The following is a 56,728-nucleotide window of genomic DNA, read 5'->3' on the forward strand; positions in this document are numbered from 1 at the left end:
AGACCGACCCGGCGACCGGCCTCACCCATCACGGCTTCCTCAACCTGGTGCTGGCCGCGGACGCCGCGCGATCCGGATCGGCCGCGGAGACCGCCGCGATGCTGGCCGACGAGGACCGGGACCGGCTGCGCTCGACGGCCCGCACGCTGCACGACCCGGTGCCTGCCCGGTCGGTGCTGACCTGTTTCGGGTCGTGCGACACCGAGACCCCGATGCTCGAGGCGGTGCGGCTCGGCCTCGCGCCCACCCGATCAGACTGCGGGCCAGGTACTTTCGGACTGGGAGGGGCACCGGCATGAGCAACGGTGTTGTTTCGAGCGACCTGCAAGCAGTCGCAAGCGATGTTGTTTCGAGCGACCTGCAAGCAGTCGCAAGCGATGTTGTTTCGAGCGACCTGCAAGCAGTCGCAAGCGGTCTCCACCCCCTCCCCTACGGCGTGTTCTCCACCGGCGCCCTGCACCGACACATCGGCGTCGCGATCGGGGACCAGGTGCTCGACCTCACCTCCGTCGTCGACGAGGCCGCGCTGCGCTCGACCACCCTCAACGCCTTCCTCGCCCTCGGTCGCGCGCGCTGGGCGGAGGTGCGCGCCGAGATCACCGAACTCCTGTCGGACCCGGCGCACCGACAGCGGGTCGGGCCGTACCTGCACGCGCTGTCCGAGGTGCAGATGCACCTGCCGTTCGACGTCGCGGACTACGTGGACTTCTACGCGTCCGAGCAGCACGCCACCAACCTGGGCCGGATGTTCCGTCCCGGCCAGCCGCCGCTGCCGCCGAACTGGAAACACCTGCCGATCGGCTATCACGGCCGCGCCGGCACCGTCGTGCCGTCGGGCACCGCCGTCGTACGACCCACCGGACAACGCAAGGCCCCGGACGAGCAGGCGCCAACCGACGGTCCGACCCGCAGGCTCGACATCGAGGTCGAGCTCGGTTATGTGGTCGGCGTCCCGAGCGAACTCGGAACCTGCGTCCGCACAGCGGATTTCGCCGATCACGTCTTCGGCGTCGTCCTGCTCAACGATTGGTCCGCCCGCGACCTGCAGTCCTGGGAGTACGTGCCGCTCGGCCCCTTCCTCGGCAAGTCGTTCGCCACCTCCATCTCGCCGTGGGTGGTGCCCCTCGCCGCACTGGAGGCGGCTCGGCTGCCCGGCGCCGCTCAGGACCCGGAGCCGCTCGAGTACCTGCGGGACACCGAGAACTGGGGCCTGGACATCGAATTCGAGGTCGAATTGAACGGACAGGTGATCTCCCGGCCGCCCTACCGCGGGATGTACTGGTCGCCCGCGCAGATGTTGGCGCACCTGACCGCCAACGGCGCCCGCCTGCGCACCGGTGACCTGTTCGCCTCGGGGACCGTCTCCGGTCCGGCACGCGATCAGGTCGGTTCGCTGATCGAGCTGACCGACGCGGGTCGGGAACCGATCACCCTGGCCGACGGCAGCACCCGCGCCTTCCTCGAGGACGGCGACGCGGTGACCATCACGGCCACCGCGCCCTCCCCTGCAGGCGGTCGTTTCTCGCTCGGCGCCGTGACGGGCACCATCGCGCCCGCGGCCCCGAGGTGACGGTCGCCTCGCGTGTCGACACCTGACACCCGACCCCCGCAGCCGTTACGGTCGAGGCCATGGCCACCACAGCGGACCACCTGCGGACCACTCTCGACGGGCAGTGGCGGGAGGTGCGCGAGAAGGTCCGGGTCGACCTGACCCGCGAGGAGTTCGCCCCGCATTTCACCCCGGACCTCAAGGCCGCCCGGGCCAAGACGCTCGAGCAGATGCGGATTCTCGCCGAGTCCGGCTACGCGGCCAACGGCTTCGCCGCAGCCCACGGTGGCACCGGCGACGTGGGCGCCGCGGTGACCAGCATCGAGATGCTCGCTATGTCGGATCTGTCGCTCATGGTCAAGGCAGGCGTCCAATGGGGGCTGTTCGGCGGCGCCATCGAGAATCTCGGCACCGCACGCCATCACGCGGCCTACGTCAGGCCGCTGATCGATCTCGACCTGCTCGGCTGCTTCGCAATGACCGAGACCGGCCACGGCAGCGACGTCCAGGCGCTGGAGACCACTGCGACCTACGACCCGGCCACCCAGGAGTTCGTGATCGACTCCCCGACGCCGTCCTCCCGCAAGGACTACATCGGCGGCGCGGCCCAACACGCGCGGATGGCGGCGGTGTTCGCCCAGTTGATCACCGCGGCACCCGGCGAGGAGCCCGAGTCGAAGGGCGTGCACTGCTTCGTCGTCCCGATCCGCGGCGAGGACGGTGCCGACCTGCCGGGGGTCACCACCTCCGACTGCGGTCACAAGGGCGGCCTGCCCGGGGTCGACAACGGCCGGATCGTCTTCGACCGGGTGCGGGTGCCGCGGGAGAACCTGCTCAACAGGTACGCCGACGTCGCGGCGGACGGGACGTACTCCTCCCCGATCGAGAACCCGAACCGGCGCTTCTTCACCATGGTGGGCACGCTGATCCGCGGCCGGGTCACCGTCGGCGGCGCGGCGGGCGCCGCCGCCCGGGTGGCACTGAGCATCGCGACCCGATACGCGTTGCAGCGCAGGCAGTTCGACAAGCCACCGAGTCAATCCCCCCTCGCTTCGCTCGCCCCGGTGAACGACGAGGTCCTCATCATGGACTACCTCGTGCACCAGCGCCGGCTGCTGCCGCTGATCGCGAAGTCCTACGCCCTGCACTTCGCGCAGAACCAGCTGGTGACCAGGCTGCACGAGATCCAGACCGCGGACGAGGTGGACCCGCAGGAACAGCGCGAGCTGGAGGCCAGGGCGGCCGGACTCAAGGCCGCCAACACCTGGCACGCCACCCGCGCGATCCAGGAGTGCCGCGAGGCCTGCGGCGGCGCCGGGTACCTCACCGAGAACCGCCTCGTCGCGCTCAAGGCCGACACCGACGTGTTCACCACCTTCGAGGGCGACAACCACGTGCTCACCCAGCTCGTCGCGAAGGAACTACTCACCGCGTACGCCGAGGAGGTCCGCGGCATGAGTCCCGTCGAGTGGATGCGCTTCGCCGCCACCACCGTCTCCGATGTGGTCAAGAAGCGCACCGCCGCCCAGCAGATCATCCAGACCATCCTCGACACCCGGCAGGACAACGAGGAGGACGGCAGCCTGTTCAACCGGGGCACGCAGCTGACGATGTTCTCCGGCCGCGAGGAGTACCTGCTGTCCACGGCGGCACGGCGGCTGCAGGGCGCGCAGAAGCGCGAGGACGATCCCTTCGATGCCTTCAACTCCGTGCAGGACCACGTGATGCGGGCGGCCGAGGCGCACATCGACCGGGTGGTGCTCGAGGCGTTCGTCGCGGGCATCGACTCGTGCGAGGAAGGGGCGGCCGCCGACCTGCTCGGCGATCTGTGCGACCTGTACGCGCTCACGGTGATCGAGGAGGACAAGGCCTGGTTCATGGAGCACCGGCACCTGTCCGTCGAGCGCGCGAAGGCGGTGACCCGCGGGGTCAACGAGCGCTGCCGCACGCTGCGCCCGCACGCCCTGACCCTGATCGAGGGGTTCGCGGTGCCGGAATCCACGCTCGGCGCGGCGATGCTGGGCGGCTGATCGGGGGCCCGGCGACGGCATCTCGTCAGGGACACAACGTCGTCACCTCGCCGCCGATCGAGGCGGCCACGCAGCCGGGCTGCACGGCCCCGAGGTCGGCATCCTCGAAGGCGCGCTCGCCGAAGTTCGCCGTCACCTCGAGCGCTCCGTCGCCGAAGGTGGTGCGCTGCACCGTGCGGTCCTCGGTCAGCCACCGGAAGTCGGTCATCGGCTCGGTTCCCGCGGCCTCCTGGATGGTGGCGAAGAACCTCTGCATGGTCGCCATCCGCGGCCCCTCCTCGGCGATGGTCTGCGCATTCAGGGTGTAATTCAACGGGGTGTTGTAGAGCATCGCGAGCAGCGCGCGGGTGGTCTGCAGGGATGGCAGCTTGTTGAAGGACAGCTCCCAACGATCCGTGCTGACCACCGAATCGTGCAGCACGGTCTCGTACAGCGGCACACGGTACTTCGGGTCGAACATCCCGGCGCGCAGCTTCTCGGGCAGCTCGACCGGCTTGAAGAAGGTGGCCGGTCCGTTCTTCCCCCAGTACGCACCCCACGTCGCCTTGTCCCGTTCCAACTTCCAGAGGTCGTTCATGACCGGGGTGCTCGAGCCGTGACTGAAGGACACGACGCCGTTGGCCCACGACCCGACCGTCTCCGAGCCCAGCACCAGGTCCTCCCCGATCACGCCCATGCGATCGAGGCGGTTCTGCCGGTCCCCGAACTGGGTCATGGGGTGGTCGGGGCTGTGGTCGTCGAAGACTTCGCCCGTCGCATCGACGTCGAGGAAGTAGCTGTTCGCGCCGTTGTCCACCTTCGCGGTGACCCGGCTCGCCAGCAGATCCGGGCGCGCCGCCAGCGCCTGTGAGCTCAGGTAGCAGCCCCTGCCGCCGAATCCACCTTCCAGCTCGCCGTTCTCGTCGACGACGCAGTCCCCCGGCCACACCCCGTCGGGCCACCGGGAGGACGGATTGTCGACCTCGCCAGACGGGTCCTGCGCATTGCCGAAGGTGTCGTACGGACCGACGAGATAGCCTGCATCCGTTGCGGTCTCGACAGCCTCTCGGGTCATCGGCTGCTCGTCCGAGTCGTAGCCCAGCCACATTCTCGAGAGACCGAGGTCCTCGAGCTCGCGCATCGACTCCGGGGTGCGGCCGTCGCCCCACAAGTAGGCGTGGAAGGCACCGACGAGCTTTTCGGTGTCCGGGTTCGCGGCGATCTTCTGCTTCAGGGTGCGCAGGCCGCCCTGCTGCCGCAGCAGCGCGCGGTAGTCCTTGGCGGCGGCCACCGGCGATCCGTCGGTGAGCGACAGTGCCACGGTATAGGTTCCGGTGCCCTTGGCCTCACTGAACTCGTGCACGGAGGTGCCGCGCAGTCGGCCGTCGACCGAGCTGAACCCCAGCGTGGTTCCGATGTCGGTCGGCACCAGGTAGCTCGCACCGACGGCGCCCGCGCTGTACCCCCAGAACGGCATGGTCAGGTCCTGCAGCCGCTCGCCCTCCTCCCCGACCAGACCGCTGTCGGGGTCGTTCCAGAAGGCGTCGTCGACCGGGATGCTCAGCCCCTCACCCCGCGGCAGCTGCAGGTCCCGCGCACCGGCGCCCGTGACCGGCCACGCCAGCTCCTGATCGTCGCGGCCGGTCATGTCGACGACGAGCCGACCGTCGCGCGCGGTCGCCGTGACGTCGAGGCCGCGTTCGGGATACGACCAGTGTGCGCGGGTGGCATCGACCGAGATGTCGCCCGGTGCGCCCAGGTCCGTCGCCGCGGCGGCGGACAGCTCGACGGGGCCGCGGACGCTCAGGTCGTTCACGTCGACCCGCGCCTCGCCGCCGTCGATCGGCACGATCACCGTGTTCCCGTCCACGCGGACAGCCGAATCTGACTGCTCTGCAGAACATCCCGCTGCCGCGAGCGCCAGCGCCACGGCCGCAACCGTTGCCGTCGCGACGGCTCGAGTCGTTGTCAGTGCTCTCATGACCAGCGAACGTAGGCGCCGAACGTTAGAGGAAGATCAGAGCGGCAGACGGGTCACGGGGAGGGTGGCAATCGCACGGTGAAGAGCGCGCCGCCGTCGGGTGCGTTCGCCGCGGTGATGACCGCTCCGTGCGCGCGGGCGATCTGCTGCGCCATGGCGAGACCGAGCCCGGACCCCGCGGTGCCCCGCGAGCGCGCCGATCGGTAGAAGCGCTCGAAGACCAGACCCAGGTCCGCCTCGTCGATTCCGGAGCCGTGATCGCGCACCGTGAGGACGCCGTCCGCCAGGGTGATGTCGACCGCGCCACCGGCCCCGCTGAACTTGGCCGCGTTGTCGACCAGGTTCGAGACGAGCTTCGCCAGCCGTGCGCGGGTCCCGTGCACGGTGTGCGCGCCGACCGAGACCCGGAAGTCGATCTCCGGCCAGTGCGCGCGGGCGGCCTCGACGACCTCCGCCACGACGCCGTCGAAGGCAACGTCCTCGGTCGCGATGTCCGGTTCGGATCCCTGTGCGAGATCGACGATGTCGTCGATCAGTGTGCGCATGTCGGCGGTGCTGCGCGCCAGCGCCGCCCGCACCCTGGTCCGCTGCTCCTCGGTCAACCCGTCGCCTCGCGCCAGCAACTCGGCGTTCGCGATGATCCCCGTCAACGGTGTCCGCAGCTCGTGCGAGGCGTCGGAGACGAGCTGACGCTGGGCGCGGAGGGAGTCGTCGAGGGCGCGCAGCATGGTGTTCATCGATTCGCCGAGCCTCGCCAGCTCGTCGGACCCGTCCACGACGATCTCCCGGCTCGGGTCACGTTCCTTCGCGACCAACTGCGCCTCCCGGGAGAGCCGGGTGACCGGGCGCAGCGTGTAGCGCGCCACCGCGTAGCCGAGCGCGGCGCTGATCACGATGCCGGCGCCGCACAGCAGCGCGAGAAATCGGGCGATCCGGTCCAGCGCCCGGAATTGCTGATCGGCGCGGACAGCGACCAACAGGGCACCACCGTCCAGCAGCGGGGTCACGTACATCCGACCAGGAAGGCCCATGAGATCGATGTTCGTCAGGAAGGGATCCGACTCGCCTCTGATGACGGCGTCGACGCCCACCGGTTCCGGCAGCACGACAGGCTTCTCGTCCACGGTGTCGAGCACCTCGAAGCACGCGGGTGAGGCGAGGGTCGCGCATTCGGTCCCGTCACCCAGGTCCTTTCCCGCGTGCAGTTGCAGCTGCAGCGCGGTCGCCTCCCGGATCAGCCCGAGGTCCAGGCTCCGGTACACCTCACGGGAAGAGATCCAGTAGGCCCCAGCCGCACAGGCGAGCACCACCGCGGCAACGGCGACCGACGTGACGATCGCCATGCGCGTCCTGATGGGCAGGCGGCCCCGCGTCACGGCGGCGCCAGCCGATAGCCGAGTCCGCGGACGGTGTGGATGATGCGCGGCTCACCGCCCGACTCCAGCTTCGTGCGGAGGTAGCTGACGTAGACGGCGAGCGAATTGGACTGGGATCCGAAGTCGTGCCCCCAGACCCGATCGGTGATGACGTCCCGCGTCAGCGTCTGACCGGCGTTGGCCATCAGCAGCTCGAGCAGCGCGAACTCGGTCTGCGTGAAGTCGATGCTCCGGCCCGAACGGACGCCGCGACGGGTCTCCGGGTCGATCGTGAGGTCCCCGAATTCCACGGCAGGCTCGGGGGGCGCCGCTCGGCGCAGCAGCGCCCGCACCCGGGCCGCGAGTTCGTCGATGTCGAAGGGCTTCGGCAGGTAGTCGTCCGCGCCCGCGTCGAGCCCGGCGATCCTGTCGCCCACCTCGGAGCGGGCCGTCAGCACCAGGATCGGGATCCGATCACCCCGTTCGCGCAGCAACCGGCACACCGACAGACCGTCGATTCCCGGCATCGTCACGTCGAGCACCATCGCGCCAAAGGCGTCCTGCCCGAGTGCGGCCAGCGCGGCGCTGCCGTCGCCGACCGATCTCACCTCGTGTCCATCGAGTTCGAGCGCGGTCACGACGGCCTCGCGCACCGAGGGATCGTCGTCGACGACAAGGATCATCACCCCATCGTGCCCGACATCGGTCCGCCCCGGCCAGGACCGGAACCCGCCTACGTCAGAGGAAGTGGTGGTCGCGCCTGCTCACCCGCCGGGTGCGCAACCAGTACTGCCACGAGAATCCGGGCCACACAGAGTGATTGGTTCCGTTGGCGTCGACATACCAGCTCGAGCACCCGCCCGTGCTCCAGACCGCGGTGGCCAGCCGCGCGTGCAGGTCGTCGTGGAAGGCCGCCTGCGCGTCCGCTCTGACGTCGAGCGCACTCGCGCGCTCGCGATCGACCAGTTCCATCGCCCGCAGCGCGTACCGCACCTGCGACTCGATCATGAACACCACCGAGTTGTGCCCGAGGCCGGTGTTGGGCCCGGTGAGAAAGAACGCGTTGGGCAGGCCCGAGACCGAGATGCCGAGGTGGGTACGGATCCCGTCCCGCATCCACCGCTCCTGCAGGGTGACCCCGTCGCGGCCGGCGAGGGGAAGTCGGGCCAGCGAGCCGGCGACCCGGAAACCGGTCGCGTACACGATGACGTCCGCCGCACGCCTCGTCCCGTCCGTTGTGACGATGCCGTCCGGCGTGATCTCGGCGATCCCGTCCGCGATCAACTCCGTGCCCGGCCGGGCCAGCGCAGGGAAGTACTTGTCGGAGCGCAGAATTCGCTTGCAGCCGATCCGGTAGGCCGGGGTCAGCTTCGCCCGCAGGGTGGTGTCCTCGACCTGACGTCGCAGGTGCCGCTTCGCCCGCCACTCCATCGGCCGGGTCAGGACGTGGCGCCCGTTGAGACCGACGGCCAGGAGTTCGGCGTTCCAATAGGTCAGGCTCCGGACGAGGCCGCGGAGCAACGGCACCCGCCCGACCGTGCGCGCGACCGGCCCGGCCTCCCTGCGCGGCAAGACCCAGGGCGGCGTGCGCTGATACAGCTGGAGCGAGCCGGCAACGGCCGCGATCTCGGGCACCATCTGGATCGCGCTCGCGCCGGTGCCGATGACCGCGACCCGCTTGCCGGTGAGGTCGACGGTGTGGTCCCATCGCGCCGAATGAAACGCGGCGCCGCCGAAGGACGCGGCGCCCGGCGTCTTCGGCACCTTGGGCAGATGGAGGGCTCCGGTTCCGACCACCAGGAACTGCGCCACGAACTCCCGGCCGGTGGTGGTGAACAGGTGCCACCGCCCGTCGACCTCGTCCCAGTGACCGCGCTCGACCTCGACGCCGAATTCGATCTTGTCCCGGAGGCCGTATTTGACGGTCACCTTGCGCAGGTAGCGGAGGATCTCCGGCTGCGATGCCCGGAGGTCGCCCCATGCCTGCTGTTCGAACGAGTACGAGTACAGGGACGACGGCACGTCGCATTCGCAGCCGGGGTAGGTGTTCTCCCGCCAGGTGCCGCCGACATCCTCGGCCTTCTCCAGTACGACGAAGTCGTCGTGACCGGCGCGGGCCAGGCCTGCCGCCATGCCGAGCCCGGCGAAACCGGCCCCGATCACCACCACCCTGCTATGCCGGACGTCTCCACGACCTGTCCCTGCCTGCTTCACCGATCTCCCTGCCCTCACGCCAACTTGAACAGTGTTCAAGTTGGCGTGGGGTTCACGCAAATCGGCGAGCCCCCGCCGAGGCCGGGGAAGGATCCGGGCGTCAGCGGAATCTGCGCAACCGCAGACTGTTGCCCACCACGAACACCGAGGACAGCGCCATCGCCGCGCCCGCGATCATCGGGTTCAGCAGGCCGAGCGCCGCCAGCGGGATGGCCGCGACGTTGTACGCGAACGCCCAGAACAGGTTCGCCCTGATGGTGCCGAGGGTGGCCCTCGACAGCCGGATCGCCTGCGGCACCGAACGCAGGTCGCCGCGCACCAGGGTCAGGTCGCTCGCCTCGATCGCGGCGTCCGTCCCGGTCCCCATCGCGAGGCCGACGTCCGCGGTGGCGAGCGCCGCCGCGTCGTTCACCCCGTCGCCGACCATGGCGACGACGGCGCCCTCGCGCTGGAGCCGCGCCACGTGCGCGACCTTGTCCTCGGGCAAGACCTCCGCGATCACCCGGTCGATGCCGACGGTCCGCGCCACCGCGTGCCCGACCTCGGCGCGATCACCGGTCAACAGCACGGGGGTCATGCCGAGCGCCACGATCTGCGCGACCGCCTCGGCGCTGGTGGGCTTGACGGCGTCGGTGACCGTGATGGCGCCGCGGATCGCGCCGTCCCAGGCCACCGCGACGGCGGTATGCCCGGCCGCGAACACGGACCGCAACTCCACCGGGATCGGGCCGTCCGGCCGCCCGACGCTGACCCGGACCCCGTCGACCAGTCCGACGACGCCGAGGCCGGGTCGGTTCTCGAACTCCGCCACCGGATACCGGGAGCCGCCCGCGGCCGCGATGGCCCTTGCCACCGGATGCTCCGACGCGCCCTCGACGGCGGCCGCCAGCGCCAGCACGCGATCGGGGCTCTCGCCGCGCGCCACGACCACCTCGTCGAGCGTCATCCGCCCCGTGGTGACGGTGCCTGTCTTGTCCAGTACGACGGTGTCGATCCGCTTGGCCTGCTCGAGCACCTCGGGCCCCCGGATCAGGATGCCGAGCTGGGCACCGCGACCGGTGCCGACCAGGAGCGCCGTCGGCGTGGCCAATCCGAGCGCGCACGGGCAGGCCACGATGAGCACCGCGACCGCGGCGGTGAAGGCCTCCGTCGCGGCGTGCCCGGTGACCAGCCAGCCCGTCAGCGTCGCCGCCGCGATGACCAGCACCACGGGGACGAACACCGCCGACACCCGGTCCGCGAGCCGCGCCACCGCGGCCTTGCCGTTCTGCGCCTCGGTGACGAGCGCGGCGATGTGGGCCAGCTGGGTATCGGCGCCGACCTTTTCGGCCCGCACCACGAGTCGCCCGTTAGTGTTCACGGTGCCGCCGACGACGGCGTCACCGTCGGACACCTCGATCGGCACCGACTCACCGGTGACCATCGACGCGTCCACGGCCGCCGCGCCGTCGAGCACCCGTCCGTCGGTGGCGATCTTCTCCCCCGGCCGCACCACGAATCGCTCACCGACCCGCAACTCGCCCACCGGGATCCGCCGCTCGGCGTCGGCCCGCAGCACCGCCACGTCCTTGGCACCGACCTCGATCAGCGCCCGCAGCGCCGCGCCCGCGCGGCGTTTGGCCCGCGACTCCGCGTACCGGCCCGCGAGCAGGAAGACGGTGACCGCGGCGGAGACCTCGAGATAGATCTGTCCCGACGGGTCGTGCGCACCCAACCGCAGCGTGAACTCGTGGGTCATCCCGATGTGCCCCGCGGTGCCGAACACCAACGCCCACACCGACCATCCGTACGCCGCGAGCGTGCCGAGCGAGACGAGAGTGTCCATCGTCGAGCTGCCGTGCCTGGCATTCGTCAGCGCCGCCCGGTGGAACGGGTAGCCGCCCCAGAACACCACCAGGGTGGTCAACGCCAGCGCGACCCACTGCCAGTAGTCGAACTGCAGCGCCGGGATCATCGACAGCGCGACGACCGGGGCGGCGGCGATGGCCGAGATCGCCAGGCGCCTGCCGAGGTGATCCGGCGCCGGTTCCGCGGGCCCGGCAGCGGCGGGGCCCGCCGCCCTCGACACGGCCGCGGAGTAACCAGCCGCCTCGACCGCGGACACCAGGTCGACGGGCTGCACGCCCGCCGGATAGCGCACGTGGGCCCGCTCGGTGGCGAAATTGACGGTGGCGCGGACGCCCTCGATCTTCGCCAGCTTGCGCTCGATCCGGTTCGCGCAGGAGGCACACGTCATCCCGCCGAGATCGAGGTCGAGCTCCCGGTCGTCGACGTCGACGGCGTCCAGCGCATCAGGGCCGGCGATCATGGCGCCAGCTCGTAGCCCGCCTCTTCGACCGCCTCCGCGACGGCCTTCGGGTCGAGCTCGCCCTCACTGGTCACACGGACCGCCCCGGTGGCCAGGTCGACCTGCACGTCGGTGACACCGGCGATGGCCCCGACCTCCTCGGTGACCGAGGCGACGCAATGCCCGCAGGTCATACCCGTGACCGTGTACGTGGTCTGCATCCGCGCGCTCCCTAGGACCGGACGAGGCGGGCGATCGCGTCCGAGGCCTCTTTGACCTTGGCGTCGGCCTCGGGGCCGCCCTTCTTGGCCGCCTCGACCACGCAGTGCGCGAGGTGCTCGTCCATCAGCTTCAGTGAAACCGACTGCAGCGCCTTGGTCGCCGCCGACACCTGGGTCAGGATGTCGATGCAGTACCGGTCGTCGTCGACCATGCGGGAGATGCCCGCGACCTGTCCCTCGATGCGACGAAGGCGCTTGAGGAGGTCATCCTTCTGCGGGGAGTATCCGTTCATGCCCTTACCATACCCCCCGTGGGTACTGGCCGCCAGGTAGGACCGCTGTTCGCCCGGTCACTGCGGACCGCCACGATCCCGCCTCCTGACCACGTCGATCACCAACAACCCGGCCACGATCACCAGCGCGGTCGCCGCCCCGATCCAGGTGCCGGAGTAGTGCGTGCCGGTGAACGCAGGGGCGCTGTCCATCGCGGGCGCGAAGTCCGAGGTCTGCACTCCCCGGTTCCAGCACCAGACCGCCGTCGCGATCGCGAGCACCGCCAGGCCGAGCTCCACGATCCGCGTCATCCGTTCGCTCATCGCTCACCGTCCTCCGCCTCGTCCGCCTCGTCCGCGACGAGCCGCTCCAATTCGGACCGCAGCCCGTCGCCGTCCCGCGCCCATGCCCGCACCACCGAGCCGTCCCGCAGCCGCAACCCGATCCCCGTACGGCGCCGCGGCACCCCGGACAGCTCGCCGAGCGACGGGGCGCTCTCCCACGGCTCCAGATCCTCCGCGAACGGATCCGCCTCCGGCAGGACCTCGGCGATGTCGGTCACCTCCAGCGCCTCGGCGCCGTTGCGCAGCACCGCCGGGGTGAGCAGGACGCTCGCATGCCTGCGCGCGGCCACCACCTGAAGGGCGACCAGGCCCGCCAGCAGCGCGGCGAACAGCGCCAACCCGAGCCAGTGCACACCCGAACCGATGATCGCCTCCACCACGAGCACGACCAGGCACAGCGCCGGGCCGAGCGCGACCAGCGACCACCGTCCGCCCGGTTCCTCGAACAGCACCCGCTCGGCGACGTCGGCCGATCCGGCGTCGCCGTGCGGCCGATCCTCACTCACCGGCAAACCACTCCGTCGAGGACCTCAGGTAGACGAGCGCGCTCGCCACCAGCGCGAGCACCGAGACAAGCAGCGTTGGCACCTGACCAAGGCCGGTCGCGATCAGCCCGAGCTGCAGCAGGGCGAACACCGCCGAAAGCGCGACGATCGCCCGCCGGAAGCGCGGATCCCCCGCCCTGGTCGGCCCCGCCATCAGCCCGACGCCGAGCCCGGTGAGCAGCGAGACGGCGCCGGAGCCACGCAGCAGCACGATGAACTCGTCCACGCTGTCGGGGTTCGAGCCGCGCGTCACCAGTTCCTCCCGTATCGCGGTGCCGGGCGAGGTCAGCGCGAGCAGCCCGAAGAGCACAAGCAGCGCGGCGCAGACCAGCCACAGCCAGTACGCGATGTCGACGGGGCGAGGACGGGCCTGCGCGTCACCCACGACGGCTACTGCGCCTTCGGCCCGGGCACGAAGTACCGGTTCGACTCGCTCCGGTGCATCAGGATCACCGCGCCGACGGACAACACCGCCTGCAGGATGCCCGCGCCGCCCGCGACCATCCCGGCCACGCCGCCACCGGCGCCGAGCCCGAACAGCGCCGGGATCGCGAAGAAGACCATCGTCACGCCGATCATGGTCACCAGCATGCGGGCCCAGTTCCTGCCGCTGCGCATCTTGAACACGAACAGCAGGTACAGGCCGGTCAGCGCGAGCCCGAGCAGCGCGGTGACGCCGAGCCCGACCAACAGCAGCCCCTCGGCCGCCGAGGTGCTGATCTCGACCGACGGGTCCTGGGCGTGCACATCCTTGATCAGCTGATCGGCGAAGGTCTTCCGATCCGCGGCCACCATCGCGAGGGTGGCGAACAGGTTCACCACACCGAGCGCGGCGACCCCGCACAACAACTGGAAGGCGGTACCCACGTCGACGGGCGGCACGCGTCGCGCGTCCTGCGCGACGGGGCCGGTCGGGGGCGCTGGCGGCCAGGGGGCGGTCATGGCACCACCGTAACCATCACAACCGGGCTGCGAACTCGGCGGCCCAGTAGGTCAGCACGATGTCCGCACCCGCGCGACGGATACTGAGCAGTGACTCGAGCACGGCGGCGTCGCGGTCGATCCAGCCGTTCTGCGCGGCCGCGGTGATCATCGAGTACTCCCCCGAGATCTGGTATGCCGCAACGGGAACCGTTGACATGTCGGCGACCTCCCGCAGCACGTCGAGGTACGACATCGCCGGCTTCACCATCACCATGTCCGCGCCCTCGTCCAGGTCCAGGTCGACCTCGCGCAGCGACTCGCGACGGTTGGCGGCGTCCTGCTGGTAGGTGCGCCGATCCCCGGACAGCGACGACCCGACGGCCTCGCGGAAGGGGCCGTAGAAGGCGGAGGCGTACTTGGCGGAGTAGGCCAGGATGCCCGTGTCCTGACGGCCCGCGTCGTCGAGGCCCTCGCGGATCGCGGCGATCTGTCCGTCCATCATCCCGCTCGGCCCGAGCAGGTGCGCCCCCGACTCGGCCTGCGCGACCGCCATGTCGACGTAGCGGGTCAGCGTCGCATCGTTGTCTACCCGGCCGTCCGCAGCGAGCACCCCGCAATGGCCGTGATCGGTGAACTCGTCGAGGCAGGTGTCCGCCATGATCACGGTGGAGTCGCCGAGCTCGTCGCGGAGCACGCGCAGGGCCCGGTTCAGGATGCCGTCGGGATCGGTCGCACCTGAACCGTTGGCGTCCTTGTCCTCGGTCCTGGGGACGCCGAAGAGCATCAGCCCGCCGACGCCCGCCGCGACCGCCTCGGTGGCGGCACGTGTCAGGGAATCGAGGGTGTGCTGGAACACGCCGGGCATCGAGCTGATCTCGCGCGGCTCGTCGATGCCGTCCGCGACGAACATCGGCAGCACCAGATGCCGTGGCTCCAGCGAGGTCTCGGCGACCAGTCGACGCAGCGCCGGGGTGGCGCGCAGGCGCCGGGGACGTTCGGCGGGAAAGATGGATGCCCTCCTTCGTCGGGCCTGTGAGCGGTTGGCGAGTGCATGGACTCGTCAACCGCTCACGGGCGCGTCAGCGCCTGCGGGACTTCTTACGCGGGGGCGGCAGCGCTCCCTCGGCGCGCAGCCGGGCGGCGTGCTCGGCGAGCGCCTCCACCAGCGGGCCGACCTGAGCGGTCTCGGGCTGCACGTCGACCCGGAGGCCGAACTCGATCGCGGTCTCCGCGGTCTTCGGCCCGATGCACGCAACCAGCGTGCGGGCGTGCGGCTTGCCGGCGATGCCCACCAGGTTGCGCACGGTCGAGGACGAGGTGAAGCAGACCGCGTCGAACCCACCGGTCTTGATCATCTCGCGGGTCTCGGCCGGCGGCGGCGCCGCCCGGACGGTGCGGTAAGCGGTGACGTCGTCGATCTCCCAGCCGCGCTGGCGCAGGCCCTCGGCCAAGGTCTCGGTGGCGATGTCGGCTCGGGGCAGCAGCACCCGGTTGACCGGGTCGAACACGTCGTCGTACGGCGCGAACTCGGCCAGCAGGCCCTCGCTGGACTGCTCACCGGACGGCACCAGCTCGGGGTTGATGCCGAACGAGCGGACCTTGTCCGCGGTGGCCTCACCGACGCAGGCGATCTTCACGCCGGAGAACGCGCGCGCGTCGAGCCCGAACTCCTCGAACTTCTCCCAGACCGCGCGGACCGCGTTGGTGGAGGTGAAGACCACCCACTGGTAGCGACCGTCGACCAGGCCCTTGACCGAACGCTCCATCTGCGCAGGGCTGCGCGGCGGCTCGACCGCGATGGTGGGCACCTCGATGGGGATGGCGCCGTGCGTGACGAGGCGATCACTCATCTCGCTGGCCTGCTCCTTGGTGCGCGGCACCAGGACGGTCCAGCCGTACAGGGCGCGCGACTCCCACCAGGACATCTTGCTGCGCTGGCTGACCACCTTGCCGACGGTCACGATCAGCGAACCGACCAGCTCCGAGCCCGCCTCGTTGAGCGTCGCGAGGGTGGCCTCGACGGTGCGCTGCTGGCAGGTGGTGCCGCGGACGGTGATCGCGGCTGGCGTCTGCGGGGCAAGGCCGTTCTCGACCAGCTCGCTCGCGGTCTCCGCGAGGTGGCCGGCGGTGGCGTGCAGCACCAGCGGGCCCGGCGCCGCGGCCAGCGCGGCCCAGTCGACCTCGCCGCGCACGTCGACCTCGGTGTGACCGGAGCCGAGCGGCATGCCCGCGTAGCTCGGGACCGCGGATCCGGCGGGCAGTCCGGGCAGGATCTCGAACTGCACCTGGGTCCGCGCCACCGCGGTGACCTCGGCGATGACCGAATCGGTTGTGAGCGGGTCGCCGGAGACCAGGCGGACCACGTCGTGCCCGTTCTTGGCCTCGGCCACCAGGGTCTTGGCGACCTCGGCCGGCTCGCCGAGCGCGGGGCGCACCTCGAACGGCGGGTTCTCGGGGTCGATCTCCTCGCCCTTGCCCAGCAGGCCGGTGCCGACCAGCGCGGTCACGCCCTTGTCGACGTCGGGGTCCGTGAACGCCAGGGTGGCGGCGGCGAGGACGTCCCTCGCCCGGACGGTGAGCAGCGCCGGGTCGCCCGGGCCGGAGCCCACGAACAGGATCCGTCCGGGGGTGTTCTTGCGGACTCGGCTCATCGGTTGTTCTCCAGTGCGTTCATGTGTCGAGCAATGTCAGGGACGTGGGAAATGGCGCGCGGTTTCGAGGAGCGCGCCGAAGGCAATGGCTCACTCATCGGTTGGGCCGCCCTCCATCTCGCGTTCGGTCGCCGCGCCCATCAGGGCGCGGGCGCCCAGGTCCAGCAGTTCGCGGGCCACCTCGCGGCCGAGCTCCTCGGCGCGGTCCGGCGGTCCGACCGCCCCGGCCCTGATCGAATCGGAGCCGTCGAGCGCGGCGGCACAGCCCCGCACCGACAGCTCGTCGAACACCCGGCCGTCGTCGTCGATGGACTCCACGATCTCCGCGATCGCGCCGACCGGGGCCGTGCAGCCGGCCTCGAGCTCGGCCAGCAGCGCGCGCTCCGCCGTGACGGCGGCGCGGGCGCCCGCGTCGTCCAGCTCGGTGAGGATGGCGATCAGCGCGGTGTCACCCGCGCGGCATTCGACGGCCAACGCGCCCTGCGCGGGGGCGGGCAGCATCTGCACCGGCTCCAGCGACTCGGTGATCACGTCGAGCCTGCCGATCCGCGAGAGCCCCGCCCGCGCGACCACGACCGCGTCGAGCTCGCCGTCGGCGACCTTGCCGATCCTGGTGTCGAGGTTGCCGCGCAACGGCTGGATGTCCAGGCCGAGCCCGAGGGCGCGCAGCTGGGCGATGCGCCGCGGCGCGGAGGTCCCGATCCGGGAGCCGGCAGGCAGCTCACCGAGCACCATCCCGTCGCGCGCCACCAGCGCGTCGCGCGGATCCTCGCGGCCGGGCACGGCTGCGATGACGACGCGCTCGTCGGGCGCGGTTGGCAGGTCCTTGAACGAGTGCACGGCGATGTCGACGTGTCCGGCGGCGAGCTCCTCGCGCAGCGCGGCGGTGAACACGCCGACGCCGATCTTCTCGACCGGGCCGGAGAACTGGTCGCCCGCGGTCTTGACGATCACCAGCTCGGCGGGGTGGCCTGCGGCGATCAGCGCGTCCCGGACGGTGCCGGCCTGAGTGGTGGCCAGCAGGCTGCCCCTCGTGCCGATGCGCAGGGTGGCCGCGGGGGCCTGCTCCGCGGTGGTGTCCCTGGTGGATGCGGCGGTTGCACTCATGACTGCATCCCCTTCCATACGTCCATCGCCTCGGCCTGGTGGCCTGCTGTGAAGTCGTCCACGAGCTCGACCGTGCGGGTCTCCATCGGCGTCGCGACGGCCTCGGCGGACCCGGGCGTCAGCTCGAACAGCTCACGCAGCGCGGCCGCGTAGGAGTCGCCTCCCGGGGCGCTGGCCAGCTGCTTGACCCGCACGGTCGGCGCGTGCAGCAGCTTGTCGACGACGCGGCGCACGGTGCGCGCGACCTCGTCGCGTTGCGGATCCTCGAGCCCGGGCAGACGGGAGTCGAGCCTCAGCAGCTCGGCCTCCACCACATCGGCGGCGCGCTGGCGAAGGGCGGTCACGGTCGGGGTGACCTCGGCCAGACGCTGTCCGGCCAGGTAGGTGGCCAGCTCACCGGCGACGATCTCGCGGGCGGCGTCGGCATCGGCTGCGGCAGCACCGGCGGCCGGATCGCGCTGCAGGGCCGCCATGTCGAGCAGGCTGACGCCGGGCAACCCGGCCACCGCGGGCTCGACGTCGCGGGGCAGTCCCAGGTCACAGATCACCAGCGGCCGCTGCGCGGAGTCCCGCTTCGCCAGCGCGAGATGCGCATCGGCGAGGGTCACCACGGAACCGACCGCGCCGGTACAGGTGACCATCACGTCCGCCTCGGCGAGCGCCGTGGAGAGGTCGCCCAGCTCGACGGTGTCGGCGGCGACGCCGGCCGCCCGCGCGGTCTCGGCCAGGCGCTCGGCCCGCTCCCTTGTGCGGTTGGCGACGATGATGCGACCGATCCCGGCCCTGGTCAGGTGCGCGACGGACAGCCCGCCCATCGAGCCGGCGCCCAGCACCATCGCGGTGCGCCCGGCGAGCCCATCGCCGAGCAGGGTCGAGGCCTTGTCCAGCGCGACCGAGACGACGGACGCGCCCGCCCGGTCGATGCCGGTCTCGGAGTGCACCCGCTTGCCGACCCGCAGCGCCTGCTGGGCCAGCTCGTGCAGTACCCGGCCCGCGGCCTGCTGGTTGTCGGAGGTGGCGTACGCGGTCCGGATCTGGCCGAGGATCTGCTGCTCACCGACCACCATCGAGTCGAGGCCGCTGGCGACCGCGAACAGGTGCTCGGCGGCAGCCTCGCTGTAGCGCACGTAAGCGTGCTTGGTGAGGTCCGCGAGGTCGAGGCCGGAATGCTTGGTGAGCAGCTCCCCCACGTCGGCGAGCGCGCCGTGGAAGGCGTCGACCACCGCGTAGATCTCCACGCGGTTGCAGGTGGAGACGATCATGACCTCGGAGATGTGATCGGAGGCCACCATCTTGTCGATCAGCTTCGGCCGATCCGTGTCGCCGACGGCGACCCGCTCGAGGATGGAGACGGGAGCGCTGCGATGCGAGATCCCGACCAGGAGAACACTCACGGTGCCATCACCGATCCATTCGTTGTCGAACCCGAGCCTGACGAAGCCGAGCGTGCCGTGCGGAGCCCCACCGCCGCCGATGCCGCGGCCGGCTCGGTTTCGGCGTTGCGGGCGCTGTGGAAGGACAGCACCTGCATCTCCACGGCGAGATCCACTCGGCGGATCTCGACGTGTTTCGGGACATCGAGCGGCGAGGCCGCAAAGCTCAGGATGCAGCGCACACCGGCATTCACCAGCAGGTCGCACACCTCCTGGGCAGATTCGTCCGGGGTCGCGATGACCCCGATGGTGGCGTCCAGCTCGCGGCACGCGGCCTCGAGCTCGGCGACGTCGCGAACGGTCAGCGCGTCGACGGTACTGCCGATCCGGTCGGGATTGCGGTCGAACAGGCCGACCATCGTGAATCCGCGACGGCCGAAGCCGCCGTACCGGGCCAGGGCCTGCCCCAGGCTGCCGACGCCGACCAGCACCACCTGGTGGCCGCGGTCCAGCCCGAGTGCGGCCTCGATCCGGGCGCGCAGCTTGGTGACGTCGTATCCGACGCCGCGAACCCCGTTGGGGCCGAGGAACGAGAGGTCCTTGCGCAGCTTCGCTGAGCCGACACCGGCCGCGGTCGCGAGTTCCTCGCTGGAGACGATGAGGGTGCCGTCGTCGGCCATCACGCCGAGCACCCGCAGATAGGTGGCGAGCCGGGTGACGGTGGCCTGCGGCAGGTCCCGCACCGTCGTGTCCGCGCGGGCGACCTCGGCACCAGGACGAGACGTGTTCTCAGCCCCTGCGACGCCACGGGCAGAGAACCCATGCGGCTGGTGCTGTTCGGTCACGTTGGTGGCTCCTCGTCCGGCCATGCACATGGCCGGTTCTCACGCTGATCCGGGGGGACTGTTCACACCACGGTAACTGCTTGTGAACCCATGCACAAAGTCGCCGGATTCCGAATTCACCCGCTGCGACCTGCGCGGTGTCCGGTTACGGAGGGGTCAGGTCGGCCTCAGATTGTCAAATCCGATCGCAACCGAGGCTCGTCGACCTCCCAGTAACTGTGCTCACGGCCGTCGAGCAGCACAACGGGCAGCCGGTCGCCGTACTCGGCGCGCAGCTCGGGATCGGTCGCCGCGGCCACGTCGACGTCGACCGATTCGAGTTCGAGGCCGAATTCCTCACACAGTCGCAGCAGCTGTGTGCGCGCTACGTCACAGGAGCCGCAGCCGGCCCGGGTCAACAGGGTGATGGTGTGCGCGGGGTCGGTCATGCGTCCACTGTGCCACCGTCACCTGCGCCTTCCGCGGGCCACCCGCGGAGACACAAGTCACAGCGGCCACGCGGGCGGCGATCCACCCGGTGCGCCCCCGATGCTGGAGATAGGGTGGGCCGCAGTTGGACGAACACAGGAGGTATGAGTGCCTGGTCGATCTGGTCCGACCGGCTCGGGAATGGGCGCCGGATGGCTCGACGCCAAGCGTCCCCGCCGACGCGGCAGGAACCCCTTGGGGCCCAGCGACGCCCAGCTGCGGGCCAGCCTCGCGGGTGAGGCCAGCGCGGACGCCGCCATCGCGCTACACGAGGCGGCGACGAGCGAGGCCGAGGCAGGCGGCGAACTCGGCGCCCGCGAGACCGAGGGCGGTGTGCCGCTCGACCTGACCGCGGCCGCGTTCTTCGACGTGGACAACACCATGGTCCAGGGCGCCTCGATCATCCACTTCGCCCGTGGTCTCGCCGCCCGCAAGTACATCTCGCTCGCCGACATGGCCAGGTTCGGCTGGCAGCAGCTCAAGTTCCGGGTGACCGGCAAGGAGAACAGCGACGACGTCGCCAGCGGCAAGGAACGCGCGCTGGCGTTCATCGCGGGCCGCGAGACCGCGGAGTTCTCCCGCCTCGGCGAGGAGATCTACGACGAGCTGATCGCCGACAAGATCTGGCCAGGGACCAGGGCGCTGGCGCAGATGCACCTCGACGCGGGCCAGCAGGTGTGGCTGGTGACCGCGACCCCGGTGGAACTGGCCCAGGTCATCGCCAAGCGGCTCGGGCTGACCGGCGCGCTGGGAACCGTCGTCGAGAGCGAGGAAGGCAAGTTCACCGGCAGGCTGGTCGGCGACATCCTGCACGGCGCGGGCAAGGCGCACGCCGTCCGCACGCTGGCCGTGCGCGAGGGCCTGAACCTCAAGCGCTGCACGGCGTACTCCGACAGCCACAACGACGTGCCGATGCTCTCGCTCGTCGGCACCGCGGTCGCGATCAACCCGGACGCCGACCTGAAGGAACTCGCCCGCAACCGCGGCTGGGAGATCCGGGACTACCGCACCGGGCGCAAGGCGGCGAAGATCGGGGTGCCGACCGCGCTGGCGCTCGGCGCGGTCGGTGGCGCGCTGGCCGCCGTGATCAGCCGCCGCAAGCACTGACGCAACTGTGCGCGATTCGTACCCCGGTCGGGGTACGAATCGCGCACGGGCGGCGCAGCCGCTACTCCCGGGACAGCATGGCGGCGGCCGCGCGTTCGAGGTCGACGTACGTCTCGCCGCTGACGTCCACCACCACCCGGTTCAGCGTGCCGCCTGCGAAGGCCCACGGGGCCGCACCCGGGTAGTCGTCGGTGACCGGCTCGCCGTCGTCGCGACCGATGGTGAGCCCGGTGCCGCCCAGCCCGAACACGCCCGGCTGGGTCCGGATCCGCCCCTCCCCGACCTTCCGGTCGCCGTGGTAGAGGCTCAACAGGCCGCGCGCGGTGCCGGGCGGGTCCTCGCCGTCCTTGTCGAACGAGGCGCCGAGGATGACCCGGTCGCCGATCGGCAGCTCCTCGGTTGCGCTGATCATCTGCTGCTCGCTGCCGAGGAAGTTGTAGACGTAGTGAAGCCGGTTGTCCCGCACGTACAGCGCGTGCCCGCCGAAGCGACCGCCCTGCGCGAACAACACGCCCGACGCGCCGCGCTCGGGCAGGGCCACCAGCGCCCCCAGCGAGTACGAGCGGTTGCGCACGGCCACCGCCACCGACTCGGGCACCGCGGCGCCGCCGGGCCGGTACACATAGCGGGTGCGCAGCGGGGCAGGCCGCGGTCGCGGCGTCATGAGGATCTCGACCGGGTACCGGTCGTCGAGCGGGAGCGCCCTGTTCGCGCCCGCCTCGTGGAACCACAGTCCGATCAGTTCCGCGAGCCTGCCCGGGTCGGTGTCGGCGAGGTCGTGCAGCTCGGTGCGGTCGACGTCGGTGTGGTAGAGCTCCCAGGTGTCGTCCTCGAAATGACCCCAACCGCTGATCGCGGGATGGGTGGTGACGGCCTTCCAGCCGTCGTGCCAGATGCCGCGGGTGCCGAGCATCGAATAGAACTGGGTGTGCCGAGCGCTGGGGATCCCGGCGGTGTCGAAGCTGTAGCGCATGCTCACGCCCTGGATCGGGTGCTGGGTGTAGCCCTTGACCGTCTCCGGCATCTCGATGCCGAGGCAGTCGAGCACCGTTGGCATCACGTCGATGGCGTGGTGGTACTGGTCCCGGATCTCACCGCGGGCGGCGATCCCGGCCGGCCACGAGATGACGCACGGATCGCAGGTACCGCCGTTGAACGAGTACCGCTTCCACATCTTGAACGGGGCGTCGAGTGCCATCGCCCAGCCGTTCGGGTAGTGGTTGTAGGTCCGGAAGCCGCCCAGTTCGTCGAGCATGGCCATGTTCTCGGCCAGGTCGTCGGGCACGCCGTTGAAGAATTTGTTCTCGTTGACCGAGCCGTTCGGGCCGCCCTCGCCGCTGGCACCGTTGTCGGAGACCAGCACGACGATGGTGTTCTCGAGCTGCCCGATGTCCTCGAGGTAGTCCAGCAGGCGCCCGATCTGGTCGTCGCAGTGCGAGACGAACCCGGCGTACACCTCGGCCATCCTCGTGAACAGCCGCCTCTCGTCGTCGGAGAGCGTGTCCCATGGCCGGGTGTGATCGAGCATCGGGAACGGCTGGCCGTCGGGCCCGCGGCGGGACTCGGGGGTGCCGATCGGGTTGAGCGGTGGCAGCTCGGTCTCGGCCGGGACCAGGCCCATCTCCTTCTGCCGGGTCAGGATCTCCTCACGCATCGCCTCGTAGCCACCGTCGAACCGGCCGCGGTAGCGGTCCGCCCACTCGCGCGGCACGTGGTGTGGGGCGTGCGCGCAGCCCGGCGCGTAATAGAGGAACACCGGCCGGTCCGGCGCGATCGCCTTCACGTCGTCGATGAACTCGATGGCTCGGTCGGTGATGTCGACGCCGAGGTGGTAGCCCTCCTCCGGCCGGGCGGGCGGCTCGACCGGGTGGTTGTCGTGGACCAGGTCGGGGTGCCACTGGTTGGTCTCACCGCCGAGGAAGCCGTAGAACCGCTCGAAGCCCCTGCCGATCGGCCAGCTCGCCTTGCTGGAGGCCAGGTTCATCTCGTCGGCCGCGCACAGGTGCCACTTGCCGACCATCGCGGTGCTGTAGCCCCGTTCGACGAGCACCTCGGCGAGGGTGGCGCATTCCCCGGGGACGTGGGCGTTGGCGCCGGGGAACCCGATCGACGCCTCGCTGATGCAGCCCATGCCGTTGACGGTGTGGTTACGGCCGGTGAGCAGGCAGGACCGGGTCGGCGAGCACAGCGCGGTGGTGTGCCACTGGCTGTAGCGCAGCCCGCCTGCCGCGATCCTGTCGATGTTCGGCGTCTCGATCGGGCCGCCGTAGCAGCTCAGGGCCCCGAAACCCAGGTCGTCGAGCACGATGTACAGCACGTTCGGTGCGCCCTGCGGCGCCCTCGGCTGCTCGTACGGGCCCCAGTCGGGAACCGAGTCGCGAATGTCGAGGTTGGTGATACCGCGGAATGACCTGGCCATGGCGTGGCTCCCTGTCGAGGCCCCCTGTCCCACCAAAGCACAACGGCCGGGCGATCACCAGGTCCGCGCGGGGATCGCGGAAAGCGACGCGGGTTCACCTGCCGGGCAACCGATCCCGGGACGATTCCCGCCGATTCAGCCCAGGAACACGTTGCGCCGCTTGGCGAGCAGCCGGTACAGGGTCTGCTGAATGGTCTCCCGGACGTGGTCGGTCAGCTCGAAGGTCACCATCGGGTCCTCCGCGCACACCGAGTCGTAGGAGTCGGTCGGGATCGGCTCGCCGAACTCGATGTACCACTTCGACGGCAACGGGATCAGCCCGAGCGGACCCAGGTGCGGGAAGAACGGCGTCACCGGGAAGTAAGGCATCCCCAGCAGCCGCGCCAGCGACTTGAGGTCGCCGATCTTCGGGTAGATCTCCTCCGAGCCGACGATCGAGCACGGCACGATCGGGGCGCCGGTGCGCAACGCGGCGCTGACGAACCCGCCCCTGCCGAAGCGCTGCAGCTTGTACCGCTCGCTGAACGGTTTGCCGATCCCCTTGAATCCCTCGGGGAAGACCGCCGCCACCTCGCCGGTCCGCAGCAGCCGCTCGGCGTCCGGGTTGCACGCCAGGGTGTGTCCGGCCTTGCGGGCGATGTTGCCGACGACCGGCATCTCGAAGGCGAGATCGGCCGCGAGCATCCGCAGCGGGCGATGGGCCGGATGGTGGTCGAACATCGCCACCGAGGTCATCAGCCCGTCGATGGGGACCACGCCCGCGTGGTTGGCGACTACCAGCGCACCACCCTCGGAGGGCACGTTCTCGATTCCGCGGACCTCGACGCGGAACCAGCTCTCGAACAGCGGCCGGAGGATCGGGAGCCAGACGTTCTCGGTGAAATGCGGGTCGAAGCCGAATTCATCGACCTGGTAGTCGCCGGTGAGCCTGCGGCGGAGGAACTCCGCGATCGCGACCACCGGGTCGGCGACCAGGTCCCTGGCCGACTCGAGCACCACACCGGGCAGCGACGGCGACGCCTGCTGCGGCACGCCGAACAGCGGGCGCGGCTCGGGCAGGGGCTCGCCTCCCTGCTGCCCGGCAGGCGCGGGCCGGGCACGCCGCCCGGCCGCGTCGTGCAACGGGATCACCTTGGCCACATCGCTCATCGCTGCTCTCCCCCGACTCCGACCAACTGCTGTACCCGTGATTCGACCGACCGCAGCCAGTCCTCGCTGATCATCGGGCTGATCCCGGCCCCGTTGATCAGATCGTCCAGTCCCTGCATCGTCGTCCACCGCGGCTCGAAGCCCAGTTCCGCCCGCATCCGGCCGGTGTCGAATCCACACCCGAAGTGGAAGTAGTCGAGCTGCTCCTTGGTGAAGTCCCGCATCGAGGGCCCCATCAGCGCCCGCCCGAGGGTCCGGAACAGCTGCGATGGCACCGGCACCGCGAGGCCACCCGCCCGCCTGACCGCCTGCGAGAGCATCACGACGCCGTCCGCGGCGATGTTGAAGGTTCCCGCGGGCCCGGAGACCGTCGCGAGCTCGAGCGCGGCCAGCGCGTCCTCCTCGTGCAGGAGTTGCATCCTGGGGTCCCGGCCGAGGACCGTCGGCACCACCGGCGAGTTCAGGTACCGCGACACGGGCCCGCTCATCCGCGGACCGATCAGCGGCGCCATCCTGAGCAGGGAGACCGCGATCTCGGGCCGCCTGCGCCCGAGGCTGCGCGCGTATCCCTCGATCTCGATGATGTCGCGCGCGAAGGCGCCGCGCGGGGGCGTGCGGGCGCTCATCTCCTCGGTGAACTTCGCCGGGTCCCGTGCGCTGCCGCCGTAGACCGCGCCGGACGAGCGGACCACGACCTTGCGGACGTCAGGGGACTTCTGGCACACCGCGAACAACTGCATGGCGCCGAGGACGTTCATGTCCTTCATCGCGGCCCGGCTGCCGGACTTCGGGGCCTTCGGGATCGAAGAGGCGTGCACCACGGTGTCGACCTTGGCGTTGCGGATCACCTTGCCGATGAGCGGGTTCCTGATGTCGGCACGGACGAACTCCGCGCGCCCCATCCGCCGCAGCATGTCCTTGCTCGGCGACACGGCATCGACGGCGATGACCCGGTCGATGTTCGGATTCTGCGCGAGCCGGGCCACCAGGTATCCGCCGAGGAACCGGCTGGCGCCGGTCACCAGGACAACACCAGGCGGCTGTACTCCGCGTTCGTTGACCACTACCTCCACACCCCACCCCTGCCTGTCGGGTCTCACCTGCGAGCCTAGCCACACCCGGCTAGGACCGCACGGTTCTTAACGAGTCCGAAACACCTGTTTACCTGCAATTTTACGGCTGACAGTGCAAGATATTCACTCACCCGATGCTGGACGTACGCCTAATCCACCCCGAACGCAGCGATGCCCGCCACCTGTCGGTGACGGGCATCGGAGGGACTGGGTCCCACACCTGCGAACTCGGCGATCTACTTACCGAGCTTCCTACGCTGCACTCGCGTCCTGCGAAGCAGCTTGCGGTGCTTCTTCTTCGACATGCGCTTGCGTCGCTTCTTGATCACTGAACCCATAGCGGGTATCCCTCACGTTCTTCTCTAGCGGTCCTGCGCACGCCGGTTACGTACGCGTGCGTTACGAATCTGGCGCTCGGCCTCGTATCTGCTAACCCAGCGCCTGATGACACCGGCTGGCTGGCACGACAAGTCATCATCGTACCGGTGCGGCCTCGCTCCGCAGAAACCGAGCTTCCATTCGCCCCCGGACACTGCATCCGAGAGGACGTCCGGACCGGTCAGCCCGCGTCGAAATACGAGGTTTCCAGGTAGTCGTGCACCGCCTTCGCATGCACTCGGAATGACCGGCCCACCCGCACCGCGGGCAGCTCGCCGTTGTGCACCAACCGGTACACCGTCATCTTGGAGACCCGCATCAGCGTCGCCACCTCGGCGACGGTGAGAAACTGCGTGCCGCCGACCATGGGTTGACCGTCGGGGTTGGACCCCTTCGACTTACTTGTAGACACCATTAATCCACATACCTCCGGCACGTCTCGCGCCGCCGGCTTCCCCTCCGGCGGAACAGACACGCACGTGCTGTAATCAGCTTAGCGGGACAGATGGGGTTACAGCGACGGGTGTGGAGTACCAATATCTATTCGGTACCCCCGCCGAGAACGGCGGACCTGCTCTTCGCCGCCACCAGCGCCTCATAGAAGGCGGTCCTGACCCCGCCCCGCTCGAGCTCGCGCAGTGCGGCGGCCGTGGTGCCACCCGGCGACGTCACGGCGGCGCGCAGGTCCGCTGCGGACTCGCCGGACCGGTCGAGCATGGCCGCCGAACCGACCATCGTCTGCACGACCAACTCGGTCGCGGTCGCGCGGGTCAGGCCGATGCCGACACCCGCGTCGACCATCGCCTCGGCGATCAGGAAGAAGTAGGCGGGCCCGGACCCGGACACCGCGGTGACCGCATCCATCTTCGATTCCTGGACCGCGACCACCTTGCCGACCGACGCGAGGATGTCGGTGACCAGCGCGAGGTGCTCCGGCTTCGCGTACCGCCCGCCCGCGATCGCGCTGACCCCCTCACCCACCAGCATCGGCGTGTTGGACATCACCCGCACCACCGGGAAACCGGCGGGAAGCTTGGCCTCGTATCGGGAGGTCGGCAGGCCTGCCACCAGCGTGACCACCAACTGCTCCCGGTCGCCGTCCAGATCGACCGACGTCAGCTCGGCCATCACGGAATCGACGTCGTCCGGCTTGACCGCGATGACCACGACATCGGCGCCCTCGGCGGCATCCGCGATCGTGGTCGCCCTGATCCCGAACAGGCCCGTCAGCTCGGCCGCCCGCGCGGCCGAGGACTCCGCGACCACCAGATCCTTCGGCGCGCGACCCGACTGAAGCAGACCCGCGATCAGCGCCTCGCCGATCCTGCCGCCACCGATCACTGCAATTCTCGTCATGCCCGCAAGCCTGCCATGCGGCCGTCGGGGAACATCGACGGAGGTCCGGCCCCGGTCAGCCCTTCGGGATCATGGCCAGCTGGCGGCTCTGCACCACGGCGTGCCCGGCCTCGTCGAGGACGAGATGGTCCTCCTCGAACCAGGTGTCGCCCAGCACGGTGGCGCTGGCCATCACCCGCAGCCACCCCGGCGCGGGGAGCCGGCGCAGGTAGGTGGTCAACTGGACGGTCGGCGCCCACCCGAACATGCCACGGTTCATCGTCACGGGGGCACTGATGTCGCCGGTCATCAACGCGAAGAGCACCGCGACATCGGTGTCGACCTCGTCCTCGGCAAACGGGCGCACCCACATCCGGTTCACCGGGTCACCCTGCTGTCCGGACAGGAACAGCGCGGCGGACGGATCGACGCGCAGGTCGCAGCCCTTCGCGACGTGCACGATCTGCCCCATCGGATGGCCCGGGGTGATGTGGACGGCGTCGGCGGGCGGCGCGGCCGGGAGATCGTCCAGCGCGAGGGGCTCCTGGTGCCGCGGGTCGCCCACGTCGGGCACGCCGAGTGTCACGACCGCGGACACCGCGACCTTCTCGCCCTGCATCAGGTCCACGTCGACCAGGCACACCTGGCGGCCGCGCTTGCGCACGGTGGTGACCAGCCGCACCTCCCCTGGGTCGGGTGCGTTGAGGTAGCTGGCGCTGACCGCGATCGGCTGCATGGCGCGAGTGTCGACCGGACGGGACGCCGCCTCCTCTTGCGGCGCCCGGATCACCTCGCGGGCGGCGGCGGCACACAGGGCCATCATGCAGCCGCCGTGCACCTTCGGGCCGATGGTCCAGATCGGGTCGATCAGCGCGGCGAAGGCGCCGCCGCCCAGGTCCGTCAGCGTCGTCAGGTCCGCGAACGGGCGGGTCGAGGTGAGGGTGGCGGGCTGGGTCATCGGGTTTCCTCTCGGGGGTCCTGCGTACTCGCTGAAATGTCTCGAGCCGGCGGAGCGATTCCGGCCGGCTGGAAGCTTCTGGACGCGATGTCCTGGTGGGCGAGCCTGCGCATCGCGGCGATCACGGGCTCGTAGATGGCGGTGCCGAGCACGGCGTATTCGACGGCCGCCTGGGTGGACCCGGTCGGCATCAGCGCGAGGTCCACCTCCGCGATCCCCATGATGTGCCTGCCATAGGCATCGATACGTTCGTCGGTCATCGGGATACCTGCATCCTCCACCGCCTTCAGCGCCCGCTCGAGCTGGCCGACCGCGGGGAAGACCGGGTCGTAGACCTGCCCCAGCCGTTCGAGCAGGCGACGGGCACGGGGATGCTCGCGCGCCTCGGTGTCCGCGGCGTCGTCCGGATAGGGCGGCAGCATGGCAACCGCCCGACCAAGGGTGTCGTACAGCCCGTCGACAGGCTTGTCGGTCAGGCGGATGATCTCGCGGATCTTGTGGATAGGCAGCCCCGCCCCCGCCAGCGCCTTGATCAGAGCGAGGCGCCGCAGGTGCTGCGGGCCGTAGCTGGACTGGGTCGCGCTGGTCGGTTCGCCGGGCATCAGGACGCCCTCGCGCAGGTAGTACTTGATCGTCGCAAGCGGGAGACCCGACCGCTCGACGAGCTCGGAGACGCGCATCGACCCTCCCTGTTGACGGATACATTGGATACTTCTACTATCCAATGTATTGGATAGTAGCGCTATCCAGACAGATTCGAGAGTACCCCCCGACCCAGGAGACCCGCTATGGACCCCATCCTCACGATCGTCGTCGGCGTCACCCTCCTCACCGTCGTCGGTATCGCCTTCGGAGGCACGTTCATGCTCCGGATCGTCAGCGGGAAGCAGGGTGCCAACGCCCTGCAGAAGACGATGTTCCGTGCCGGGCACGCGCACGCCGGGGTCCTGGTGACCCTCGGACTCGTCGTCGCCCTGCTCACCCAGGCTGCTGGCGTCTCGCCGGGCTGGTCGGCCTCGGGTTCGATCCTCGTGCTCTCGTCGGCGATCTTCGTCCCGGCCGGATTCTTCTTCTCCGTGATCGGCGCGGATCCCGTCCGCCCGAACGCCTGGATGCGATCGGTGTGGATCGGGTTCGGGGTACTCGTCGCCGGGCTGATCGTCGCCGGGATCGCGGTGATCACCGCAGGCGTCGGTGCGCTCTGACGGCCTGGGGAACCTAGGGCCGCGCACCCACCGCCAGGTGCTCGCGGGCAAAGGCGAGCGACTGCGCGAGCATCGACGAACGCTCCGCCGTGGTGCGCGCGTTCTGGGTGTTGATCTCCAGCACCGCCTGCCCGTCGAAGCCGCTGTCGACGAGGTGCCTGCACAGCTGAGCACACGGCTGATTGCCGTGCCCGGGGATCAGGTGCTCGTCGACCGAGGCCCCCCGCCCGTCCGCCAGGTGCAGGTGGGTCAGGCCCGAACCCATCCGCCGAGCCAGTGCGATGGCGTCCATGCCCGCCGTCGCGGTGTGCGAGAGGTCGAGCGTGTAGTGCGCGTGACCGCTGTCGGTTGGGTCGTAGGACGGCGCGAAGGCGGACACCCCAGGACCTGGACCGCCCCGCTTCTCGAGCCGTTCGGCCGACTTCCCGCGCTTGCCCCAGAAGCGATCCGCGCGCATCGGGAACATGTTCTCCACCGCCACCGCGACGTCGCTGCGTTGCTCGAGTTCGCGCACCTGGTCGGCGAAACCCTCGGAGTACTTGCGCTGCCAGCGGAACGGCGGGTGCACCACCACGGTGCGCGCGCCGAGTGCCTCGGCGGCGCGGACCGACTTCTCCAGTTTGGCGGCCGGGTCGGCCCCCCACACCCGCTGCGAGATCAACAGGCACGGTGCGTGCACGGCCTGCACGGGGACGGCGTACTTGCGGACCAGAGCCTTGACGGCGTCCAGGTCCTGGCTCACCGATTCCGCCCAGACCATCAACTCGATGCCGTCATACCCCAGGTCGGCGGCGTACTCGAACGCCGCCTCGGTGTTCTGCGGATAGACCGACGCCGTCGAGAGTCCGACGAGGATCTTGCGTGTCCCGGTTCGAGTGCCGTCCATCGCCACCCTCGGTCAGGTCGTGAGCAGGAAGGCGAGCGGACCGATCGTCACGAACACACCGACGATGATCGCGATCAGCAGGCTCACCAGGTCGTCGGTCTGCCGCAGGATCCGGACCACCGCCACCAGGCCGGCGATCACCAGCACCGCGAGGATCAGCGCCACCCATGGCAGCACGTCCCACAGCTTCTCGAAGCCCTTGAACAGCAGCCCACCGACCAGCAGGGCGACAATGCCCTGACCGATCAGGACCGCCCACTCCCGGGCCGCGTGCTTGTCGTCTCGATCGGAGGGCGCGTCGTCGACCGCTACCTCCGGCTCCAGATCCTCCGGGTCCTCCGGCTCCGCGGACCCGGGAAGCGCGCTCTCACGCACCGACTGCTCGGGCGCCGGTTCCCTGAGTGCTTGTTCCTTGAACGTGGACGTCTTCGGCACCACGATCCGTGGGATCTCGCCGGTGACGTGCACCAGCGCCCTGGCTTCCTCCAGCGTCTCCCGGCGCGAGGTGCCTGCGGCCCTGGCCTGCCGCATGAGGTCGCCCTCGACCGTTGACCCGGACAGCAGTCCCGGCTCACGGATGGGGGTGTACGGGACGAAGCCCGGGCGCGGGGCGGGCGGAACCTCAGCGACCGGCATGGCCGCGGTCTTCGGCTGCTCCGCGATCGGCGCGCGCATGGAGGTCTCGGGTCTGGCCTTCGGCTTCTCGGCCTGCGTGGGCTGGGCGTCGACCCGATCGAAGGCGCCGGACCGGTACTGCGGCGGAAGGGCGGCAGCGGTGGCCGCGGGCGTGACATCGGGCGCGGCGCTCGCGCGGTACTGCGGCGGCGTCACGGCGGTCGGCGGCGCGGGGGCCGGTGTGACGGGGGCGGATGGGGGTGAGACTCGTTCGAACTTCGGCGCCTCTACCTTCGGCAGCTCGAACTTCGGCTCCTCGACCTTCGGCAGTTCGAACTTCGGCGCCTCTACCTTCGGCAGCTCGAACTTCGGCTCCTCGACCTTCGGCGGCTCGGGGATCGGCGGAATGGTGGGGCGCTCCCGCTCGGGGACGGTGTACCGCGCGACGACCGAGGGCACCGGCGTCCGGTCGGCCCGCCGGGACCGGGGCTGCGCGGGCGGGGAGGAGGTGGCGGCCGGTGCGGGCGGGGTGACCGGTTCGGGCGCTGGCGGTGCGACGGGTTCGGGCGGTATGACGGGCGCGGGCGGCGCGAGGGATACCTCGGGCACCTCGGGGATCGTGTGCCGCGAATCCTCTGGCGGCCTGACGACGGGGATCTCGCCGGTCAGTTCGGCGACGCTGATCCCGCCACCGGCCACTCCCCGACGCCGACGTCCACCGCGGGACTCGACCTGCTGGCCGTTCCTGGCGAGCAGCTCGGCAACTGAGACCTGCCCGGTGTCCTCGGATCCTTCGCTCATCGCGTACTCACCACCAGTTCTCCGCCCATCTCGGTATCCAGCTTCCGCAGGATCAGCCCCTCACGCAGAGCCCAGGGGCAGATCTCCAGCGAGTCCACCGACATCGCCCGCATGCTTGCCTCCGCAATCAGTGCGCCCGCCACGATCTGCTGCGACCGATCCGAGCTCACACCCTCCAATTCTGCGCGGTCCGACATCGTCATCCTAGAAATGAAAGCGATCAGTTGGCGCAGACCGCTGGCAGTCAGTGTCCTCTGCACCCGGGGTCCTGCGGCGGAGGGCGCGGCCCCGGTGAGTCGCGCCAGCGACCGGAACGTCTTGGACGTCCCGACCACCCGGTCCGGCGCTCCGGCGGCACGCAGGGCCTTGGCGGGCTCGACCAGCTCGGCGTCGAGCCAATCGCGCAACACCGCCACCCTGCGCTTGCCTGGCGGGTCGGCCTGCAACCAGTCCCTGGTCAACCGTCCGGCACCGAGCTGGAGGGAGAACGCGACGTCCGGGTCCTCGTCACCGCCCGCGGTCAGTTCCAGCGAGCCGCCACCGATGTCGAAGTTCAGGATCCGGCCCGCGCTCCAGCCGTACCAGCGGCGCACCGCGAGAAAGGTCAGCCGGGCCTCGTCGACGCCGGACAGCACCTCGAGCGCGACCCCCGTCTCGTCGCGGACACGGGCGAGCACCGCCTCGGAATTGTTGGCGTCGCGGACCGCCGAGGTGGCGAAGGCCATCAGCTCGCCGCAACCGGAGGTCGTGGCGATGCTCGCGAAGTCCCGCACCGCCGCGACCAGCTTGTCGGCCCCCGACACCGTGATGTCCCCGCGGTCGTCGGTGTTCTCGGCGAGCCGCAGCGTCGACTTGGTGGAGCTCATCGGCGTCGGGTGAGCGCCCCTGTGGGCATCCACCACGAGTAGATGAACCGTGTTGCTTCCGACGTCGAGTACCCCTAACCGCACGTGACCACGGTACTGGGTCTACCGTCGAGACTTGTGACAGCAGGCAACACCACGCCCGATTCGAAGATGGAACCCACGCCGGAAGTCGACCCCGACTTCCCCCGCGAGTGGATCGAATTCGTGGACCCAGCCAACGCGGAACATCTCGTGGTGGCGGACCTGACCTGGCTGCTTTCGCGCTGGACCTGCGTGTTCGGCACCCCCGCATGCCAGGGCACCGTGCCGGGTCGTCCCGACGACGGCTGCTGCTCGCACGGTGCCTTCCTCTCCGACGCCGACGACAAGGCCAAGCTCGACCGGTCAGTGAAGCTGCTCACAAAGAGCGACTGGCAGTTCATGGAGAAGGGGCTCGGCAAGAAGGGCTACGTCGAGGAGGACGACCTCGACGACGAGCCCGCGCTGCGCACCAGGCGCTACCAGGGTGCCTGCATCTTCCTCAACCGCCCCGGCTTCGAGGGCGGGATCGGTTGCGCGCTGCATTCGATGGCGCTGCGCAAGGGCATCGAGCCGCTCGAGGTCAAGCCCGACGTCTGCTGGCAGCTGCCCGTCCGCCGCACCCAGGACTGGGTGGAGCGGCCGGACGGCGTGCAGATCCTCAAGACCGTGATCACCGAGTACGACCGGCGCGGCTGGGGCGAGGGCGGCGAGGACCTGCACTGGTACTGCTCCGGCTCGCCCGACGCGCACGTGGGCTCGAAGCCGGTGTGGCAGAGCTACGCCCCCGAGCTGACGGAGCTGCTCGGCAAGTCCGCCTACGAGGAACTGGCCAAGCATTGCCGTCGCCGCGCCGGGCTGGGCCTGATCGCCGTGCACCCGGCGACCACGGCCGCGCAGGCGAAGGCCGACCAGCCTCCCCGAACGTAACGATCGGTCTGCGTTGCGCCGATAACGGATCAGGAGGGCGCACCAGCCCTCCCCGTCATAGGGGGACGCTCATGTTCACTCGCACACTGGCGACGGCAGCGATGGTCGTCGGGACCGCGCTGGCGCTGGCACCGATGGCGTCCGCCGACTCCCCGGACGATCCGTACGGCTTCAACGCGGTTCGCGACCGCACCGACTACTTCGTCGCGCCCCTCGATGCGGGCGCGCTGGTCGGTCCGAACACCTACAAGCCGATCATCCTGAGCCCGTACGGCGCCACCCGCAAGATCGAGTGCCGCGGGGACGGCCACTACGTCTCGATCCACGAGTGCAGGCAGTACGACACGAACAACGTCGCGCACGACCTCCAGCTGCTCGCCAATCCGATCCGCCCGATCTACGTCTACAACCCGTTCTAGCCGTCGGGTACGGGCGCCCGGACCTGCACCGTGCGCCCGAAGCGACCGCGCGGCCCGGCGTCAGCCCTCGAGCTTGTACCCCAGCCCGCGCACGGTGACCAGATGTTCCGGCTTGGCCGGATCGGCCTCGATCTTCGACCGCAGGCGCTTGACGTGCACGTCGAGGGTCTTGGTGTCGCCGACGTAGTCCGCGCCCCACACCCGGTCGATGAGCTGGCCGCGGGTGAGCACCCGGCCGGAGTTGCGGAGCAGGTACTCGAGGAGGTCGAACTCCTTGAGCGGGAGCATGACCGTGTCGCCGTTGACCTGGACGATGTGGCGCTCGACGTCCATCCGCACCGGGCCCGCCTCGAGCACGCCGTCGTCGGCCGAGTCGTCGGAGTCGTTGTCGGCGCCGCGCCGCAGCACCGCACGGATCCTGGCGATCAGCTCCCGGGCCGAGTAGGGCTTGGTGACATAGTCGTCGGCGCCCAGTTCCAGGCCGACGACCTTGTCGATCTCGCTGTCGCGGGCGGTGACCATGATCACCGGGACGCCGGAGCGCGCCCGGAGTTGCTTGCACACGTCGGTGCCGCTCATCCCGGGGAGCATCAGGTCGAGCAGGACGATGTCCGCGCCGGACCGGTCGAACTCGGCGAGGGCGGACGGTCCGTCCCCCACCACCGTCGCCTCGAACCCCTCCTTGCGGAGCAGGAACGCGAGCGGGTCGGCCAACGACTCCTCGTCCTCCACGATCAACACATTCGTCACCGGTTTGCCTCCAGACTCGGCGCAGCCTCGTGCTGCGTCATTTCGTGATCGATCGATGCGGTCTTGTCGGTTGCGGACGTCTCGTCCGCAGCGGGGGGTGCGTCCGTGATCGGCGCGGACCTGAGCTGGGCCCCTGGACCCGAGATCGCGCTCCTCACCGGTGCGTCATCGGAGAGTTCCTCGTGCGCCGGGATGTGCAGCGTGAAGGTGGACCCGGTGCCGACCTTGCTCCACAGCGTGACGGAGCCGTTGTGGTTCGCCGCCACGTGCTTGGCGATCGCGAGGCCGAGCCCGGTGCCACCGGTTGACCGGGACCGCGCCTTGTCGACCCGGAAGAAGCGCTCGAACACCCGCTCCTGGTCCTCGGTCGCGATGCCGATCCCCCGGTCGGTGACGGCGATGGCGACCTTGTCCCCGCGCCGCGACCGGCTCACCGACACCGGCGACCCCTGCGGCGAGTACGCGATCGCGTTCTCCACCAAGTTCGACAGCGCGGTGATGAGCAGGGTCCGGTCGCCAAGCACCTCGAGTCCGCTCGGCCGGTCGGCGGTGACCGTGATGCCCGCCGCCTCGGCGGTGAGCCGCGAACGGCGCATGGCCTCCTCGACCACCTCGTCCACGTCGACCACCTCGAGGTCGGGCAGCTTCTCCGCGCCCTGCAGGCGGGAGAGCGCGATGAGCTCGCTGACCATGTTCCCCAGCCGCTTCGACTCGCTGAGCACCCGCTCGCCGAAGTGCCGCACGGATTCCGGATCGTCGGCGGACTCGAGGAGCGCCTCGGCCAGCAGCCCCATCGCTCCGACCGGGGTCTTGAGTTCGTGACTGACGTTGGCGACGAAGTCGCGGCGGGTGGCCTCCATGCGGACCTGCTCGGAGTCGTCGTCCGCGAACAACACGACGAATCGGCGGTCCTGCTCGCTGAGCAGCCGGGCCACCCCACGCACCGCGATCTTGTTCCTGCCGCGGGCCGGGTTCTTGATACTGAGGTCCATCTCGACCGGCACCCCGGTCGTCAGCACCTGATTCGCCGCCTGCCAGGCCCGTTCCTCGACGGTGCGGTTGCGCACCAGGCCCAGCTCCTCGGCGCGCGGATTGAAGAGCACCACGTCGTGGAACCGGTCGACCACCGCGATACCGCTGTGTGAGGCGAGCACGATGAGGTCGAGGACCTGGGACATGGTCAGGCCGGCCTGTTCGGCTTCACGCCTGGAGAACCGGTTCCTCAGGAACGGGACGAGGACCCCGCCGACCAGGTACCCGCCGAACGCGGCAACCACGGCCAGGAGCACGGCCTGAACAACACTCACAGCGCAATCGTACGGTCGCGTAAAGCCTGGCGGACGCAGGGTGGAGGCATTTCACCGCACGTCATGGCCCCGCGGCGCCCCGTTTTCCCGCTGTTCACCCTACGTTTGGTCGCTCCGCCGGCTCCGCTCCGGCGGTGGCCCGGGATCCCCGTCGTGGTCGCGACGAGGTCCCGGGCCGACATCGGAACTGCTACTTCGCGCCCTGGCTGGCGACCGCGGCGGCGCCTGCGGCGGCGGCCTCCGGGTCGAGGTAGGTGCCACCCCTGTTGAGCGGGGTGAGGCGGCCGTCCGCACCGACCTCGAGGTCGTAGCGCAGCGGGATGCCGGTCGGGATGTTCAGCCCGGCGATGTCCTCGTCAGAGATGCCGTCCAGGTGCTTGACCAGGGCGCGCAGCGAGTTGCCGTGCGCGGTGATCAGGACGGTCTTGCCCGCCTTGAGGTCCGCGGAGATCGTCTCCTCCCAGTACGGGATGAGGCGCTTGACCACGTCGAGCAGGCACTCGGTCAGCGGGACCTCGTCGAGGCCCGCGTAGCGCGGGTCGGCGTCCTGGCTGTACTCGGTGCCCGCCTCGATCGGCGGCGGCGGGGTGTCGTAGCTGCGACGCCACAGCATGAACTGGTCGTCGCCGTACTCGGCCTTGGTCTGGGCCTTGTTCTTGCCCTGCAGCGCGCCGTAGTGCCGCTCGTTCAGACGCCAGTCCCGCACGACCGGGATCCAGTGCCGGTCGGCGGCGTCGAGGGCGATGTTCGCCGTGCTGATCGCCCGGCGGAGCAGGGACGTGTACAGCACGTCGGGCAGCACGTCGTGCTCCTTGAGGAGCTGGCCGGCCCGCTTGCCCTCCCCGATGCCCTTGTCGGTGAGCGGCACGTCCACCCAGCCGGTGAACAGGTTCATGGCGTTCCATTCGCTCTCGCCGTGGCGGAGCAGCACAAGTGTTCCGGTACTCATGCCCACAATCCTGACATGCGCCCCACAGGGGGAAGGCTCCGGTCGCAGACTGAGTGAATGGGCACACGCAGGCGGTGGGTGCTACACGTCGACCTCGACCAGTTCGTCGCTGCCGTCGAGGTCCTGCGACGGCCGGAACTGCGGGGCCTGCCGGTGATCGTCGGCGGTCGCGGCGACCCCACCGAGCGCGGCGTGGTGTCGACGGCCTCGTACGAGGCCCGCGAGTTCGGGATCGGTTCGGGCATGCCGCTACGCGTCGCCGCCCGCAGGCTCGCCTCGCGCGGCGTCACCGACGCGGTGTTCCTGCCCGTCGACGGCGAGGCGTACACCGCTGCCTCGCAGCGGGTGATGGACACCCTGCGCGGCCTGGACGCGGTCGTCGAGGTGCTGGGCTGGGACGAGGCGTTCCTCGGCATCGACACCGACGATCCGGTTGGGTTCGCCCGCGCCGCCCAGTCCGCGGTGCTCGCGGCGACCGACCTGCACTGCTCCGTCGGCATCGGCGACAACAAGCTGCGCGCCAAGATCGCGACCGGCTTCGGCAAGCCGCGGGGCGTGTACCTGCTGACCGCGGACAACTGGTTCGAGGTGATGGGCGATCGCGGCACGGACGCGCTGTGGGGAATCGGCAACAAGACCGCGAAAAAGCTTGCCGCCCTCGGCATCCACACCGTCCGCGGGCTGGCCGACGCAACCGACGGCGAGCTCGCCGCCGCCCTTGGCCCGACCACGGGACCGTGGCTGCACCGGCTCGGCCTCGGCCTCGGTGGCGAGACGGTCACCGCAGAGCCCTACGTGGCCCGCGGCCATGGCCGGGAGACGACATTTCAGCACAATCTCAGCGACCCCGAGCGGGTGGCGGCCGAGGTGCGCCTGCTCGCCGAGCGGGTCACCGAGGACCTGCGGGCGGAGGGCCGGGCGGCGGTGCGGATCACCCTGAAGGTGCGGTACGCACCGTTCGACACCCACACCACCGGGGCGCCGCTGGCCGAGCCGACGCTGGACCCGGCGGTGATCGCGGATGCCGCCGCGGCGCTCACCGAGCGACTCGATCCGGGCCGCGAGGTCCGGCTCCTCGGCGTCCGGCTCGAGATGACCCCGCCGTCGACCGAGGGCTGACCGGCGCCGAGAACGCGACATGCGCGCGGCGGCAACGAGTGCCACCGCGCGCATGTCGCGACAGTACTGCGTCTAACCCCGCGTCGCTTCGCTCGCGCGAAGGTCCTTGCGGAGGATCTTGCCCGCCGCCGACTTCGGCACCGCGTCGATGAACTCCACGATGCGGACCTTCTTGTGGGGCGAGACCCGCTCGGCGACGAACGCGATGACCTCGTCCCCGGAGAGCTCGGCATCGGGCTGTCGGACGACGAACGCCTTCGGGACCTCCTCGCCCTCCTCGTCGAGCACGCCGATCACGGCAGCGTCGGCGACCTGCGGGTGGGTGAGCAGCAACGCCTCCAACTCGGCTGGCGGCACCTGGTAGCCCTTGTACTTGATCAGCTCCTTGAGCCGATCGACGATGTACACCACGCCCTCCGCGTCGACGGTGGCGATGTCACCGGTGTGCAGATAGCCGTCCGCGTCGAGGGTCTCGGCGGTGGCCGCATCGTTGCCGAGGTAGCCGACCATCACGTTCGGACCCTTGACCCACAGCTCGCCAGGCGCGCTGACACCCGCGGACGGGAGCTCGACCTCCTCGCCGGTGGCCGGGTCGACCAGCTTGTTCTCGGTGTTCGCGATCGGCTTGCCGACCGAGCTGAGCGGGACGTGGTCGTCCTCGAGCGCGATCGCGTGGCTGACGGGGCTCAGCTCGCTCATGCCGTAGCCCTGGCGGACGCGGCAGTTCAGCCGGTTCGCGACGGCCTTGCCCAGCTCCTCGTCGAGCGGCGCCGCACCGGAGAAGATGGTGTGCACGGTGGAGAGGTCGTACTGGTCGACGAGCGGATGCTTGGCCAGCGCGACCGCCACCGGCGGTGCCACGAAGATGTAGGTGCACTGGCGCTCGGAGGCGTTGCGGAGGAACTCGACGAGGTCGAACTTCGGCATCGTGACCAGGGTGGCGCGCTCGTACAGCGCCGCGTTGAGCAGCACGGTGAGTCCGTAGATGTGGAAGAAGGGCAGCACGGCCAGGATCCGGTCGTCGGCGCTGATGCCCATCCGCGGGTGGATCTGGCAGACGTTCGCCACCAGGTTCCTGTGGGTCAGCATCACGCCCTTCGGGCGGCCGGTGGTGCCCGACGAGTACGGCAGCACCGCGAGGTGGGTGGCCGGGTCGAAGCTGACCTCGGGGGCGGGGGCGCCCTGGGTGAGCAGGTCCCGCAGCGACGGATGCCCCTCGGCGCCGTCGAGCACGACGACCCGGTCGGCGGGGATGCCGACCTGCTCGGCGGCCGCCCGCGCCTGCGGCAGCAGCGGCGACACGGTGAAGAGGAAGCTCGCCTTGGAGTCGGTGAGCTGCTTGGCGATGTCCTCGGCGTTGTAGAGGGCGTTGACGGTGGTGGCCGTGCCGCCCGCACGCAGGATGCCGTGCAGCACGGACGCGAACGCCGGGACGTTCGGCGAATGCAGCGCGGCGACGTCGCCGACGGCCAGTCCGCGCGCCGCCAACGCGCCCGCGACGGCGTCGATCTGACCGATGAGCGCGCGGTAGGTGGTCTCCGCGCCCGAGCCGCCGTCGATGAGTGCGGGTCGGTCCAGGTCGACGTCGGAGACCTGACCGAACAGGAAGTCGTAGACGCTCAGGTTCGGGATCTCGACGTCGGGATAGGGGCTCTTGAAGCTCACGGGGGCCTCTCCTCGAGTGGTACGGCGACAGGACTGGCGAACCAGATAACTGTGACAGATGGACACAGTTATCACACCTGTGACAGCCGTCACAGGATCGCCGAAACCCTACCCCGGACCGGGGAGCCCCGCCTCAGTCTGCGTCGGCCGCCCGGACCTGGTCAGCGGACATCATGTGCACGAACGGCTGGAGGTTCGCGAGCGACTCACCGCGCGAGACCCGCCAATCCCATTCCCGCCGAATCGAAGTGGCGAAACCCAGCTCGAGCAGGGTGTTGAAGTCGCCGTCCGCGGCCTCGAGCACCTGCCCGAGCACCCGGTCCAGTTCCGAGCCGGTGACGGCGTGGGTGGAGATCTGGCCGAGCAGGTAGATGTCTCCGATCTTGTCGATCGTGTAGCTCACCCCGTACAGCCGCCGGTTGCGACGGAGCAGGAACCGGTAGACCCCCTCGAAGTTCTCGTCGGGCTTGCGGCAGACGAACGCCTCGACGCGGACGCCGTGCGCGCCGACGGTGAGCAGGCAGGTGGTCTTGAGCTTGCGCTCGCCCGGTAGCTCGACGATGAACTGGTCCTCGCCCTTGCGGGTGTACTCGAGTTCCCGCTCGGTCAGTTCGGCGTCGATCAGCTTCGCGATGTCGTTCACGTCCGCACTCCCCCCATTCGACGCAGCTTCCACAATCCCCTGCCGCGGCGCGGCGTGTGCTCGGGCAGCCTGCGGAAACTGGCGTTCGCCCGCTTGTAGCTCTCGAGCAGCCCGTCGGCGGTGTGCTCCCAGGAGAAGTCCTCCGCGTGCAGCGGCGCTCGGAGCGCCATCTCGGCCAGCCGACCGGGATCCGCGAGCAGCGAGTGCAGGGCATCGGCCCAGTCGTCGGTGCGATGACCTGGCACCAGCAGCCCGGTCTCGCCGGACCGCACGGCGACCCCCAGTCCCCCGACGTCCGCCGCGACGACCGGGGTCCCGCAGGCCTGCGCCTCGATCGCGACCAGCCCGAAGGACTCCGAATAGCTCGGCACCGCAACCAGATCCGCCGCGCGGTACACCTGCGCGAGCCGCTCGGGCGGCTGCGGCGGCAGGAACGTCACCCTGGCGGTGATGCCGAGCGAGGCGGCCAGGTCGATCAGCGAATCGGGCCGGTCCAGCCCGGTGCCCGATGGCCCGCCGACGATCACGATCCGCAGCGGCAGCGCGGGCTCGCGCTCGACAAGGGCCGCCGCGGCGCGCAGCAGCACGTCCGGCGCCTTGAGCGGCTGGATCCGGCCGACGAAGGTCACGATCAGCTCGTTCGGGTTCAGCCCCAGCTCGGCGCGGGCGGCGGCCTTGTCGCCTGGCCGGTACCGGGTCAGGTCCGCGCCGGGGGCCACCACGTCGATCCGGCGGGGGTCGGCGCCGTAGATGTCGACCAGCTGCCGGGACTCGTCGGCGGTGTTGGTGATCAGCCGGTCGGCCTCGGCCACCACCTGCTGCTCGCCGATCTGGCGGGCCGCCGGTTCCGGGACGTCCCCATCCGCAAGGGCGGCGTTCTTGACCGCGGCGAGGGTGTGCGCGGTGTGCACCAGCGGGACGCCCCAGCGGTCGCGGGCCAGCCAGCCCACCTGGCCGGAGAGCCAGTAATGCGAGTGCACCAGGTCGTAGTACCCGGGCTCGTGGTGCGCCTCCTCGCGGAGCACGCCCGCGGTGAACGCGCACAGCTGGGTGGGCAGGTCGTGCTTGTCGAGGCCCTCGAAGGGGCCAGCGACGACGTTCCGGACCAGCACCCCCGGCGCGGCCTCGACCACCGGCGCGTCGGCGGAGGAGGTGGCCCTGGTGAAGATCTCCACCTCCACGCCCCGGCGGGCGAGCTGCAGCGCGCTCTGGAGCACGTACACGTTCATGCCGCCGGCGTCACCGGTCCCCGGCTGCGCCAATGGAGAGGTGTGGACCGAGAGAACGGCCACCCTCCGCAACCGATGGTTCTGCGCTGGGGTCACGGGTCCATCTTGCCCTGTGGCGACCACGCGCGACGAAGCCGACCTGAGCACGTCGGCGGCGACCCGGCCGTCATCGGCCTCGGGCCCGCGCCCTGGCCGCGTCACAGCCCGTCGACGAATTCGCTGACCTCGGCGACGAACCGTTTCGGGTCCTCGACGAACGGCCCGTGGTCACAGCCGTCCCAGTACGACGCGGTGGCGGCCGGGATCAGCTCGGCCGCGTGCCGGGCGGCGGAGACGTCGACGACGGTGTCCGCGGTGCCGTGCAGGATCAGCGCGGGGACGGTCAGACCCGTGAGCAGCTCGTCGTGCCCGACCGCGCGGCCGAACAGCGCCGCACGCACCCGCGGCGGCGTCGACAGGCTGGCGCCGAACAGCGCCTGTGAGGCGACACCCTTGCCCTCGGCAGTGCCGGTGAGGGCGGTGCCGAAGCTGCCGAGCGCGCGGATCGACTCGCGCGGGTCCTCGGACATCGCGGCCGGGATGGCCGCGCGCATCGCCGATCCGACGCGGCCGCCCTTCTGCCCGGGACCGATGCTGGTGATGGCGCCGACCAGCACGATCGCGTCCACCGCGGCCTCGCCGAACTCGGCTAGGTAGTCGCAGATCACCAGGCCGCCGTAGGACCAGCCCAGCAGCACCGCGCCGGACTCGATGCGCTCCGCGGCGAGCACCGCCTCGACGTCCGACGCCCAGATCTTCGGGTCGTCGTAGCCGGCGGCGGGCGCGCCGGAGTAGCCGTGGCCACGCAGGTCGACGGCGATCACGCGGTACTTGGCGGAGAGCGCGTCGAGCACGCCGTCGCCCCAGCACCGCAGCGACTGCGCCCAGCCGTGCAGCAGCACCAGCGGACGGGCGGCGGCGTCACCCTCGACGCGGTAGACGATGGACGTGCCGTCGATGCTGACGGTTTCCCGGATAGCCATGCCGGCCATTCTGCGCCCCCTGGGCGGAGTGCGACCGTCCGCCCTGGGGCGCGCCTCGCGACCACGGGAGACCGCCCTGCGTCGCAACCTATTCGGGGTAGTAGGAGTCGGAGTGCGGGTCGGCGTAGTAGGGATCGTCGAAATAGGGGTCGTCCGGCGCTGCGGACGGGGGCAGGCCGCCGGGCGCGGGAACCGGGTCGGATTGCCTGGTCGGATTCGTGGGGCGCGTGCCGGCCGGTGCGCTCGGCGGGGCGGGGGTGTGCGTGGCCGACCAGGTGGGCGTGGGTCGAACCGGTTCGAGGGCGTCCGCCGGCCGTGCGTTGGCAGGCGTGGTCGGCGGCGGGGCGTCGACGGGCGCGTAGCCGACGGCGACTGCACCCGCGGCAGCGACGGCCACCGCCGCCGCGAGCAGGCAGGCTTTCCGTTTCGTGCTCGCCCGCCGAGCCGGGGTCAGCGCCGAGGCCTCGGCATCACCGCCCGGTTGTGCAGTCGTGTCCATCCCCTGGTGCAGCATCGCCGTCGGCAACGAATGCGGTTGTGGCGGGCCGCCGATGAGCGCGGTCCTGGCAGTCCCAGGGCCGATGACCACGGTGGTCGCGGCGTTCGGGCGCGGCTCTGTGGTGAGGGCGCGTTCGGCCGCGGCAGCGAGACCCCCGGCGGTGAAGTAGCGGTCGTCGGGGCTCTTCGCCATGCCCTGGGCGATGACCTGGTCGAACCCGGCGGGCACCCCGGGCCGGACCTGGCTGGGACGCGGCGGGGCCGCGGTCAGATGCCCGGAGATCTGTTGCTCGAGACTGTCCCCCGGGTAGGGGTGTGCGCCGGTCAGGCATTCGTGGAGCACGCAGGCCAACGCATAGACGTCGGAGCGTGCATCACCCTGCCCGGTGGTGAATCGTTCGGGGGCCATGTAGTGGAAGGTGCCAATCGTGGCCCCCGTGCTGGTCAGGCCCTTGTCCTGGGTGGAGCGGGCAATACCGAAGTCGATGAGGTAGACGAAGTCGCGGGCACTGACCAGCATGTTGGAGGGTTTGACGTCGCGGTGCACCAGGCCGGCGGCGTGCGCGGCGTCCAGTGCGGCCGCCACCTGTTCGACGACGGAGACTGCCACGACCGGGGGCATCGGCCCGTGCCGGGCCAGCAGGGTCTTCAGGTCGGTGCCCTCGATCAGGCGCATGTCGAGGTACAGCCGGCCCTCGATCTCTCCGTAGTGGTGAATGGGAACGACATGGGGCTCGCTCAGACGGGCGGCCGCGTGTGCTTCGCGGCGGAACCGCTCCCGGAACCCGGGGTCCGCGGCGGTGTGCTCGTGGAGCACTTTCAACGCCACGATCCGGTCGGTGAGGGTGTCGTAGGCCTTGTGGACCTTCCCCATGCCGCCCTCGCCGATCAGTTCCTGCAGGCGGTACCGCCCAAACGAGGTTCCATCCACGTACTTTCTCCCTCTTGACGAGCGCACCCGACAGCCGTCGTGTGCCACCTGTGCAGGCAACCGCCGGTGATCCACCGAGGGGTGGCCACCAGAGCCGAACGTCAAACCTGACTGAATTTTCAGTTCAGACCGGAGCGTAGCAGCCGATCGGAGCCGTCGCCCCTCGCTACGGTGTGAGGATGTCCGGGTGGACGAGGTTCCGAAGAAGGTGAACATGCCGACAAAGCCACGGCCCTCGGGTCGCAGACGTCTGTTGGTCCCGGCAGCGGCCGCTGCAGCGGCGGCCGCGGTTGGCGCGGGAATCTGGCTGCAGATCGGCGAACGCCAAGACTTGGACGCCGTCCATGTCTCCGGAGCATCCGAACCCGTCGACAGGGTCGACATCGAGGCGTCGGTGCAGCGGGTGGACGCGGCAGCACGAGAACTCACACTGCGAATCCTCGTCACTCCACGTGGCGCGCTCAGCGACGACGGCGGACTCAGCCCGAACGAGGACCTCACACTCCTGACCTCACCAGATATCCAGCAAGACTTGACATTTCGGGCAGACACACGAATCTCGACGGTCGACGTCCCAGTCGCGCTGTCCGGCGGCTCCATCACCGACTACCCCTTCGACAGCTATCTGACCGACATCGAGTTCGCCGCGCGGCAGGGCGATCACCCGGTCCCGGTCACCGCGACGCTGTCGAACCGGGATGCCCTGTTCCATCCCACTGTCGAGATCGCCGACACGACCGATACCGCCGCCTTCGAGGTCAGCGTCAGCCGCTCGAACGGCGTCTTGATCTACGCGATCTTCATGATGGCCGCCATGTGGGCGCTCGCGATCGCCGTCGTGATCGGTACCCGGTTCCTGACCTCCCGGAGACTTGGCCTGGTCTGGCCTGCCCTCGGCTGGATGGCCGCGACGCTGTTCGCCCTCGCCGCCTTCCGCAACACCGCACCCGGAGCCCCGCCCATCGGGTCGTTGCTGGATTACACCGCCTTCCTGTGGACCGAGGCGATCATCGCGTTCTGCGTTATCACCACCGTCATCGCGGGAGCACGAGCAGAACCACCCACAAATGACTCCTGATCCCCGATCTCGCCGCACCCGGCTCAAGCGGCGGACTCGGCATCCACTGCACCACCCAGCAGGAACCCGAGGCTTAAGGGCACGGCCGGGGTCGCACAGGCGCGAAACGCACTACCGTGGGTGCATGTGCCGCTTGTTCGGGATGACCAGCGCACCGTCACGGGTCAGGGCCACGTTCTGGCTGCTCGACGCCGCGGACAGCCTGGCCGTGCAGAGCCGACGCGATCCCGACGGCACCGGCCTCGGCACCTTCACCGCCGACGGCGAACCGCTCGTGGAGAAGCAACCGCTGCCTGCGTACGCGGATGCGAGCTTCGCGACGGAGGCAAGGGAACGCGAATCCGCGACCTTCGTCGCCCACATCCGGCACGCCTCCACCGGCGGACTCGAGATGGTCAACACCCACCCGTTCAGCCTGAGCGGGCGCATCTTCGCACACAACGGGGTGATCGAGGACCTGCCCCGGTTGGAGGAGGAACTCGGGCCGTACCGATCGGGGGTCGCGGGCGACACCGACTCCGAGCGCTTCTTCGCGCTGATCACCAAGCACATCGACGGCCACGGCGGCGATGTCACCGCGGGCATCACTGAGGCCGCCCGCTGGGTCGCCGAGCACCTGCCGATCTTCGCGATCAACATCGTGCTGACCACCCCGACGGAGCTGTGGGCGCTGCGCTACCCCGACACCCACCAGCTCATGGTGCTCGACCGCGCGCCGGACACCGGCAGGCACCTCGAACACGCCAGCCCGGCGGGCACCGTCCGGGTCCGGTCGGGCGAACTGGCCTCGGCGCCCGCGGTCGTGGTGGCCAGCGAGCGGATGGACGAGAACCCCGCGTGGCGGTCGCTCGCGTCCGGCGAACTGCTGCACGTCGACGCGGAGCTCGACATCGACACCGCCGTCATCCTCGACCGCCCGCCCGCGCATCCGCTCACGCTGGCCGACCTCGGCGCCACGGCGGCCGCGTCGCAGGCGAGCCGCTGACCGGACCTCAGTCCAGCGCGGCGGCGATCTCCGCCGCGGTGGCGTGCACCGCGCCGATCCGACCGGCCTCCTCGAGGTGCCGGTCGTCGACCCCCGAGATCGCGTCCGCCGCGATGAGCACCCGCAGGTCCCGCTCGCTCGCGTCGACGATGGTGGCGCGCGGGCAGTTCGGATAGTTGCAGCCCGCCACCACCACGGTGTCGACGCCGCGCTCGCGCAGGTGCGACTCGAGATCGGTCCGGTGGAACGCGCTCCACCGCGGCTTGAACAGCACGACCTCGGTCGGCGAGACCTGCTGCAGACCGCCGCGCAGGAGCAGGTCCGGGTCGAGGTCCGCGACGCCGAACTCGGGGACGATCTGCGATCCCGCGGTGCCCGGGCTCGCCATCCGCGCGCCAGCCGCGATGGCCGACCGCCGGACGAGGTCGACATCGTCGCCCGCGTAGAGCCGGACGATGTGCACGATCGGGCGCGACGCGGACCGATAGGCCTCGAGCAACCGCGCGATCGCGGGCAGCACCTGCGTGGTGCCGGCGATCGGGCTCGATCCGCCGTCGACGAAGTCGCGCTGGGTATCGACCACGAGGAGGGCGGAGGTGGCCAGGTGCGGGGCGATCCAGGGGTCGAGACGCTCCTCGAGTGTGCTCACCCAGTCACCATATCGACCCATGGGCGGGGCACGGCGGGTCTAGCATCGATTCATGGAGCTTGACGAGCTGCTGGCGACCATGCCGTTCGCGGTGAAGTCGGGAATCGAGCTGGTCTCCGCGACCCCAGGGGAGGTCGTCGGCCGGCTGGCGTGGAGCGAGGACCTCACCACCGCGGACCACATCATGCACGGCGGGGCGCTGACCACCCTCGCGGACAGCGTCGGCGCCGTGTCCGCGTTCCTCAACATCCCCTCGGGTGCCGCGCGGGTGACGACGGCCTCGAACGCGGTGTACGCGCGACAGGTTCGCCGCGGTGTCGTCACCGCTGCCGCCCGTCCGTTGCACGTCGGCCGCAAGACGATCCTGGTCTCGATCGACCTCACCGACGACGACGGCAGACTCGTCTCACAGGTCACCCAGTCGCACGCCGTCGTCGGCGACGCCGGCTTCTGAGCCGGCACCGCCGAGCGGGCACAAACGACGTCGGCGCCGACCCGGGCACACCGAGTCGACGCCGATGCCGAGGCCGTTACCGTTACGAGACGGGCACCTCGACCGGCGACCCCGCATCGGAGGGGGCGCTGGTACGGATGAGGTGGTCGAACGCGCCGAGCGCTGCGGTCGCGCCCGCTCCGGCGGCGACGATGATCTGCTTGTACGGAGCGGTCGTGCAGTCGCCCGCCGCGAACACGCCTGGGACGGACGTCCGCCCGTGGTCGTCTACGACGATCTCGCCGCGCGGGGTCAGATCGACCGTGCCGGAGAGCCATTCCGTGTTGGGGAGCAGCCCGATCTGCACGAAGACGCCGTCCAGGTCGACGGTGTGCGACGCGTCGGTCGTGCGGTCCGTGTAGGCCAGGCCGGTGACCTTGGCGCCGTCGCCGCGGACCTCGGTCGTCAGGGTGCTGAGCAGGATGTCGACGTTGGGCAGGCTGCGGAGCTTGCGCTGCAGGACATCGTCGGCGCGCAGCTGCGAGTCGAACTCGACCAGGGTGACGTGCGCGACGATGCCCGCGAGGTCGATCGCCGCCTCGACGCCGGAGTTGCCGCCGCCGATCACGGCGACGCGCTTGCCCTTGAAGAGCGGTCCGTCGCAGTGCGGGCAGTAGGTGACGCCCTTGTTGCGGTACTCGTCCTCGCCGGGCACGTTCATCGCCCGCCAGCGGGCGCCGGTGGACAGGATCACGGACTTCGACAGGAGTCGGGCGCCGGACGCGAGCTCGACCTCGACGAGGCCGCCCTCGACCTCCGCGGGGGTCAGCTTCGCGGCGTTCTGCACGTTCATGATGTCGACGTCGTACTGCCGGACGTGGTTCTCCAGCTCGGCGGCGAACTTCGGCCCCTCGGTGTAGGGCACCGAGGCGAAGTTCTCGATGCCCATGGTGTCGAGCACCTGGCCACCGAACCGCTCGGACACGACTCCGGTGCGAATCCCCTTCCGCGCGGCGTAGATTGCCGCGGTGGCGCCTGCGGGCCCGCCGCCGACGACCAGCACATCGAACGGATCCTTCTCGGAGATGGCCGCGGCGGTGCGGTCGGCCGATCCGTCGTCGAGCTGACCGACGATCTGCTCGAGGGTCATGCGGCCCGAGCCGAACGGTTCGCCGTTGAGGAACACCGTCGGGACCGCCATGACCTGGCGGTTGTCGATCTCGTCCTGGAAGAGGGCGCCGTCGATCGCGATGTGCTTGATGCGGGAGTTCAGCACGCACATCAGGTTCAGTGCCTGCACGACGTCGGGGCAGTTCTGGCAGGAGAGGGAGAAGTACGTCTCGAAGTAGAAGTCGCCCTCGAGGTCACGCACCTGGGCGAGCAGGTCCGCGGACTCCTTGGAGGGGTGGCCGCCGACCTGCAGCAACGCGAGGACGAGCGACGAGAACTCATGTCCGAGAGGGATACCGGCGAACTGCACCTCGATGTCGGTGCCGACGCGGCGGATCACGAAGGACGGCCGACGCGGGTCGTCGCCGGTACGGGAGTGGCTGACCAGGTCCGACATGCCGGCGATCTCGTCGAGGAGTGCGCCGAGTTCCGCGGACTTCGGGCCGTCGTCGAGGGTGGACACCAGCTCGATCGGCTGGATCACCTTCTCGAGCAGCGTCTTCAACTGGTTTGCGAGGGAGGCTTCGAGCATGAGGGTCTACTCCGAAAGTTGGCAGAACAGTGACCGGAAGAAACGGGAGTCGGCGAACTTCTCAGCTCGAGCCGAGGCGCGGGTGAGCCGCACGAGGGGACGGTGCCGGTGGCACGGGGCGTGAGCACCGTGCCACCGGTGCGGACAACCGTCGACGAATCAGATCTTGCCGACGAGCTCCAGCGACGGGGCGAGGGTGTCGTCGCCCTCTTCCCACTTCGCCGGGCAGACCTCGCCCGGGTGCGACCGGACGTACTGGGCGGCCTTGACCTTGCGGACGAGCTCGGAGGCGTTGCGGCCGATGCCCTCGGCGGTGACCTCGGTGAACTGGATGACGCCGTCCGGGTCGACCAGGAAGGTGCCGCGGTCGGCCAGGCCCTGGTTCTCGCGGAGCACCTCGAAGTCGGTGCTGATCTGCAGGGTCGGGTCGCCGATCATCGCGTACCGGATCTTGCCGATGGTGTCGGACGAGGCGTGCCACGCCTTGTGGGTGAAGTGGGTGTCCGTGGAGACCGAGAAGACCTCGACGCCCAGGCGCTGGAGCTCCTCGTAGTGATCCGCGAGGTCACCGAGCTCGGTCGGGCAGACGAAGGTGAAGTCGGCCGGGTAGAAGTAGAAGACGGCCCACTTGCCCTTGATGTCCTCGTCGGAAACGCTAACGAAGGCACCATCTTTGAACGCCTCGGCGGAGAAGGGCTTGATCTTCTTGTTGATCAGCGACATGCATAGCCTCATTCGTGAACGGTGTGTTGGTATGTCCGTTTTCGACACTATCGACCGCCGATTGATCAGACCAATCAAAGATAGTTTGAACATTGATAGTGGACGGCTATAAGGGCTGGATTCCGCTTCCTAGAGCGCGAGTCTGCACCGAAATGTGAGCGATACCACAGCCACTGGTCGTGCCGGCGGTGGAGCGGCCCCTGTCGCAACCCGCCCACCGATCGGGTCGGCCCCGGCTACCGTTGAGCGATGTCGCGCTTGCTCGACGCCTACCGCCGCACCGGGGCCGACCTGCCGTTCGGCGATCCCCTGGCCGCGCACGGCGTCGCCATGGAGGGCTACTTCTGGCGGTTCACCCTGCCCGAGTCGGGCCGGGTCGTGATCGCACTGTGCGGGGTCAACCGGGCCGCAGACGGCGGCTGGGCCACCCTGGGCCTGGCCGCGCATCCGGGCGGCTTCCTGCGGACCACCGCACATCCGGTCGCGGCCGCTGACCCGCACCGGCTCGGTGCCGTCGCCGGGGAGGCGTTCCGCGGCGAGCCGGGTCGCCTGCGGGTGGACCTCGGTCCCGACGCCGGGCTCGACGTGCGGATCACCGATCCGAAGCCCTGGCCACGCCGGATCCTCGGCGGTTCGAGTGTCTTCCAGACGATCCCGGCGCTCAACCAGTACTGGCACCCGTGGCTGCTCGGCGGACGCGCCGAGGGAACCGCCATGCTCGGGGACGAGGAATGGGACCTCACCGGAGCCCAGGTGTACGCCGAGAAGAACTGGGGCCGAGGCGGATTCCCCGACTCCTGGTGGTGGGGCCAGGCGCAGGGCTTCGCGGAACCACAGGTGTGCGTCGCCTTCGCTGGCGGCCAGGTCAGCGCCGGACCGCTGCGCACCGAGGTGACCGCTGTCGTGGTCCTGCTGCCGGACGGACGGTTGCTCCGGCTCGGCGACCCGGTGATCTCCCCGGTGCGGGCGCAGGTCACCGACGAGCACTGGACGCTCCGCGGCCGGAGCCCTCGCTGGAGCGTGCACATCGAGGGCCACGGCGCGATCGGCGACGCGCACGTCCTCCCGGTTCCGCTGCCCGCCGAGCGGCGAAACGTCCCCGGTGCACTGGAACACCTGGGCGCGCGGATGTCGGTGACGGTCCGCCGGGGACACCGGACGGTCTGGTCCGGCGAGTCGACCGTGGCGGCGCTGGAACACGGCGGGCTGGCCCGCGCCAGGACCGAGGCGGCCCGGAGGGGAGCACGACCGGATGCGACCGACGCCCCACCCCTTCCCGGCAGCTTCTAGCGCTCGTCGCAACACCCGGAATTGGGAGTTGCGACGACCGCGTCGTTTCAGAGGTTGACCCTGAAGTGTTGGAGCGGCGGTTCCTTGCGTCGCTGGACCCTGTGGGAACTGTGACAGCTGCGGCTCGGGCTGTCGGGATCAACCGGAACACCGGATGCGCGCGGGCCCGGAAGATGCAGGTGAGCGTGGAAACGATCTACCAGGTGCATTCAGTCGTAGACCGAAGTCCCGCTCTACTTCTGCGATCCCGCCTCACCCTGGCAACGCGGTACCAGCGGGAACGCCACTGGTCTTGTGCATCAGTACTGCCCGAAGGGCACCGCCCTGAGCGTCTATGGCCCCGAAGTCCTCGAGCACGCCGCCCGCCAACTCGACACCCGTTCACGCACAACGCTCGGCTGGGATATCCCAGCCGAGCGTCTGCGTGGTCTGCTGACCTTCTAGTTGGTGCGGATCTTCAGGCCGGGGTTGGCATTGAGGATTTCCGTGATCGGTGTCGCGAGCGCTTTCGGTCGGTAGAAGTCCGGAATTTCCGGATCCGCGGCCCACCGATCGCAATCCGCTTGAGTTGTCGCACCGCCTCTGCTCAAGATGCCCAGTGCTTTGGTGCCAGTGATCAGGGCGCCGCCGCTGTCGCCGGGCAGCGAACAGATGACTGAGCTGAAAGCGCGAAAGTCTGCGCCGTTGGGTCCGGTGCCGTTCGTGGTGGCCTCGTAAATTTTGCCACAGCGGTAGCCGCTGGTCGTGCCCGACAGGCACACCGGAGCGCCGACCACGGGGTCGGCGGTGCCGGTGATCGCTACCGGGGCCTTGCCGCGGACACGAACGTAGTTGTTCTCGAACCGCCTTGCGAACTCGTTCTCGGCCCTGATCACCGCGTAGTCGAGTCCTTTCATCGACGACTTGGCGAAGGTGCCGAAACGAGCGCCGGGAACGCCGTCGCTCATCTCGTGTGCGATTGAGGCGTCAGGCGTGCCCGCGGCGTCGGGGTTCGCGTCGCAATGTCCGGCGGAGACGTTCACCGCGTGGCCGGAGGCGTCGGTGCCGTTGAAACCGAGCGAACACCACCCAATGACCTCGCCCTCGGCGTTCTCAGAGGCGTACACGTCGCCGCCCATGATGGCGTTGGGGGCCGGCGGCTTGGGCTTGGGGGGCCCCGCGACGGTGACCTGTTGGGTGGTGGTGGCGAGTGGGACGTTTTCGAAGCCGGAGAAGGTGGCGGTAATGGTGCGCTTGCCCGCGGTGGTGGGGGTCCACTCGATGGTGGCGGTGCCGTCGTCCTCGACCCATCTCGGGCCAAGGGCGATGTCGCCGTCCTTGAAGTCGACGGAGCCGTCGGCCACTGAGGTGTTGACCTTCGCCTTCAGCGTGATCGCCTTGTCGACGGTGGCTCCCTTGATGGGGTCGAGGGTGATCGTAGAGGTGGCGGGGTTGCTGCCGGCGGGTGCGACGGTGACCTGCGCGGTGGTGGTGGATCCGGGGACGCCGTCGCGGCCGGAGAAGATGGCGGTGATGGTGCGCTGACCGGCGGTGGTGGGGGTCCACTGGTGGGTCGCTTTGCCGTTGGCGCCGACCTGTGCGGTGCCGAGGATGTCGTCGCCGTCCGCGAAGTCGATCTCACCGCCGGCTCCCGCCGGGTTGACGGTGGCGGTCAGCGTGGTCGCCTTGCCGACGGTGGCTCCGGTGATGGGATCGAGGGTGACGGTCGTGGAGGCCGGGTCGGTGGGTCCGGTTGGGTCGGTGGGCTTGGTCGGGTCGGATGAGCCGAGTGAGCCAAGCGAGCCGAGCCCGGGCAGGTCGGACGGGCTCGATGCCGGTCCCTGCGCGATCCGCACGAAGTTGAGGAAGTCGGGCAGTTGCAGGCCCTGGCCGCCGGCGATGTCGTGGACGCCCAGCACGATGTCGTTGTTGACCGTGTCGACCTTGGTGCCGTTGATGTGGCCGGACAGCGGTGCGGGGAGCTGCTGAATCCAGGTGTTGAGCTGGCCGAGCAGGTCGTTCAGGGCGTTCTCGCTGCGCGACTGGTCCTTGACCTGGTAGCCGGCGGCTTCGACGGCGGTGCGGGCGGCGGCCTTGTCGGGTCCGTCGGCCAGGCCGACCAACGGGGCGCCTGCCGCATCGAGCCAGGCGCCGGCGAACGCGGTGGGGAACTTGCCGCGCAGCGTGTCGGCGAACGCCGCCAGTTCCTGCCCGGTCTCGGCCCGGTCGAGGTACTGCTCAGGGCTGATCTTGAGGTCGCGTTGGATCGCGGCGACCAGGTCGGCGGGCAGTGCGGGTGCCGGTGCGGCCGGGTCGGCCTGCGCGAGGGTCGCGCAGGGCGCGACCAAAAGCAGTGCCGCGGTGCCGATCATCACGGCACGGCGGGCGCGGGTTCTACGCATGGGGACCTTTCGGATTGAGCATTGCGGGGCATGACCAAAGGCGTTGGCGCCGGGCCGGTTGCGGGACTGTATGCGTGATTTCCGCCGCCGCCTACCGAAAATTGGTGGGATGAATATCGGCTCAGTGGCTCACCTGGCCCGGACCTGCGAGGGAGGTGGTAGCCATCCCAGAGCCATTGGTGCCGTTCACCCCTGCGGTCCGGCGGATGACCGACAAGCACCAGCAAAGACAATCGCTGCCACCAACAGGCGGCGTGCGATCGACCACGACCTGGTCAGGAAGGAGTCTCCCGGTGGGCGCTGAAATCCCCGCACGACGCATCATGTCGGCCCGCGAAGTCGCCGAGCGGCTCGGCATCTCACCGCGCACCGTGCGCAACATCATGGCCGAGCCCCGGGCCGAGTTCGAGGCCCGTGCCGCCGAGCGCCGCCGCCGGGTGCTGGAGCTTCGCGCCGAGGGCCTCAAGCTGCGCGAGATCGCGGACGAGGTCGGCATGACGGTCGGCGGTGTGGGCACGATCCTGCACCGCGCCTACCACGCCGAAGCCGCCCAACCTGCCAGCTGACCCGACACCAAGACGCCCCGGCCGTGCCCCGCGCGGTCAGGCGAGCGACACACTCCCTGGAAAAATCCCGCCACCTTGTTGCTGAAGATCGCCGGTCTCGAGGTGGGCCGGCCGGCCCCCGCGTGACGTGGCGGCTGGACGGGTGCGCGCGGAGTGCCCGAAGGTCGCAGTGGCGTTCTGGTCAGATCAGTTTCATGCGGCAAGTCGTTGGCGGAGCTGTTCAATGTCCCTGGGAGGCAATGCGAGCCAGCCGACGCGGATCGCGAGGGTCAGGTACCCCTCGATCGTCGAGATGAGTTGCGGCAAAAGGGGCTTGCAGTCCATCTTCAGTTCCCGTGTAGCGACGATCCCTGGAATCCCCCGCGGCCGGGGACTCTGACCTGTATTTTTCTCTGACACGGGCCCTGGATCGTCATACACTCCCCCGCCATGGAGCTCCAGACCCGTCAACTTCGCTATTTCATTGCAGTAGCAGAGGAGTTGAGCTTCACCCGCGCCGCGCAGAAACTGCACATCGCACAGCAGGCACTGAGCGCGCAGATCAAGCAGCTGGAACAGAGCCTGGACGTGGTGCTGCTTACCCGCACCACGCGCAGCGTGACCCTCACCGCCGCCGGTGCCGCGTTCTTCGAGGACGTGTCCACGACGCTGGCGGCGATGGACGCCGCGGCCGAGCGCGCGCGCTCGCTGCAGCGCAGCGAGAACCAGCGACTGGTGCTGGGGTTCCTCGAGGGCGCGGCGCTGACCCTGACCGGGCCGATCCTCTCCGCATTCCGCGATCGACACCCCGGGGTGACGATCGAGATGCGTCAGTTCAACTACGACGACCCCTCGGCCGGGCTGAACGACAGGTCGGTTGACGTGGCGTTCGTGCGGCGCCCGATCTCCACGGACGGGGTCGACTTCGAGCACCTGTTCTCCGAGCCGCTGATCGCGATGGTGCGGGCCGACCACCCCCTCGCCGATCGCGCCAGCGTCGAGATCCCCGACCTGATCGACGACCTCATGCTCGGGGCGGTGACCACCGACCCGGCATGGAACGCCTTCTGGGAGTTCGACGCGCATCGCGGCGGAAAGCCCGGGCGAATCTTCTCCCGCTCGACGACACTGCTCGAGGAGTACCAGAAGGTGGCGGCCGGCGTCGGCATCGCGGCCACGGTGGCGGCCGCGCGCTGGATTCCCTATCCAGGGGTGAAGATCGTGCCGATCGCCGATGCCGAGCCGAGCGAGGTCGCGCTGGCGTGGCCGCGCGACAACGACTCGACGCTGGTGCGCTCGTTCGTCGACGCCGCCATCCGGGTACGCGACGGGCGACCAGACCTGGTCAAGAGGCTGGAAGAACCGGACCTCGACGACCGGACGATGCCCACCCTCATCCCCTACTGACAACAGAACCTTGTCAATCCATGCAGAAATGGATGTTTCACTTCCGAACCACCCGGCCATAGGGTTCGTGGTGCTGGACGTCCGTATGGAGCGTCCAGCCCGATGAAGGCACGGGTCTCACCTGACCTGTGCCTGGCGACCGCGCGTTGACCCGCGCGAATCCCGCGAGCGGCCGATCCGGCCCGCGCGACGTTTCGCGCATCGCCCATCGGGACACGGTCAGACCCGCGCGCGAGTTAGTCCTGGGCGGCCGCCCAGCGGAAGAGGTGGAACATGGCAACACCAACACCAACCCCACCCGCAGCTCGCGGCCGGCGACGTGCGGGCGACAGGGCACTGAACACCCCTCGAAGGTAACAGTACTATCTCGACCCGCCGACGAAGTCCAGGGATCGATAGCGGACTACGCATGTATTCCCTGGGACTCTTTCAGTTCATTGAATCTCGAATAGTTCACTTCACCCTTTCCGGAGTAATGCCACAAGAAATCGACGTCGACTAAATTTAGAATTCGATCCACTGAGGTGAGGCAACGGCGCACAGATAGCGCCGAGAGCGGCACCGCCCCCAGCGGTACCGGGTTTGACCCAGCCACTGACCCGACGCCACGTAGCGGTATCTAGCAGCAACAATGACATAGAGTGCCCAGGTAAGGCCGACGCCCCGTTTCACACTCGGGACGCCGGCCTCGTTGGCGTGCGCGTGTCCACTGCGCGCCTCCGTGAACAATTGATGAATTCCGATCGGTGCTTTGCCATTTTTGATACGCGACGTTACAGAACGAAATTCACGGCGCGAAATACTTCCCTATCAAACCTCTTACACGGGCCATTTTGGTGTGATAGAAACTACTCCGCCGCTACACATCACGTTGCGGTCACAGAGAATCACAACATCATCAAGGAGCAACCATGGGCAACCTGTCTGCGGCCATCGACGCCGTCACGGCCATCATCAGCGCCATCAAGACGCTGGGGTCGCTCAGCTGATGACTCGGCGCCGGTGCGCTCCCGAGGTGCGCCGGCGCCAGTCACCTCCCCCTCTCTTGATCTATCGCCATTGCCCCACCGGCGACACGGAGCGGTCGAGAACCCGTTGACCACGGTGGCTGGACCGC

54 protein-coding genes and 1 pseudogene (1 of these 55 cut by a window edge) are annotated in these 56,728 nt (G+C 69.8%); 15 read left to right on the top strand and 40 right to left on the bottom strand.

Going from position 1 to position 56,728, the window contains the following annotated elements; genetic code table 11:
- The 3 genes from RM1_RS05135 to RM1_RS05145 form a co-directional block, all read left to right on the top strand.
- Window positions 1-299, top strand: the 3' portion of a protein-coding gene (locus RM1_RS05135) for a hypothetical protein (RefSeq protein ID WP_072750293.1). Its footprint begins 592 nt before the window's first position; only the last 299 of its 891 coding nucleotides appear in the window; the start codon falls outside the window, past its left edge; it ends in the stop codon at window positions 297-299.
- Between the two features lie 95 nt (window positions 300-394).
- Window positions 395-1,570 carry a fumarylacetoacetase gene (gene fahA, locus RM1_RS05140; RefSeq protein WP_072750339.1) on the top strand — a complete coding sequence of 392 codons (1,176 nt, stop codon included), beginning with the start codon at window positions 395-397 and terminating at the stop codon, window positions 1,568-1,570.
- A gap of 59 nt (window positions 1,571-1,629) precedes the next feature.
- Complete coding sequence (locus RM1_RS05145) at window positions 1,630-3,579, top strand: acyl-CoA dehydrogenase family protein (protein WP_072750294.1); 1,950 nt, start codon at window positions 1,630-1,632, stop codon at window positions 3,577-3,579.
- Window positions 3,580-3,604: 25 nt separating this feature from the next.
- Here the strand turns inward: RM1_RS05145 and RM1_RS05150 are convergent, their stop codons facing one another.
- The 17 genes from RM1_RS05150 to RM1_RS05230 form a co-directional block, all read right to left on the bottom strand.
- A complete protein-coding gene (locus RM1_RS05150) occupies window positions 3,605-5,428 on the bottom strand; it encodes a glycoside hydrolase (RefSeq protein WP_218019676.1) in 1,824 nt (607 codons plus the stop codon).
- Window positions 5,429-5,592: 164 nt separating this feature from the next.
- Window positions 5,593-6,882: a HAMP domain-containing sensor histidine kinase gene (locus RM1_RS05155; protein WP_072750296.1), complete on the bottom strand. Its 1,290-nt coding sequence runs from the start codon at window positions 6,880-6,882 to the stop codon at window positions 5,593-5,595.
- 29 nt (window positions 6,883-6,911) lie between these two features.
- Complete coding sequence (locus RM1_RS05160) at window positions 6,912-7,580, bottom strand: response regulator transcription factor (protein WP_245816048.1); 669 nt, start codon at window positions 7,578-7,580, stop codon at window positions 6,912-6,914.
- A 52-nt stretch (window positions 7,581-7,632) separates the two neighbouring features.
- Window positions 7,633-9,108 (bottom strand): flavin-containing monooxygenase, encoded by a 1,476-nt coding sequence (locus RM1_RS05165; RefSeq protein ID WP_072750297.1) that lies wholly within the window; start codon window positions 9,106-9,108, stop codon window positions 7,633-7,635.
- Between the two features lie 100 nt (window positions 9,109-9,208).
- Complete coding sequence (locus tag RM1_RS05170; protein ID WP_072750298.1) at window positions 9,209-11,416, bottom strand: heavy metal translocating P-type ATPase; 2,208 nt, start codon at window positions 11,414-11,416, stop codon at window positions 9,209-9,211.
- Complete coding sequence (locus tag RM1_RS05175) at window positions 11,413-11,616, bottom strand: heavy-metal-associated domain-containing protein (RefSeq protein WP_072750299.1); 204 nt, start codon at window positions 11,614-11,616, stop codon at window positions 11,413-11,415. Before RM1_RS05175 ends, RM1_RS05170 begins: the two co-directional genes overlap by 4 nt.
- Before the next feature lie 11 nt (window positions 11,617-11,627).
- Entirely contained in the window at window positions 11,628-11,909 is a 282-nt protein-coding gene (locus RM1_RS05180) for a metal-sensitive transcriptional regulator (protein WP_027500747.1), read from the bottom strand.
- Window positions 11,910-11,966: 57 nt separating this feature from the next.
- A complete protein-coding gene (locus tag RM1_RS05185) occupies window positions 11,967-12,212 on the bottom strand; it encodes a hypothetical protein (RefSeq protein WP_072750300.1) in 246 nt (81 codons plus the stop codon).
- Window positions 12,209-12,739, bottom strand: a complete 531-nt coding sequence (gene mce1N, locus RM1_RS05190; protein WP_072750301.1) for a transport-regulating membrane protein Mce1N — start codon at window positions 12,737-12,739, stop codon at window positions 12,209-12,211. The genes RM1_RS05185 and mce1N overlap by 4 nt, the downstream gene beginning before the upstream one ends.
- Window positions 12,732-13,163, bottom strand: a complete 432-nt coding sequence (locus tag RM1_RS05195; protein ID WP_072750302.1) for a hypothetical protein — start codon at window positions 13,161-13,163, stop codon at window positions 12,732-12,734. Before RM1_RS05195 ends, mce1N begins: the two co-directional genes overlap by 8 nt.
- Before the next feature lie 5 nt (window positions 13,164-13,168).
- Window positions 13,169-13,720, bottom strand: a complete 552-nt coding sequence (locus RM1_RS05200; RefSeq protein WP_037176080.1) for a hypothetical protein — start codon at window positions 13,718-13,720, stop codon at window positions 13,169-13,171.
- Between the two features lie 16 nt (window positions 13,721-13,736).
- A complete protein-coding gene (gene hemB / locus RM1_RS05205; RefSeq protein ID WP_072750303.1) occupies window positions 13,737-14,711 on the bottom strand; it encodes a porphobilinogen synthase in 975 nt (324 codons plus the stop codon).
- Window positions 14,712-14,781: 70 nt separating this feature from the next.
- Window positions 14,782-16,353, bottom strand: a complete 1,572-nt coding sequence (locus RM1_RS05210) for a bifunctional uroporphyrinogen-III C-methyltransferase/uroporphyrinogen-III synthase (protein ID WP_027500753.1) — start codon at window positions 16,351-16,353, stop codon at window positions 14,782-14,784.
- Between the two features lie 90 nt (window positions 16,354-16,443).
- Window positions 16,444-17,460 (bottom strand): hydroxymethylbilane synthase, encoded by a 1,017-nt coding sequence (gene hemC / locus RM1_RS05215; RefSeq protein ID WP_072750304.1) that lies wholly within the window; start codon window positions 17,458-17,460, stop codon window positions 16,444-16,446.
- Window positions 17,457-18,854, bottom strand: coding sequence for a glutamyl-tRNA reductase (locus tag RM1_RS05220; protein WP_072750305.1), 1,398 nt, complete (start codon window positions 18,852-18,854; stop codon window positions 17,457-17,459). Before RM1_RS05220 ends, hemC begins: the two co-directional genes overlap by 4 nt.
- Window positions 18,851-19,678 carry a redox-sensing transcriptional repressor Rex gene (locus RM1_RS05225; protein WP_027500756.1) on the bottom strand — a complete coding sequence of 276 codons (828 nt, stop codon included), beginning with the start codon at window positions 19,676-19,678 and terminating at the stop codon, window positions 18,851-18,853. Before RM1_RS05225 ends, RM1_RS05220 begins: the two co-directional genes overlap by 4 nt.
- A 167-nt stretch (window positions 19,679-19,845) precedes the next feature.
- A complete protein-coding gene (locus RM1_RS05230) occupies window positions 19,846-20,106 on the bottom strand; it encodes a glutaredoxin family protein (RefSeq protein ID WP_027500757.1) in 261 nt (86 codons plus the stop codon).
- 148 nt (window positions 20,107-20,254) lie between these two features.
- On the opposite strand from RM1_RS05230, the gene RM1_RS05235 reads away from it, so the two are divergent.
- Window positions 20,255-21,253 carry an HAD family hydrolase gene (locus RM1_RS05235; RefSeq protein WP_072750306.1) on the top strand — a complete coding sequence of 333 codons (999 nt, stop codon included), beginning with the start codon at window positions 20,255-20,257 and terminating at the stop codon, window positions 21,251-21,253.
- 61 nt (window positions 21,254-21,314) lie between these two features.
- On the opposite strand, the gene RM1_RS05240 is transcribed toward RM1_RS05235, so the two are convergent.
- From RM1_RS05240 to RM1_RS05275, 8 genes are all read right to left on the bottom strand, one after another.
- On the bottom strand, window positions 21,315-23,672 hold the full coding sequence (locus RM1_RS05240) for an arylsulfatase (RefSeq protein WP_072750307.1): 2,358 nt from the start codon (window positions 23,670-23,672) through the stop codon (window positions 21,315-21,317).
- 135 nt (window positions 23,673-23,807) lie between these two features.
- Window positions 23,808-24,821: a lysophospholipid acyltransferase family protein gene (locus tag RM1_RS05245; protein WP_072750308.1), complete on the bottom strand. Its 1,014-nt coding sequence runs from the start codon at window positions 24,819-24,821 to the stop codon at window positions 23,808-23,810.
- A complete protein-coding gene (locus RM1_RS05250) occupies window positions 24,818-25,885 on the bottom strand; it encodes an NAD-dependent epimerase/dehydratase family protein (RefSeq protein ID WP_072750309.1) in 1,068 nt (355 codons plus the stop codon). The genes RM1_RS05245 and RM1_RS05250 overlap by 4 nt, the downstream gene beginning before the upstream one ends.
- Before the next feature lie 245 nt (window positions 25,886-26,130).
- Complete coding sequence (locus tag RM1_RS05255; protein ID WP_003402602.1) at window positions 26,131-26,232, bottom strand: 30S ribosomal protein bS22; 102 nt, start codon at window positions 26,230-26,232, stop codon at window positions 26,131-26,133.
- A 221-nt stretch (window positions 26,233-26,453) separates the two neighbouring features.
- Window positions 26,454-26,687, bottom strand: coding sequence for a helix-turn-helix domain-containing protein (locus RM1_RS05260; protein ID WP_027500762.1), 234 nt, complete (start codon window positions 26,685-26,687; stop codon window positions 26,454-26,456).
- 125 nt (window positions 26,688-26,812) lie between these two features.
- Window positions 26,813-27,628 (bottom strand): pyrroline-5-carboxylate reductase, encoded by an 816-nt coding sequence (gene proC, locus RM1_RS05265; protein WP_072750310.1) that lies wholly within the window; start codon window positions 27,626-27,628, stop codon window positions 26,813-26,815.
- A 55-nt stretch (window positions 27,629-27,683) separates the two neighbouring features.
- Window positions 27,684-28,565 carry a thioesterase family protein gene (locus tag RM1_RS05270; protein WP_072750311.1) on the bottom strand — a complete coding sequence of 294 codons (882 nt, stop codon included), beginning with the start codon at window positions 28,563-28,565 and terminating at the stop codon, window positions 27,684-27,686.
- Window positions 28,562-29,245, bottom strand: coding sequence for a MerR family transcriptional regulator (locus RM1_RS05275; RefSeq protein ID WP_072750312.1), 684 nt, complete (start codon window positions 29,243-29,245; stop codon window positions 28,562-28,564). The genes RM1_RS05270 and RM1_RS05275 overlap by 4 nt, the downstream gene beginning before the upstream one ends.
- A 108-nt stretch (window positions 29,246-29,353) precedes the next feature.
- Here RM1_RS05275 and RM1_RS05280 point away from each other — a divergent pair, with 108 nt between their 5' ends.
- The gene (locus RM1_RS05280; protein ID WP_027500765.1) at window positions 29,354-29,770 is read left to right on the top strand and encodes a hypothetical protein; all 417 of its coding nucleotides are present in this window, start codon (window positions 29,354-29,356) and stop codon (window positions 29,768-29,770) included.
- A 13-nt stretch (window positions 29,771-29,783) separates the two neighbouring features.
- Here RM1_RS05280 and RM1_RS05285 read toward each other — a convergent pair whose 3' ends face one another.
- From RM1_RS05285 to RM1_RS05295, 3 genes are read right to left on the bottom strand one after another with little or no spacing between them, the layout of a single operon-like run.
- Window positions 29,784-30,656, bottom strand: a complete 873-nt coding sequence (locus RM1_RS05285; RefSeq protein WP_037176087.1) for a sugar phosphate isomerase/epimerase family protein — start codon at window positions 30,654-30,656, stop codon at window positions 29,784-29,786.
- Window positions 30,657-30,668: 12 nt separating this feature from the next.
- Window positions 30,669-32,072 carry an Rv0497 family membrane protein gene (locus RM1_RS05290; protein WP_072750313.1) on the bottom strand — a complete coding sequence of 468 codons (1,404 nt, stop codon included), beginning with the start codon at window positions 32,070-32,072 and terminating at the stop codon, window positions 30,669-30,671.
- Window positions 32,069-33,022 (bottom strand): Ppx/GppA family phosphatase, encoded by a 954-nt coding sequence (locus RM1_RS05295; protein WP_072750314.1) that lies wholly within the window; start codon window positions 33,020-33,022, stop codon window positions 32,069-32,071. Before RM1_RS05295 ends, RM1_RS05290 begins: the two co-directional genes overlap by 4 nt.
- 66 nt (window positions 33,023-33,088) lie before the next feature.
- On the opposite strand from RM1_RS05295, the gene RM1_RS05300 reads away from it, so the two are divergent.
- Both RM1_RS05300 and RM1_RS05305 read left to right on the top strand, forming a co-directional pair.
- Window positions 33,089-33,886 carry a DUF3109 family protein gene (locus RM1_RS05300; protein ID WP_072750341.1) on the top strand — a complete coding sequence of 266 codons (798 nt, stop codon included), beginning with the start codon at window positions 33,089-33,091 and terminating at the stop codon, window positions 33,884-33,886.
- Between the two features lie 71 nt (window positions 33,887-33,957).
- Window positions 33,958-34,305, top strand: coding sequence for a hypothetical protein (locus RM1_RS05305; protein WP_072750315.1), 348 nt, complete (start codon window positions 33,958-33,960; stop codon window positions 34,303-34,305).
- Between the two features lie 60 nt (window positions 34,306-34,365).
- Here RM1_RS05305 and RM1_RS05310 read toward each other — a convergent pair whose 3' ends face one another.
- From RM1_RS05310 to RM1_RS05320, 3 genes are all read right to left on the bottom strand, one after another.
- Window positions 34,366-35,055 (bottom strand): winged helix-turn-helix domain-containing protein, encoded by a 690-nt coding sequence (locus RM1_RS05310; protein WP_027500771.1) that lies wholly within the window; start codon window positions 35,053-35,055, stop codon window positions 34,366-34,368.
- Complete coding sequence (locus RM1_RS05315) at window positions 35,052-36,362, bottom strand: sensor histidine kinase (RefSeq protein WP_072750316.1); 1,311 nt, start codon at window positions 36,360-36,362, stop codon at window positions 35,052-35,054. Before RM1_RS05315 ends, RM1_RS05310 begins: the two co-directional genes overlap by 4 nt.
- Before the next feature lie 190 nt (window positions 36,363-36,552).
- Window positions 36,553-37,320: a phosphoglyceromutase gene (locus tag RM1_RS05320; protein WP_174562919.1), complete on the bottom strand. Its 768-nt coding sequence runs from the start codon at window positions 37,318-37,320 to the stop codon at window positions 36,553-36,555.
- A 48-nt stretch (window positions 37,321-37,368) separates the two neighbouring features.
- Between RM1_RS05320 and RM1_RS05325 the strand changes: the two genes are divergently transcribed.
- Window positions 37,369-38,430, top strand: a complete 1,062-nt coding sequence (locus RM1_RS05325) for a DNA polymerase IV (protein ID WP_072750318.1) — start codon at window positions 37,369-37,371, stop codon at window positions 38,428-38,430.
- Between the two features lie 72 nt (window positions 38,431-38,502).
- On the opposite strand, the gene RM1_RS05330 is transcribed toward RM1_RS05325, so the two are convergent.
- The 5 genes from RM1_RS05330 to RM1_RS05350 all read right to left on the bottom strand — a co-directional run bounded on the left by RM1_RS05330 (window position 38,503) and on the right by RM1_RS05350 (window position 44,418).
- On the bottom strand, window positions 38,503-40,095 hold the full coding sequence (locus tag RM1_RS05330) for an AMP-binding protein (protein WP_072750319.1): 1,593 nt from the start codon (window positions 40,093-40,095) through the stop codon (window positions 38,503-38,505).
- Between the two features lie 133 nt (window positions 40,096-40,228).
- Window positions 40,229-40,738: a type III secretion system chaperone family protein gene (locus RM1_RS05335; RefSeq protein WP_072750320.1), complete on the bottom strand. Its 510-nt coding sequence runs from the start codon at window positions 40,736-40,738 to the stop codon at window positions 40,229-40,231.
- On the bottom strand, window positions 40,735-42,063 hold the full coding sequence (mshA, locus tag RM1_RS05340) for a D-inositol-3-phosphate glycosyltransferase (RefSeq protein ID WP_072750321.1): 1,329 nt from the start codon (window positions 42,061-42,063) through the stop codon (window positions 40,735-40,737). Before mshA ends, RM1_RS05335 begins: the two co-directional genes overlap by 4 nt.
- 101 nt (window positions 42,064-42,164) lie before the next feature.
- Window positions 42,165-42,989, bottom strand: a complete 825-nt coding sequence (locus RM1_RS05345) for an alpha/beta fold hydrolase (RefSeq protein ID WP_072750342.1) — start codon at window positions 42,987-42,989, stop codon at window positions 42,165-42,167.
- Between the two features lie 88 nt (window positions 42,990-43,077).
- Window positions 43,078-44,418, bottom strand: coding sequence for a serine/threonine-protein kinase (locus tag RM1_RS05350; protein WP_072750322.1), 1,341 nt, complete (start codon window positions 44,416-44,418; stop codon window positions 43,078-43,080).
- A gap of 187 nt (window positions 44,419-44,605) precedes the next feature.
- Here RM1_RS05350 and RM1_RS05355 point away from each other — a divergent pair, with 187 nt between their 5' ends.
- Together RM1_RS05355 and RM1_RS05360 are read left to right on the top strand one after the other, a co-directional pair.
- Window positions 44,606-45,496, top strand: a complete 891-nt coding sequence (locus RM1_RS05355) for a DUF4436 family protein (RefSeq protein WP_218019677.1) — start codon at window positions 44,606-44,608, stop codon at window positions 45,494-45,496.
- 124 nt (window positions 45,497-45,620) lie between these two features.
- Window positions 45,621-46,481 carry a class II glutamine amidotransferase gene (locus tag RM1_RS05360; protein ID WP_072750323.1) on the top strand — a complete coding sequence of 287 codons (861 nt, stop codon included), beginning with the start codon at window positions 45,621-45,623 and terminating at the stop codon, window positions 46,479-46,481.
- 7 nt (window positions 46,482-46,488) lie between these two features.
- Here RM1_RS05360 and RM1_RS05365 read toward each other — a convergent pair whose 3' ends face one another.
- Window positions 46,489-47,130: a cysteine hydrolase family protein gene (locus tag RM1_RS05365; RefSeq protein WP_245816049.1), complete on the bottom strand. Its 642-nt coding sequence runs from the start codon at window positions 47,128-47,130 to the stop codon at window positions 46,489-46,491.
- A gap of 52 nt (window positions 47,131-47,182) precedes the next feature.
- Here RM1_RS05365 and RM1_RS05370 point away from each other — a divergent pair, with 52 nt between their 5' ends.
- The gene (locus tag RM1_RS05370) at window positions 47,183-47,584 is read left to right on the top strand and encodes a PaaI family thioesterase (RefSeq protein ID WP_027503299.1); all 402 of its coding nucleotides are present in this window, start codon (window positions 47,183-47,185) and stop codon (window positions 47,582-47,584) included.
- An 82-nt stretch (window positions 47,585-47,666) separates the two neighbouring features.
- Here RM1_RS05370 and ahpF read toward each other — a convergent pair whose 3' ends face one another.
- On the bottom strand, window positions 47,667-49,265 hold the full coding sequence (ahpF, locus tag RM1_RS05375) for an alkyl hydroperoxide reductase subunit F (RefSeq protein WP_072750325.1): 1,599 nt from the start codon (window positions 49,263-49,265) through the stop codon (window positions 47,667-47,669).
- A 159-nt stretch (window positions 49,266-49,424) separates the two neighbouring features.
- The gene (gene ahpC, locus RM1_RS05380) at window positions 49,425-49,988 is read right to left on the bottom strand and encodes an alkyl hydroperoxide reductase subunit C (RefSeq protein WP_027503297.1); all 564 of its coding nucleotides are present in this window, start codon (window positions 49,986-49,988) and stop codon (window positions 49,425-49,427) included.
- Window positions 49,989-50,237: 249 nt separating this feature from the next.
- Between ahpC and RM1_RS05385 the strand changes: the two genes are divergently transcribed.
- On the top strand, window positions 50,238-51,278 hold the full coding sequence (locus tag RM1_RS05385; protein WP_072750326.1) for a tocopherol cyclase family protein: 1,041 nt from the start codon (window positions 50,238-50,240) through the stop codon (window positions 51,276-51,278).
- A gap of 219 nt (window positions 51,279-51,497) precedes the next feature.
- Window positions 51,498-51,722: pseudogene (locus RM1_RS05390) on the top strand (IS30 family transposase); the annotation flags it as partial.
- Here RM1_RS05390 and RM1_RS05395 read toward each other — a convergent pair.
- On the bottom strand, window positions 51,719-53,659 hold the full coding sequence (locus RM1_RS05395; protein ID WP_083576543.1) for an Ig-like domain repeat protein: 1,941 nt from the start codon (window positions 53,657-53,659) through the stop codon (window positions 51,719-51,721). The pseudogene RM1_RS05390 and the gene RM1_RS05395 sit on opposite strands and share 4 nt — an antisense overlap.
- Before the next feature lie 293 nt (window positions 53,660-53,952).
- Between RM1_RS05395 and RM1_RS05400 the strand changes: the two genes are divergently transcribed.
- Both RM1_RS05400 and RM1_RS05405 read left to right on the top strand, forming a co-directional pair.
- Window positions 53,953-54,225 (top strand): sigma factor-like helix-turn-helix DNA-binding protein, encoded by a 273-nt coding sequence (locus tag RM1_RS05400; protein ID WP_083576544.1) that lies wholly within the window; start codon window positions 53,953-53,955, stop codon window positions 54,223-54,225.
- Window positions 54,226-54,654: 429 nt separating this feature from the next.
- On the top strand, window positions 54,655-55,611 hold the full coding sequence (locus RM1_RS05405; RefSeq protein ID WP_072750329.1) for a LysR family transcriptional regulator: 957 nt from the start codon (window positions 54,655-54,657) through the stop codon (window positions 55,609-55,611).
- The last annotated feature ends 1,117 nt before the right edge of the window (window positions 55,612-56,728 follow it).

The organism is Rhodococcus maanshanensis NBRC 100610 (assembly GCF_001894865.1).
Lineage (GTDB): Bacteria > Actinomycetota > Actinomycetes > Mycobacteriales > Mycobacteriaceae > Rhodococcus_G > Rhodococcus_G maanshanensis.

What these genes read in the sequence shown, in the direction of transcription:
- RM1_RS05170 (WP_072750298.1), bottom strand. Translation starts at nt 11,416, where the DNA reads ATGATCGCCGGCCCTGATGCGCTGGACGCCGTCGACGTCGACGACCGG.
- RM1_RS05270 (WP_072750311.1), bottom strand. Translation starts at nt 28,565, where the DNA reads ATGACCCAGCCCGCCACCCTCACCTCGACCCGCCCGTTCGCGGACCTG.
- ahpF (WP_072750325.1), bottom strand. Translation starts at nt 49,265, where the DNA reads ATGCTCGAAGCCTCCCTCGCAAACCAGTTGAAGACGCTGCTCGAGAAG.
- RM1_RS05180 (WP_027500747.1), bottom strand. Translation starts at nt 11,909, where the DNA reads ATGAACGGATACTCCCCGCAGAAGGATGACCTCCTCAAGCGCCTTCGT.
- RM1_RS05280 (WP_027500765.1), top strand. Translation starts at nt 29,354, where the DNA reads ATGGACCCCATCCTCACGATCGTCGTCGGCGTCACCCTCCTCACCGTC.
- RM1_RS05305 (WP_072750315.1), top strand. Translation starts at nt 33,958, where the DNA reads ATGTTCACTCGCACACTGGCGACGGCAGCGATGGTCGTCGGGACCGCG.
- RM1_RS05300 (WP_072750341.1), top strand. Translation starts at nt 33,089, where the DNA reads ATGGAACCCACGCCGGAAGTCGACCCCGACTTCCCCCGCGAGTGGATC.
- RM1_RS05210 (WP_027500753.1), bottom strand. Translation starts at nt 16,353, where the DNA reads ATGAGCCGAGTCCGCAAGAACACCCCCGGACGGATCCTGTTCGTGGGC.
- proC (WP_072750310.1), bottom strand. Translation starts at nt 27,628, where the DNA reads ATGACGAGAATTGCAGTGATCGGTGGCGGCAGGATCGGCGAGGCGCTG.
- RM1_RS05255 (WP_003402602.1), bottom strand. Translation starts at nt 26,232, where the DNA reads ATGGGTTCAGTGATCAAGAAGCGACGCAAGCGCATGTCGAAGAAGAAG.
- RM1_RS05175 (WP_072750299.1), bottom strand. Translation starts at nt 11,616, where the DNA reads ATGCAGACCACGTACACGGTCACGGGTATGACCTGCGGGCATTGCGTC.
- RM1_RS05185 (WP_072750300.1), bottom strand. Translation starts at nt 12,212, where the DNA reads ATGAGCGAACGGATGACGCGGATCGTGGAGCTCGGCCTGGCGGTGCTC.
- RM1_RS05200 (WP_037176080.1), bottom strand. Translation starts at nt 13,720, where the DNA reads ATGACCGCCCCCTGGCCGCCAGCGCCCCCGACCGGCCCCGTCGCGCAG.
- RM1_RS05230 (WP_027500757.1), bottom strand. Translation starts at nt 20,106, where the DNA reads ATGACCGACCCCGCGCACACCATCACCCTGTTGACCCGGGCCGGCTGC.
- RM1_RS05245 (WP_072750308.1), bottom strand. Translation starts at nt 24,821, where the DNA reads ATGAGCGATGTGGCCAAGGTGATCCCGTTGCACGACGCGGCCGGGCGG.
- RM1_RS05395 (WP_083576543.1), bottom strand. Translation starts at nt 53,659, where the DNA reads ATGCGTAGAACCCGCGCCCGCCGTGCCGTGATGATCGGCACCGCGGCA.
- hemC (WP_072750304.1), bottom strand. Translation starts at nt 17,460, where the DNA reads ATGAGTGCAACCGCCGCATCCACCAGGGACACCACCGCGGAGCAGGCC.
- RM1_RS05385 (WP_072750326.1), top strand. Translation starts at nt 50,238, where the DNA reads ATGTCGCGCTTGCTCGACGCCTACCGCCGCACCGGGGCCGACCTGCCG.
- RM1_RS05155 (WP_072750296.1), bottom strand. Translation starts at nt 6,882, where the DNA reads ATGGCGATCGTCACGTCGGTCGCCGTTGCCGCGGTGGTGCTCGCCTGT.
- ahpC (WP_027503297.1), bottom strand. Translation starts at nt 49,988, where the DNA reads ATGTCGCTGATCAACAAGAAGATCAAGCCCTTCTCCGCCGAGGCGTTC.
- RM1_RS05345 (WP_072750342.1), bottom strand. Translation starts at nt 42,989, where the DNA reads ATGGCTATCCGGGAAACCGTCAGCATCGACGGCACGTCCATCGTCTAC.
- RM1_RS05405 (WP_072750329.1), top strand. Translation starts at nt 54,655, where the DNA reads ATGGAGCTCCAGACCCGTCAACTTCGCTATTTCATTGCAGTAGCAGAG.
- RM1_RS05370 (WP_027503299.1), top strand. Translation starts at nt 47,183, where the DNA reads ATGGAGCTTGACGAGCTGCTGGCGACCATGCCGTTCGCGGTGAAGTCG.
- RM1_RS05290 (WP_072750313.1), bottom strand. Translation starts at nt 32,072, where the DNA reads ATGAGCGAAGGATCCGAGGACACCGGGCAGGTCTCAGTTGCCGAGCTG.
- RM1_RS05275 (WP_072750312.1), bottom strand. Translation starts at nt 29,245, where the DNA reads ATGCGCGTCTCCGAGCTCGTCGAGCGGTCGGGTCTCCCGCTTGCGACG.
- RM1_RS05360 (WP_072750323.1), top strand. Translation starts at nt 45,621, where the DNA reads ATGTGCCGCTTGTTCGGGATGACCAGCGCACCGTCACGGGTCAGGGCC.
- RM1_RS05285 (WP_037176087.1), bottom strand. Translation starts at nt 30,656, where the DNA reads ATGGACGGCACTCGAACCGGGACACGCAAGATCCTCGTCGGACTCTCG.
- RM1_RS05240 (WP_072750307.1), bottom strand. Translation starts at nt 23,672, where the DNA reads ATGGCCAGGTCATTCCGCGGTATCACCAACCTCGACATTCGCGACTCG.
- RM1_RS05260 (WP_027500762.1), bottom strand. Translation starts at nt 26,687, where the DNA reads ATGGTGTCTACAAGTAAGTCGAAGGGGTCCAACCCCGACGGTCAACCC.
- RM1_RS05325 (WP_072750318.1), top strand. Translation starts at nt 37,369, where the DNA reads ATGGGCACACGCAGGCGGTGGGTGCTACACGTCGACCTCGACCAGTTC.
- RM1_RS05145 (WP_072750294.1), top strand. Translation starts at nt 1,630, where the DNA reads ATGGCCACCACAGCGGACCACCTGCGGACCACTCTCGACGGGCAGTGG.